This window comes from Novosphingobium sp. Fuku2-ISO-50 (assembly GCF_001519055.1).
GTDB lineage: Bacteria > Pseudomonadota > Alphaproteobacteria > Sphingomonadales > Sphingomonadaceae > Novosphingobium.
Window position 1 is genome coordinate 1 of record NZ_KQ954306.1, and the last position, 46,332, is coordinate 46,332.

A 46,332-nucleotide genomic window follows, 5' to 3' on the forward strand; every position below is an offset into this window, starting at 1 on the left:
AATCGACGTGATCCACACGTCCGATGAATTTATCCACATCGACGTAAACGGGCATCGCTACTCATTTGAGGTAGGCAGCGACGATGACGAGTATGTCTTCACCGACGGGGAAGCGACCTTCACGATTCCGCTGATGGATTTCGATCAAGGTTTCTAGGATTTGGCCTGACAAACCTTCCAAACCCGTCTTAATCGAGATGTCGGCAATCAACCAAGGAGCCGACAATATGACGACGACCAATTCCAAATCGACCGCCCCGAATCCCGAAGCCACAGGTGCTATGGAATTTATCACGCTTGACCATGTTGCCCGTGAGGCTGGAATTCCCCCGCGCGAGGCTCGGATGATGCTGCGCCTTGCAGCGAAACAGACGAAGCAATATCCGAACCTCGGCAAGGAACATGAACCCCGCCAACCTTGGCAATGGCTGCCTGGGTCCAAGGGACTGGAGGAGGCGCGCAAAGCGCTAAGTCCAGCCGTATGACTTATTCTCGTGAACACTTGCACAGTTGTTATTTATAATTGCTATTGGTCCGCTAAATGGCACCAAGCCGCAATATATGAAATAACTGTTCAAGTGTTCATGCGAAGGCGAATTCCTTCAAAGCACCGCGCGCGGTTTCCGTCCCGTTCCGCCTTCGCGGTCGTGCTTTCAAACCCTCGCGCACTGAGTAGCCTGCCGAACACGCTGCTATCTATGTCCGGAAGCCCGCGCTCACGCAAAAACCTGTTATAACTCTCGCGAAGTACCGCTGAGGGTGTCACTGAACCCTCGCTTTCCCTCGTGCGCTGCTCCAACCATGTACCGAGTGTGTCCTGCTCTGCGAAATATTGATCTGTGGAGGCAGTGATCGACTCGGGCGGGTTGAGGCCCTGACGAAACCATTCACGCGCGCCATCGATCATCCACGATAGGATTGCTGAATGCTCGTCAGTAAGCTTTCGCTCGAGATCGTGATCGGGTTTCTTCGGGACATAGTCCAACTCGAGCAAGTGTATGCGGCGGCGCATGTCAGGTCCGACAGACTTAAGTCGAGGCAGATGGTTGGTCGTCATCCAGATCTTGTAGCACGGCCGGTACGTAAACGGGTTTTTGTAAAGAAATCGAGCGGTAACCAAATCGGCGCCAGTTGCTCGTTTGACCGTGACCTCATTCAGCATACCGCCTTGCTCGGTTTCTCCGGAGGTCACAAACCTGGCGCCAGCGACATATGCCATTGCCGTCTCATGTGTTTTACTTTTGCCATCTATAAAAGTCTCTGGAAGTGCCTCATTGTGGTAATCTCCCATGATCGCGGCAATTGTGTTAACGAGAACAGACTTACCATTTCCACCCGGTCCGTAAATAACTAGAATCTTCTGCTCTTTTGTGCTTCCCGTCAAAAGATAACCGCAAAACCTCTTGAAATAGGCGATTTTTTCTAGATCGCTTTTAAAAATCTGCTTAATGAATTTATTCCATTGAGGGCATGATGATTCTTCATCAGGATCGACTGATGTTTGTTTGGTGACGTATATGCCGAGTCTCGTTTTGACAAATGTCCGCTTCTTTATATTGAATAGACCGCCGGGCGTTCCGAGCAGAAATTCCTGCGCATCCATTTCACTGATAGAGACATGCAGGCTTTTATCACTTTCGGTAAAACCTTTGACGTTACGGACGGTTGACAGGGAACCCTTCCAGCGAGCTTCGGGTTCGTTCTGCTGATCAAGAAATTTCCGGATCAAGGCCTCAACACCCTTCGATTCGTCAATTTTCCAGAGATCTCCATCCTTGATAAGCCATTGCGCTTTTTCAGGGACATAGCGGATGATTTTACCGTGTGCCTTCCGGAAAAGGTGGCCGGCGTCACTTTCAGATTGAATGTTCTTGCTCATTGTCCCGCCTCCAGCCTTGCATGAATTTGAATAATCTGTTTCTCGGCCTCGTCCGGATCGGCCCCCCATTTGTCGACGAAGTAGGGGTTCACGAGCAGCACTGTCGCGATCTCGGAATCCGAAGCGCCAGCAGCGATCAGTGCAGCCACGATTATAAAGACAGCGCCAGATCGGTCCTTTCGCATGACGCGCTTGGCCATCATCAATGTGCCTGCTTGCAGGCCAATTTTGAGCCGGTAACGCCGCATGATCTCCTTTGCGTCGAGCCCGGCAGTTATGATTTTGGTTGGTCGGGCCTTGGCGATTTGGGGTCGTTCGTTTCGGATCGAGGCAGGTAGCCTTTGCGGCGTAACGTCGAAGCGACGCAGGGTTACGAGCGGCCTTCCATATTCCGGCTTGTGATTGATGGTACCGGGCAAGCGCAGCATCTTGGTGATCGACCAGCCGCCCTTATCCCCTCCGTCCTTGTATACGATGTTGCGGGAGTGAATCTCAGCGACTGCACCTGGTTGCGCTTGATCCCAAATCCAGATGCCTTGAAGGCGACCAGGAGATGTGCGCCATAGGATGTTCGGGGCAGGATCATATCCACGCGGATCTGCATCGTCGATGTCGCACCATGCATACGGGCTTGGCAACGCCAGTCCCATTTGCCGACGAGGTTCGGTGAAGGCGTTCGGACAGAAATAGATGTCGAACCGCTCTGGTGCGTAACTTTCAAGCAGTCGGGCAATACGCGCGCCACGATTGCCGCGAATAGCATGATCGTTCCAGCTTGCGCCCTGACGGGTGCCAAGAAAGGTATATGCAGCCGGATCGTGGCTGTCCCAAACCATGGTCAGAAAATCGACAGCGGACGCCAATGTGCTGGCCGACCTGTCGGGTGACGTAAGCGGTTTCAGCTTTGCGGGGACCATTACGCTGCCTCCCGCGCTGCCGCTAGCGAGGCGATGTGAGCGTGAACTTCGCCAGCAATCCATGCCACGCTATGCGCGCCAAACCGGATACGCTTGGGAAATTGTCCCTTCGCTTCAAGGCGAATAAGCGTGGAATTCGACATGGTAATACCAAGTCTATTCAAATCTTCTCGTGTAATAACGATTTTTGTATTGGGGAATGTCATCACAAATACTCCGTTGGTGATGACATCGTATTATTCACATATTTTCGACAAAATCGATAGTGGCAAATGAAAGTACTGCCGGGAATCCCCGTGGCATATTCATTTTTGCCGACGCTGATCGACCACCTCTTTGATCAGGCGATCGAGAGGTTCCGCCTTGCCAGTGATGGCTTGGTACGCCTGCCGGATGATGGTGGGATAACGCCCAGCGAATTCTCCCAGCTCTTTGGTATAGGTGCCACGGCTGGGTTTCAGGTTCGGCGCAACGCTGTCCAGGACCTTGGCTATGTCTGTCACGATATGAAACCGCAGGAACTCATTGAAAGGCAAGCTATAGTGTCGGTGGTAGACCAAGTTGATGATGACGTTCTGCGCCATGAGTTTCAGGTTTTCGAGTTGTGTGCGAACGGTGTCATAATCAGGCTTGAGCTCGTCGATCACGTCATTTGGCCAGAGAGAAAACCATGCCTGATTTTTGGGGCTCACCGCTTCGATCACGCGATCAAGCGGATTTAGGAGCTTGGTTTCGAGCCATTCGACTCGTTCAGTCAGTGTGGCGTCAAACGGTGCGTACTGGTCGAAGTCATTGGGCATCGTGGACAAAACGTCGCGATAGTGGGTGGCCAGATAGTCGAGACGTTCGGTAAGGGCAGCTCGCTGAACAGGGTCGGTGATTTTCGCCTCCTTGGCAATCGACTCGATGACCGAGCGCGGGAAGGGGGCTTCATCGATTGCGGTTGGTTCGGTCACGATCGGATCTCAACATGGGGCCTTGAACGATTGTAGCCCATACCTGTCAATGCGTCGTAACCGCACGCATTCCGATTGCCCGTGTTGTGCTGGATCGGCGTTTTGCGCCGCTCAACTGGAAGCTGACGTGATGGACACTGCGATATCGGTAATCGAACGGAACAGGATCATAGGGTCGTCTTTTGACGGAACAAACCCGCGCCGCGCCCAGAAGTCTGCCGCATCGCCGTCCACTGCATTGACGACCAAGGTCCTGCCGCCAACCAATGTCGCAGCCGCAACGCAGCGTTCCAAGGCGTGTTTGACCAGCCCTGTTCCGATTCCTTGCCCGGCCCATGCGGTGTCGGTCGCGAGCTGGCCCAAGAGCAAACACGGGACCGGATCGGGTGGTTGCCCGGTGCGAATCGCGCGCGGCATGGCGGTTGGTATGATCGCGGTCGGCGCAAGACCATAATAGCCAACGACTCGCCCGGCATCATGTACGACCGTGACCGCTGTGAAGCCCTTGCGGTGGTTGGAAAGCGCACGCTGTTTGAGCCAGTTATCCAGTGACGGCTTGCCGCTGGTGAATTGCGACAGATCGTGCAGGTCGTTCAACGGCTCTGGCGCTGAAATCGGCATGGTTGTGCGCTTTACTGGTCAGCGGCCTTTTCCCAAGGCGCCGCGCGCTTCAGCACATCAACCATGGCGGGCACAGGCTTGCCAGGCACATCAAGGGCGGCGACGAAAGCTTCAAACCCTTCGGGGCTAACCCGGATCAGCGTGTTTTCCATGATGGCCTCTTCGGCGGCACGCACGGCGGCATCACGCATGAATTCAGTACGCGAACGTCCGCGCAACTGGGCTGCACGGTCGATGATCGCCAGATCGGCGTCGGGCAGGCGCATTGATAACGGGTGGTCTTTGCGGGAAGCGGCCTGCGCCATGATAAAATCTCCAATCGGGCGACATATACCGCAACGTATTGTAAATTGCAATACGTTACTATTTGGCGGCTTTGAGTTCCGCAAGGCGTTCGCCCCATTGCTCCAAGGCGTCGCGCTTCTCGGTGTCGTAGCCGTAGCGATTATACACTGCCGCCACACCTGAAATCGTGCCTGAGATGTGGTTCAAGACCTTCTCGATGACGTGGGGCGCAACCCTTGCCCGCGCCATTCCAGAGGCGGCGGTACGACGCAGATCGTGGAACCGCCAGTTGGTCGTGCCCGAAATCTCGTGCATGTGGCGGATGGCCTTGGTGAACCCGTTGATCGGCACCCGGCCATTGGTTGTGAACACAATGTCGCACCCGGCGTAGCGCGGGACTTCGCCCAGCAGTTGCAGAGCAAACGCACTGAGCGGGACGGCATGGGGCTTGCCATTTTTCGACAAGTGGCCGGGAATGACCCATTCTTTCTGATCGACATTGATTTCGCTCCAACGCATTTCATTCAATTCGCCCCGTCGTTGCGCGGTCGCCAGCAGCAGGGGCACAAATTGCCGATAGGGGTATGGCTCGGCTTCGCAGGCTTCCAGCAGGGCTGTGATTTCGCCATCAGACAAAACCCGGTCGCGCGCCTGTTCGCGTGTAGGTGCGCGTAGGCCCAACACAGGCGACGCATCCACGATGCCGCGTTCGACGCACCAATTGAACAGCTTGCGCACGTGTGAGTGGATGCGGTTCGCCTGATACGATGATCCACGATCTACCGCGCCGTCGATCAAGGACATGATGTCTGGGCGGGTGAGGTGTCGAATATCACGCTGGCCAAACACGGGCACAAGTTCGCGCTGAAGGATACGCTCGGCCTCACGCCAACTGCGATTGCGCGGGCGCGCGTAAATCCGAATGAACTCGTTGCAGACGGCCTCAACACGCATGTCCAACTGACGGCGTTTTGCTGCGGGATCGACACCGTCATCGACAAGGCGCAGCGCATCGGTCGCCCGAGTGCGGGCTTCGGCAAGAGTTAGTCGGGGGTATATGCCTAGAGGCAGGCGCCGTTGGTTGACGCCATACCGATATTTGACCGTGAAAACCTTCTTGCCCGTCGGGTAAACGCGAACGCTAAAACCGGGGCACAGAAGGTCGTGGACCTCATACCGCTTGTCCATAGGCTTGAACGCATCGATTGCCTTCGCATTGAGTGCCTTGCGCATATGCCGTTCCTTTCAACGGCACCGCAATAATCATGGAAATCTGATAATCTCAAAGAAAATCCTGTACTTAGAACGAGGCGATACGGAAAAGTTCAGCCTGCGTCGATTTGCAAAAGGACCGGGGGTAGTTGGAACCGAATTCCAGCGCACCCGCCCGCACCAAGCGCCGCGACTCGGGCTGGTGGTTTTCGCCATCAGGTGATTGCGTGATCGAAGCCGATTATGCGCCGCACTGACCTGTGAATCGATCGATCACGCTTACCAGCCCCCGACGCCGCCATGGTGTGAGCATGTCCCACGCGCGTGTTGGCTGAAGCTCCATGAGCCATCTACGCAATGCGCGGTCGCGCCTGCCGGGCGATGGTTGGCTTGCATCGGGCTGTGGATGCTATTGCCGTCTACGTTCGTGTAGTGACGCCCATATCGCGGGCCGTAACCGTGATGGGCGGTATAGTGGTGAACGTAGTGGCGCGCTAATGCTCGTGCGGGGGCGACGATCGGCGCTGTGAGCGCCACCGCCATAAGCAAACAGATCTTTCCGTTTCGTGCCATAGTGTTCGCCCCAAGAATGTTGTCTCTGCAGCTAATGCTTGGCCTGAAACAGCTGTTCGCGCAATCGATGCGGCTGTCATATTGCGGGTGAGGTCATGGTATCGCCATTTTGGCCATATTTAAAATTTTGCGGGATGCGAGATTGGCGTTTAATCCTTAGCCATTGCGGCATTCCCAGCTTGCCAATATGACTAAGATAAACTTGCTCAATGGGGGTTGAGATGCGCTTGATAGCAACTCTTATCGCTGGGATTGCACTGGGTGCGGCTCAAACGGCCCATGCAAACGATTGGGAGAAGTTTTTCCGGCCAATCGGGAAATGGCCTACCGCAATCGCCTTCAATGGTGAGCCGGAAATGATGAGTACCAGTGGCAATTCGGATGCCGATATCGAGCAGATGTGGCGCAGGGGCTATGCGCCGATCGGTTTCACCTCATTCGAGACCGGAAATAACAAAACTGACGATGCTGTGCGCCTCGCCAAAAAATTGCATGCAAGATATCTTGTTGTGAGCGCTAACCTAAAGTCTTCGACCATGACGTCAATTCCGCTAACGTTGCCGAATACGACAACATCCTACACAAACGGAACTGCGAACGTATACGGTAGTGGAGGTTCTGCTAGCGGCACTTATTCAGGAACAACAACTACCTATGGAACACAGACTACCTATATTCCAATACGGATAAATCGTTTCAGCAAGACTGCGATTTACTTTCAGGAGCTACCCAAATCTGGTATTGGGATTTTGATGCGGGAATTGAGCGCGCCTGAGATGCAGAGGCTCGAAACTCGACATGCAATCGCAATTAGATTCGTGCGGGATGGCTCGCCAGCCTATACCGCCGACATATTCCCTGGCGATATTATAACCAAGATCAACGGCCAACCTGCTGATCCTGATGCTTTGAAGACAGCCTTAACGGGGCCGCAACCGATCGCGCTTCGTATCGATCGGAATGGGCAGCAAAGGGACATATCGGTGAACGTACCGCCCGAATGGCAACCCAAATGATCATGTGTCGGGCCGATCGGTTCTGACAGTCATGCACTGAGCTGGGAAGCCGGGCTTAGCATCGCCTTGATGCGCTGACGGCTTGCCCGAACAGAGCTCAAAAGGAATGGACGCGCATCGGCCATGAGGGACATCTTTCCCCGCACAGATTTTCGCCTGCCTGCCGACGTTCGAGATAGGTATCCCGCGCTTGCTGGCGTGATGACGTTGATCGATGTCGAATCTATTCCCTCTTGCATCGTCACGGTGCCGGGGACTTCGATTTACGCGGCCTATCGGGAGGACGGATCACTCGACTACATCTGGGACGTGGAGGTGGAAAAAATGCTTTATAGAGCACCGAACTAAACTCGGTCCATTTTCATCGTATGGCTCGCACCAATTGAAAACCCATGTGTTTGCTATGCAAGTTTGCGTTTTGGATGGTCAACAAGCCGATCGACACGCTTGATAATCTGACGACGATACGCATCCCGGTCATTTCCGTGGTGCAACCGCCGATGGCAATTGGGGCATCCGGCAATGGCATTGTCGATAGTGTCTGGACCACCATCGGCTAATCGCCTCAAATGATGCACTTCAAGGAACGGTGTACCATCATCGCGGAAGAAGGGGGCTGCTTCGCCACAGGCCTCGCATACGCCCTGCGCGGCTTGCAAAATCCATGCGATCACATTGGGATCACGAGCAAACTGCCGAGTAAAACCCGTAACTCGTTCGACCGTTTGTGAGCCTTCGGGGAGCGGGAAGTCTCCGACCTTTAGCTTTTCTGCAGCAGATTCTACGCGCGTTGCCAACTGCTCGGGGTCGGCTGTGGTCGCTTCCAGTATTTCAGCCCGCACCCAATGCTTGTTGATCAGGCTTATGATCCGCCCCTTAGCGCGACCAATGTTATGCAACGGCACATAGCCCGAGACGAAGTCAAGACCTAATTCGTCGATCACGGCGGAAATATTTTGCATTCGCCGCTCGTAGGCGCCTTCACTGCGGCTACGAAGGTCATTCGCCACCACTGTTCGGCGTAGGTTCGATTTGTTGATTTGTTCGCCGGCCTGCTGTGCTAGCCAAAGCCGGTGATACGCTTTGACGCACGCCTCGAGTTCGTCATCGGTCCAATCTGTGCCCTTTGTCGAGGTTCTTGTTCCCTCTGCACGAAATGCCCCTGTGGTTGGATCAAAGGCAGTCAAGTGCATCGTCAGCGAATCTTCTGGCCATCTTTCGATCGCCGTCCTTGGGCTGGCGGTGGCATCTTTTGCCTTGACCATGACGACCCGGAACACACGGTCGGTGTCCCATACATGCTGCAAGTGCCGTTGCTGACCGTTATGTCCGCGCTGCGTTGACCAAACCGCGAGCTTGGGATGATTGAAAAAATCGACAGTAACGCGAGCGCCATCGTCTTCCACTTCGTCAGTCCAAAGCGTAACCACGGTGATCGAACCGTCCGGGCTTTGCGCAGACCACGCATAGCGGTTGTTCGTGACCGCCCCTAAGTGGGCAAAAGCCTCAACGACGCTCCACTTTTTCAAGGGAAATGCCTCCGTGAAACGTTTTTAAACGGGGCGACTTTGCAGCACCGCGACGAGATCGGCTAGGAAACGTTGCAGTTGTTCCGATTTTTCGCAGTTTGCCAAGACTGAAACGCTGAAGGCGGGAAATCCAGCAAGATTTGATGTGCTCAGGTCGCCTACAATTTCCTTGAGCCTCTCGAACCAAACTCGCCTGACCGCTTCGTCCTGTAGTGCGGGCGCATTCTTGAGCCAACGAAGTGACAACGAGATATTGGTATCGTGGCCCCAAAGATGCAGCGGATAAACGAATTTTCCATTCGCACCCGCGAACACCGCAATAATCGAGCCCTGAGCGTTTGCTAAATCAGCCTTGCCGCCGAGCGCTTCGATCATGGCAATATAGGCTCTTGCGCCTTTCATCGCGTCTGCGCCGGATGGCGAAATTTGCTTTTGAAGCCATTCCTCAATGGACAGCGACGGCTTCGCTATGCGGGCGCCTTTGACGGCGGCTGTCCGCTCAGTTTCGCCGATCACGCGCGGGCTGAGGCTTATGGACCCATGCTCGTCTGCAAACCAACGCAACTCCACGGCTCGAACATCCGCGCGCATCTGGTCGTTCAGGAATTCGACTATCCGTGCGAGTTCGCGGGGAATTTCATCGGCCACAAATACCAGTTTGATGCGGCCCGATGCAAAGTTCGAATCGACCTGTGCCCAAAAGCTTTCGGGCTCCTGATCGCCAATGAACTCGGCCAAAACCTCATCGGCGTTTATCGCGGGGTCCTGGATTGACTGCGCAAAACTTTGGGCGATCCTTCCGGCCTGCCAATACGCGGTGGCGTTCGCGGCATAGTCGAGCATTTGGCCGACCACTTCACGCCGGAGGCGCGTGTCAACCGCACGCTTGAGTTCAACCAACACAGGTACAGCGTCGCGAGTGACGAACAGGTGATCGACGGACCAACGGCCACCGCCGTTTTCGCTGTCAGCAATTGTTTGTTCCCGGCGCACCAGAAGCAGGTCGCCGTCGCCGTCTGTGATTAGCTCTGGATATTTTGCGACCAACGTCTGCATCCGATCTTCATTCTCCGGGGCTGATGGTGTCATCCTGCGAAGGTCACCGTTCGCATCGACGGTGTAAATGTAACCTTGGGCCAATTATTCCCCCTCAGAGTTCAATCGGGCTTGAAAGCCCTTTCAGTCGTGACAGTCTGATGCGACGCTGGCCGTTCTTGGCCATTGCGCCCGCGCTTTCCCAAGCAATGTTGCCGGGTCCATCATATGCGATTTCGGCTTCCTCAGGCGAAACGATCTTCAGGAAAACGAGGCGGTCGCATGTCGCGTACATCGAGATGGCATTGCCACCCGTGAGTTTGATCTGCACGTCGCCATTGTCATCATAAGCATCGTGCCCTGGTCGGCTTGGCGGATAGAGTTTCAGTCCAAGTGCCTCGGCGGCAATGACCTCCCCAATTGAGCCGACAAGATGCCCGTCCGGCGTGAATGGCCGCCCCGGATAACGAGCCGATAGCTCTTCGACGGCTTCGTAAATTTTCCTCACCGCGTGAGGAAGGGCGATTCGTTTGGGTGTGGCATTTGTCACGTTCGGCGCACCTCTCCTCGTTAGGGTGTTCTATGCATAACAGGTGCTCGTCTGGTTAACGCAATGGAGACATTGCATAAATTCTTGTTTTGCTCGGGAGGGTGCTTTATGCGCTGGGGAGATTACACTCTCTTGTTAGCGGGTCGCAGCCATGGTGACCTGGGCGATTTGGTTAAAAATGGTCCGAGAATTGGTTAGAGGCGAAAGTGTGGGTCACAGCGGGGTATCAGAGGCAGGCAATTGCTTGCCACGGAATGAAAAGATATGAAACGGCATGATTTAATGGAGATTGCAGAAATTCTTGATCTGAGATGCGAATTGAAGTAATATGCATCGATCTGCAAAGCAGTAATGGCCAGCTTTTAATCAGTAGGTCGCTGGTTCGAATCCAGCTGGGCTCACCATATTTTTCAATAATATATGTTGAAAATATGGCTCGAATCGGCGCAGTTTGGCCGGTGCGGGGCGCGTCGGCACTTCGTCGCTTGGAGCGTGCCGCTCGCGTCCAGAAACGCCGGACTTGGTTGCGCGACTATCCGTCGACGGATTTGTCCATCATATCCATGAAATTGCGCGCCGCGTCGCGGTCGGCTGCGTCCTTGAACGCGACATCGAGATCCGGCGCGGCGTCCAGCATGTAAAGGATCGTCCACATCGCGAACCGCCGACCCTTGTCCGTCTCAAGCCCGAACTCGACGCGCATGTGTTCGGCCCCGCCGGCAAGCGCCGCCGGGGTGAGTGTATCGAGATCGTCAGTCCCGAAGAAACGGCGAAGTTGATCGTTGAAGTCCATGACAGGCAGCCTATCCCGCCAAGCGCGACCCGGGTCAATCAGGGGCGCTGCAATAAATCGGCCCGCCGGCCCCGTGGCCCCTTCGCAGTAGGCGCCCTGCGCGTGCGGCGGGCCGCCCAAGTTCAATGATTCCGAGCAGGATCAGGTATGAATACATGGTCGAAAATAATCTGAATTAAATTTCCGCATGGTAATAATCAAGTTATAAAGGTTTTTACTTATGGTTTTTAAACGAAACTGTGTCCAAAATGAAGCGAACGGTAAGGTAAAAAGGTGTCAGTCAATACCGCAATCTTGACACTATCGCCATTTGCGCAGAAATGGCGCTTGTCAGGTAAGACGGCAAGAGCCGGCTGAAAGCACTAGGGAGGTGCAGATAATGTCTGTAAAATCAATCAAATCGTGTCCATCGGCGCTTTTCGTGGGCGCTTCGGTGCTGGCCTGCGCCATGCAGTCGACCGCGGCTTTTGCCGATCCTGCAGCCGCGCCTGCAACTGGTTCGCAGGCGTTCAGCTGGACCGGTGCCTATGCCGGTGCCGAGATCGGTTATGCCGCCGGCAATTCATCGTGGGATGTTGCGGATCTTTCTTATGTCAATAACGGGCAGACCGCTGCCAACAAGCAAGGCTTCGTCTATGCTGGCGAAATCGGCTATAACTATCAGTTGGCGAGCCACATTCTTGTCGGTGTAGAGGCCGAGATTTATGGGTCCACCAAGTCGGGCACCAGCTATCTTGGCGGGGAAGGGCTTACCGCTCACAACAAATTCGGCGGCAATGTGTCTGCGCGTCTTGGCGCTACCTTCAATCGCCTTCTGGCGTTTGGCAAAGTTGGCTATGCGCGTGCCAACTACAAATATCATCTCACCGATTCCTATGGCGATACGGCGGATGGCTCGTTGACGCGCTCGGGCCTGCTGGTTGGCGGCGGTCTTGAATATGCTCTCACGCCCAAGTGGAGCTTCAAGGCCGAATACGATCACGTCAGCTATCCGACCCGGACCGTGACGTTGAACGGCACGTATTACTCAAACGTGGCCGCCGATATTCACGAGTATGAGAGCACCGTGAAATTTGGTGTGAACTACCATTTTTGACCGCCAGCGTTGAACGCGATTCCTCCGGCCAGGTCATGGCCGGAGGGATCTTTCCAGGGTTGTAATCCGCCAGCTCTGCGCGTGGCGGTCTTTTATGGCGATTTTTCAATGGCTTTGCGTTCTGCCATTCCTGCCATTGGGTTTCCTGCGATCTTCTCCGGGCGTGCGGCTGAATTGCTGGCCTTGCAGCGCCAGTATGACGAGAGCCAGTTTTGGCCGCCGGACAAGATGCGGTCGGCCCAATTTGCGCAACTCTCCCTGCTGATCGAACATTGCGCCAGAACCGTTCCGTTTTACGCCGATCGCCTCCGGCGCGCGGGACTGGCGCCGGGCAAGCGTCTCACCGAAGCTGCGTGGCGCCGCTTGCCGATCCTGACACGTGCCGATGTGGGCCAATTGGGCGAAAAGCTTTATGCAAGCAGCATTCCCGCGGGTTTTGGTCCGACAGCCGTGGCCGCGTCCGGTGGTTCGTCGGGCGTCCCCGTGCGTGTTCGCAAGACGGCTCTGGACAATGTCCTGTGGGAATCGATCAATATCCGCGAGGAACTGTGGCACCGTGATCGGCCCGAAGGCGATCTGGTGCGTCTGCGTGGCATCCCCGACGATTTGACGCCCGAACAGATGGCTGCCGCGCGGTCTAAAGACGGGCTGATTCTGCCCGATTGGGGGCATCCGGCAAACCTGTTCTGGAAAACCGGGCGACTTGGCCTGCTTAGTCCAAAATTGCCGTTGGCGCAGCAGGTGGCTTTCATTCGCAAGATGCAGCCGGCCTATCTCTATACATTTCCGTCCTATCTGCGGCTGATCATTTCCCATATCCGCGACAAGCGGGAGAAAGTCGGCGCGATGCGCGCGGTTTTTACCGCATCCGAGCAAGTCAGCGATGAACTGCGCGAGGATTGCCTGAAGGTTTTCGGCTGCAAGATCGTCGAAAACTACACGAGCGGTGAAACCGGCTATATTGCGCTGCAATGCCCGGAAACCACCAATCTGCATGTCCAGTCCGAAATCGCGCTGGTGGAAATTCTCAACGCCGATGGCGGGGCCTGTCGGCCAGGGGAAATCGGCAGGGTCGTGCTGACGCCGCTGCACAATTTTGCGATGCCGCTGCTTCGCTATGAAATCGGTGATGAGGCGGAAGTTGCACAACCGTGCTCGTGCGGCCGTGGCCTTCTGGCGCTGAAACGCGTCGTCGGGCGCGCGGATGATTATTTCCTGCTCGCAAATGGCGAAAGGCGACGCGCCGACATCAGTCATTATCGCCTGTCCGGCATTCCCGCGATACGCGAGTTTCGGCTGGTTCAGCGCAGCTTTACGCAGATCGTGCTCCAGATCGTGGCCTCTCGCGCCTTGACGGGAGACGAACTTTCCATAGTCGAGAATGTGGTGGCGAAAGCATCGGGCGGGCTGTTCGAAACGGTGATCGAGTTCGTGCCGGATCTTGACCGCACCGCCGCCGGGAAATTGCGCGCATTCAAGTGCGAGGTCGTCGGGTGACGCTGCAAGACCGGTCGCCGTCCGATCCGCTTTGGGTCATTACATCCTATTATAATCCGGCGGGCTATCGGCGGCGTTTGCAGAACTTTCACGCGTTCAGGCGGCATTTGACCGCACCGCTGCTGGTTGTCGAACTGACGCCGGATGGCCGGGGCCAATTGCAGGACGCCGACGCCGACATGGTCGTGCGTCTGAGCGGAGACGATCGCATCTGGCAAAAGGAGCGGCTGCTGAATATCGGCGCGGCGATGTTGCCGCCCCATGTGCGCTATGTCGCCTGGGTGGACGCTGACCTTCTTTTCTCGGACCCGGACTGGCCGATCAAGGCGCGCGCCGCGCTGGACGAGCATGGCGGCATGGTGCAATTGTTTGAAACGGCGCACCATCTGGCGGAAGACATCGATCCGCAAACCGTGGACATCGCGCAATGCGCCGGTCTGACGCCCTTGCTATCCGGCATTTCCATCGCGCGATCCCTGCGCGAGGGGCAGTTCGACGCCATTGAAGGCGTGTGGGGCAAAAGAAGCGATCCACTCGCGAAGGGTGCGGACGCTCTTCCGAAGTTGTACAACGTCTATGGCTTTGCGTGGGCCGCGCTGCGAGAGACCTTTGTGGCGAGCGGCCTTTACGAAGGCAATGTCGTCGGCGGCGCCGATGCGATGACCGTTTTTGCGCAACTGGGGCGGCTTGATCAAACGTGGAGCAAGCGGCCCCACACCGAGCCGCACTGGGCTCATGTCCATCAGTGGGCGGCGCGCGCGCGGCACAAGGGGTTGTTCGCCCATCTCGATGATCTGCCGCAAACGGCCTATCACCTCTGGCACGGGGCGATGATCAACCGGAATTACACGGGCCGGTATCGGATACTGACCGACAACGATTTCGATCCGGCGCGCGATATGATCGCCGAGCCGGGACGCCCGTTACGATGGGCAAACCCTGCCAGCCCGATCGCCGCCGATGTCGGCGCCTATTTCTTTTCCCGCCGCGAAGATGGCGAATAAAACGCAGTTGATGGCGGCAGCCCTGCCGGTTCGCAGCGTTAGCGCCGGTCCAGCAGGCTCTGGAGATAGGCGGTGTAGCTGTTGCGGCCGAGGCGGGTGATGGCCTGGGCGAGGGTGGTGTCGTCGATCAGGTGCTGGCGCCAGGCGATTTCTTCGGGGCAGGCGATTTTCATGCCCTGGCGGCGTTCGAGCGTGCCGACGAAATCGGCGGCGTCGAGCAGGCTGTCGGGAGTGCCGGTATCGAGCCAGACATAGCCGCGGCCCAATTGGCGCACCGAGAGGCAGCCGCGTTTCAGATAGGCGGTGATGACATCGGTCACTTCCAGCTCGCCGCGCGCCGAAGGGGTCAGGGTGGCGGCGATGTCGGCGACATTTTCGTCGAAGAAATAGAGGCCTGTGACCGCCCAGTTCGATTTCGGATGCGCGGGTTTTTCCTCGATGGTCAGCGCGTGGCCCTGCGCGTCGAATTCGACCACGCCATAGCGGGCGGGATCGGCGACGTGATAGGCAAACACCGTGGCCCCGCCGGGCATCGCGGCGACTTCGCGCAAAGTCTGCGGCAGGGCATGGCCAAAGAAGATGTTGTCGCCCAGGACGAGGCAGCATGGGCCCCCGGCGATGAAGTCCCGACCGATCAGGAACGCTTCGGCAAGACCGTTGGGTTGCGGCTGGACCGCGTATTCGAGGTTTAGGCCCCACTGGCTGCCATCGCCGAGCAGTTCGCGGAAGGCAGGCGCGTCGTGGGGGGTGGTGATGATCAGGATTTCGTGGATTCCCGCCAGCATCAGCGTGGTCAGCGGGTAATAGATCATCGGCTTGTCATAGACCGGGATCAGCTGTTTCGAAGTCGCCAGCGTGATCGGATAGAGCCGGGTTCCGGTGCCGCCGGCGAGGATAATGCCCTTCATGACTGTGTTTCCCGATCAAGCCCGAGGCGTTCTCCGCGATAGGCGCGGCGCAGCGGGGTCCACCAGTCGGCGTTGTCGCAATACCAGCGGACGGTCCTGGCAATCCCGCTGTCAAAGCTCTCCTGCGCGCGCCAGCCGAGCTCTGTCTCGATCAGGGTGGCATCGATGGCATAGCGGGCGTCGTGTCCGGGGCGGTCGGTGACAAAGCGGATCAGCGCTTCGTGAGGGCTTGCCCCGGGGCGCAGGTCGTCGAGCACCGCGCAGATGCGCCGCACGACGTCGATGTTGCGCCGTTCGTTGCGCCCGCCGATATTATAGGTCGCGCCCGGTCGTCCGCGTGTTGCGACAAGATCGAGCGCGCGGGCATGGTCATCGACATGGAGCCAGTCGCGCACGTTTTCGCCCTGGCCATAGACGGGCAGGGGCAGCCCTTCGAGCGCGTTGAGAATGGTCAGCGGAATGAGCTTTTCGGGGAAGTGATAAGGCCCGTAATTGTTCGAACAATTGGTCACGATCACCGGCAGGCCATAGGTCCTGTGCCAGGCGCGGGCGAGGTGATCGCTGGCTGCCTTTGACGCGGCATAGGGCGAGGAGGGATCGTAAGCCGTGCTCTCCCGAAATCCGCCGCCGCTGTCGGGGGCGCCGGTAAGCGAACCGTAGACTTCGTCGGTCGAGACATGGAGCAGGCGAAAGGCCGCCGCCTCGTCGGGGGCGAGAGTTTGCCAATAGGCGCGCGCGGCTTCGAGCAGAGTGAACGTGCCGACCACATTGGTGGTGATGAAATCCTGCGCGCCGGTGATCGAGCGGTCGACATGGCTTTCCGCCGCCAGATGCATGATCCGCTGAGGGCGAAAGCTGTCGATCGCGGCGCGCATCGCGGCCCCATCGCGGATGTCGGCGCGCACGAAGCGGTGGCGGGCATGGCCATCGACCTCCCGCAGCGACGACAGGTGTCCGGCATAAGTCAGCGCATCGATCGTCAGGACATCATGCCCGCAATCCAGCACGAGATGGCGCACGAGTGCCGAGCCGATGAAGCCCGCGCCTCCGGTCACCATCACACGCATTGCCGATCCCCTTTTTGCCACGCCTGAACCGGGTCTTGGTACAGGCGTGGCGTAGACGTTAGGCGATGCAATTTAACATTTTGAAAAAGGGGGAAGCTGCACGCCTCAATAGGTCAGGCGCAGGCTGGCGTAATAGCTGCGGCCCTGTTCGGGGTAGCCGGAGGCAAGCTGGTAATTCTGGTCGAGCAGATTGCGCACGCCGACGGTGGCGCGCACCGCTTTGCTCACTTCGTATTCCGCGCTGACTTGCGCGTTTACGTGATGGCCGGTGCGATAATAAGTGATCGGGGCGACATCGGTGACGGTCCAGCGGTTGGATTCGATGTCGGCGGCGGGGCGCAGATGCAGCCGGGCGAGCGGGGCCCAGTCGGCATAGACAAACGCCTTGCTGTTGGGGACGTTGGTCGGATCGGGCGCGGGCGCGCTATAGACATTGCCAATCACGCTGGCCGGGTAATGCACGATCTGATGGACCCAGGTATAATTGCCGCCGAGGCTCAGCGTGCGCGTGACTTGCGCTTCGATCGACAGCTCGGCGCCGTAAGTATCGCCGTTACCCGCGTTGATCGATTGCGTCATGCTGGTGGCCGAGCAGGGGCCGGGGGTGGTGCTGGCGGTGCATGAATAGGCCAGCGTCGGCTGCGAGACGATCACATTATTGAGGTGCGAATAGAACGCCGCCGCGTCGAGGCTGATGGTGCGGAACCGGTGGCTGCCGCCCACTTCGAAATTGGTTGCGCGTTCGGGGCGCAGATCGGGGTTGGGGATCGAGGTGCCGAATTTCTGGCTGTAAAGCTCGAACAGCGTGGGGAAGCGCACCCGCGACGAGACATTGGCGTGAAGCGATGTCTGCGCATCGACCGCCCAGCTTACTTGCGCCTGCGCGCTCCAGGCCGACGTGTCGTGCAGCGGCCAGTTGTAGAGCACGCTCGGCGTCGTCTTGGGATTGCTGCCGAGCGGCGCGCCATAGGCCATGGCGTCGAGCATATTGCGCCAGTCGTAGCCCGCGCCCGTCAGCAGGGTCCAGCCCGGCGCCAGCGTCAGTTCGTTTTCGGCGGCCAGGCTGAAGGTGTTTTCCTTGTCGGTCAGCATCGGCGCGGTCGATGCGCCGGGAAAGCTGGTCTGTTGTTCGTGGTGCAGGTCGAGCCGGTAATGCGCGGCCAGGCTGAGCCGGTCGCCCGCCATGGGTTTCAGCGTCAATTCTGCCGATCCGCCCCAGGCCTTGTCCCAATAGGGGCTGTTGAAGGCATAGCCCTTGCTTTGCGTCGTTTCGGTCTGGTCATCGAAACTGCGCAGCAGGTTGTAGAACGTGTTGCGATAGACCCGCGTTTTCAGCGTGGCGGAATCGCCGAGCGCGGTCTGGGTCAGCGCATAGATGCTGTCCATGTTCCATGCGGGCCAGGTCCAGTATTTCTGCGCCGACAGCGGATCGAGTGTCGACAGCGGGGCCAGCTTTGACCCTTCCTGCCGGGTATAGTTGATCGAATATTCGTCGGTCGCATTGGGGGTAAACCCGGCCTTGACGTTGATGCGCCAATCTTCGTTCCGGCTCAGCGCGCGATGCCCCGCGCCTTGCGTTGCGGTCGGGACAAAGCCGCCGGCAAGATCGGTGTGATCGACAAAGTTGCGTGCGCCGCTGACCGCGAGGTACCAGCGGTCATGCGCGGTGCCGATCCGGCCCGACAGATTGTAGCCCGCATATTCGGCTTCATGGCCGAGGTTCAGCGTGCCGGCGAGTTCGGCTTCGAGCGCGCGGGTCGGCTTGCGCGTGACCAGATTGATCGCGCCGCCCATGCCGTCGGGGCCGTCGAGCACCGAGACATAGCCTTTGGCGACTTGCACTTCGGCAATGTCGCTGGTCATGAACCGCCCGAAATCGAGCCGGTTATCGGCGGGCAGATAGACCCGGATACCGTCGATCAGCAGCGGCACTTCAAAGCGGTTGAACCCGCGCACATAGATCAGTCGTTCGTTGCGCGTGCCGCCGGTGGCGCCCGCATAGACGCCAGGGATCATGGCGACCGCATCGTCAAGCGTCACGCGGTCGAACGCGGCAATGGTCCTGGCGGTCAGTGTCGCGCTGCCGATGGTGAGCGGCGCTCCTTGCGGCGCGGTGACCACGATCTGGCCGAGCGAAAACGCCCCGTCGGCATTGGCCGTTTCGGCCTTTTCGGGTGCCGGAGCGGATTGCGCGAGCGCTGCGGCGGGCAGGCTGACGGAAAGCAGAAGACAGGGTAGGAATGGCGAACGCATGGGGGCCCCCTCATGTAGCGCTGTTATGTTGTGCGATGCGCTGCTATATTTTTGGAAACATAGATTGGCAAGGAAACCGGGTGTCGTGATTTCAAGGACATGGATGATTGTTGCCGCAGCGGTCGCGATTGCTGCGCCGCATGTCGCCTTCGCGGCGGAAGAGGCGCCGACCTGCACCGCGCCGGGCGTCCTGCCGCCGGAGCTTGCCGCCTGGGGCCAGCCGGTGGCGCGCAAGGCCGCCGCCGGTGTGCCGGGGACGGCGCTGGTCATGGGGCAGGCGGCGCTTGTCAGCTTGTTGCAGACCCCGGCGGTGACTTATCCGCTGCGGCCGGAAAAGCCGGGCGGCTCGGTCAGCTATGGCGGGCTGTTGCAGGTCAGCGTGGCGACGCGCGGCACGTATCGCGTCGCGCTGGGCTCTCCGGCGTGGATCGATCTGGTTTCCGCAGATGGCAAGGCGGTGGAATCGCTGGCGCACGGCCATGGTCCGGCATGTACCGGGATTCGCAAGATGGTCGATTTCGCGCTCGAACCGGGCGTCTATACCTTGCAGATTTCGGCGAACGGCGGCCCCGACAGCCAGGTCATGGTGATCCGCCAGCCGTGAAATTGCGGGCGATCTTGTCGTTGCTGCCTCTCGCGCTGGTGGGGGCGGCGCCGGGCTGGGAATGGCATTTACCGCCGGGCGTGGCGCCGCCGCCGGTCCCCGCCGACAATCCGATGCGCGCGGCCAAAGTCGAGCTTGGGCGGCGGTTGTTTTATGATGCGGACTTGTCGCTCGACGGCACGATGGCCTGTGCGACCTGTCATGAGGCGCGGCATGGCTTTGGCGACGGCAATACCACGCATCCCGGCGTGACCGGCGAAGCGGGGCGGCGCAATGTGCCGGGGCTGGCCAATGTCGCGTGGTTTTCGCCGCTGACTCATGCCGATCCGGGGCAGACCACGCTGGAACGGCAAGTCGCCGTGCCGGTCATGGGCACGCATCCCGTCGAAATGGGCATGGCCGGGCGCGCGGATCAGATCGCGCAGAGACTGGGCCGCGATGGCTGTTATCGCCGGATGTTTGCCGAGGCCTTTCCCGAAAATGACGGGCGGATCGATCTGGACACGGTGGCCAAGGCGATTGCCGGTTTCGAACGCACGCTTGTTTCGTACGGCAGCGCGTGGGACCATGGCGCGCTCGATGCCGGGGCGCAGCGCGGCGAGCGGACATTTCGCCGCGCCTGTGCCGGGTGCCATGCGGGGGTGCGGTTTACCGATCTGCGCTTTCATCTGCTGGGCCCGGTCGATGTGAGTGCGCCCGATCAGGGGCTCTATGAAAAGACCGGGCGCGCGGATGATCGGGGGCGGTTTCGCACGCCGTCCTTGCGCAATGTCGCGATGACCGGGCCATGGTGGCACGACGGCAGCGCGAAAAGCCTGGACGAAGCGATCGCGCGCCATGGGCTCGCGTTGCGGCCCGGCGAAACGGTGGACCTGATCGCGTTTCTCAAGGCGCTCGATGATCCGGCGTTTGCTGCCAATCCGGCCACCCGGCTGCCCGATACGGCCTGCGGCAAAGCGCTGTAGCCAAGGCGCTTGTCAATCCGCCGGGTTTCGCGCAAGACCGCTGCGCAGACCACGGAGAACCGCCATTTCGCGCCGCGCCACGATCTATGAAATCGCGACAGCCGCCGGCGTTTCGCCCAAGACCGTTTCGCGGGTGTTGAACGACGAACCCTTCGTCAAGGATGCCTTGCGCGAAAAGGTCAAGGCGGTTGCCAAAGCGCTCAATTATCAGCCGAACATCACCGCCAAGGGGCTGATCACCCGGCGCAGTTTCATGATCGGGCTGACCTATGAACGCCCCAGCCCGAGCTATGTCGTCGAATTGCAGCGCGGCGTGCTCGAACGGCTGGCCGACGAACGCTATCGCATGATCATCCTGCCGTTTCGCGATGTCTGCGCGCGGCCCGATGATTTCTTCGAATTCCTGCGCTCGGCGGCGCTCGACGGCGTGGTGCTGGCCCCGCCCGGCAGCGACGAACTGGCCGTGCTCGACCGCCTCGATGCGGCAGGCATCCACTATGGCCGGATCGCGCCGCAGCTTGAACCGGGGCGAGGCGCCTGCTCGTTGCTCGATGACACGGCGGCGGCACGCGAAGTGGCCGAACATCTGCTCGCGCTCGGCCATCGGCGGCTGGCGGTGATCCTCGGCGATCCGACTCACCGCGCCAGCGCCGCGCGCAGCGAAGGCTACGCCCGCGCCTTTGCCGCCCATGACATCGGCGAAGACGCACTGTGCTTCGAGCCCGGCGATTTTACCTTCGCCAGCGGCGAGGCGGCGATGCGCCGCATCCTGTCACGCCCCGGCCCGCGCCCGACCGCCATTCTGGCGCAAAACGACGACATGGCGGTCGGCGCGATGACCGTCGCGCGCGAAGCGGGCCTGTCGATCCCCGGCGACCTGTCGGTCACCGGCTTCGACGATTCCGACATCGCCCGCCTGATCATGCCCAAACTGACCACCGTGCGCCAGCCGGTGTTCGACATGGCGATGACCGCCACCGACGGCCTGCTCAAACTCCTGTCGGGCGAACCCGCGCCGCCGCCCGTGCTCCACGCGCACGAACTGCTGGTGCGCCAGTCGACGGCGGCACCTGCGGGTTAGGGGGCGGGGGGCGGACACCGCCCTCATTCCTGACATTCCAGCCCCCTGATCAGTGAACCGAAAGTTGCCTCTCATTCACATTGCCAAGGCGGGCTGGCATCGACGTGGTTTGGGACGTAGCCGTCATTCCCAGGCCGGGGGCGAAGGGCGGCTTTCAGCCTAGCACCAGACATACTGAAAGGCGGTAAGCAGCGGCGGGAAACGGCAAGTTTCGTGCCGATTGCTGAATGGCGGGTTACGGGTCGGTATGCCAGAATACGTCACGCCATCCTAAATCACGTCAAGACGAAGCTCACCGATCACTGGGCTGAAACGCTCCGCAAGCTTAACATCGGTCGTGACCAATAGCCGATTGCGCTCCACCGCTTGCGCAACAAGCCAGAGATCGTTTTCGTCAACCTGAAGGGTCTTGGTCGAACCTCGCAATTGCCAGTCCTCAAGCCAGCGTGGGGTGCGCCGGCTCAAATCGATGTAGTGCGCGGCCAATCTGGCTTTGACATCGCCATATGCCTCAGCCGTGTGCTTGGTGATATCCGCCAGCGGATATGTCCCGGCCAGCTCGACTGTCTCGCGAAAGTGGTCCACGGCTTGGCCAGCTCGAAGGGCAGCTTCTAGTCCGTAGCGCAGCTCAGCCAACACCACCGAAGACAGGAGAACTGTGTCATCTGAATGGAAGCCCTGAGCGTGCGCGATTGCCGCGGCATGCTTGGGACGTCGCACGTCATAGAGCACCGATACGAAATTGGTGTCGAGAAGCAGCTCGTCCATCAGTCGATGAAGTGCGCGATGGCGTCAGCTTCGGTCGAAGGAATGGGCTTGAACACGTCCAACACCCATGAACCGCGGCCAAGGCTCTGCGAACGCCCGAGCAATTCGTGAAGCGGTGTAAAGGTGCGGACCTCTGGCGGCATCCACCCCGCGAACGGATGCGCGGTCGGGCGTTTGGCGCCGGAAAAAAAGTCCAGCACGCGGCGCTCCAGCCGGGGCGGAAGATCATATCCCTGGAGAATCACGGCATCGATCTCGACAAGCGTTTTATTGAGCTCAATGACTAAGGCGCTGTCTGGTCGAGCCAGATAGGCCCGAAGCTGGGCGCGGTATCGCTGCGTCAATTCGCTCAGAGCAATGTCGTCAATCCGACTCGGCAAAGGCAACCGTTTGACCATTTCATTGGTAAAATGCTGATTGGCCGAATGTTCGGTGACAAAGGCGTTGGCTACCGGCCCGTTTAGGATAGCTTCAAGCACGTTGACCGAATAGTCGCCCGATGGCCAAATCCCGGTGAACTGTTGGGAAGCGAGCATGCCATCACGATCGGCGGCGGCTGTAAGTCGCCACGCTCCCCTGGAAACGCGCTGAGCGTTGATCAGGATCTTTGGCTCGCGCCACGGCCGCGTCAGCGGCGCTGGCCAGACCTGATTCTCGGGCGCGACATCCAGCCAGCGCGGACGCCTCAGCTCATAGGCAAGCAGGCTGTCGCGTGGCCGGAAATAACCGCGTTCGCGCAGCGGCCCCGGTTCATCGGAAACACCCTTGCCTTGCACCTTCCAGCGCAGCCCCCGGTGAATCTGGGCATGGTCACCCAATCTCGGCGCGCGTGCGAGATATGCCCAGACTTCGTCGAGTTCGCTGATCCAAAGGTCGGATGTGGGAAGCGAACGCGTGGCGATCCGCTCCGGTCCTGGCTCGCCTGAACGCAAGAAATTCAGACAATCCTGTTCGGGCACGGTGCGCGACACGACGCGCGTGATCTTGGCAACCTCTTCTGCACGCCGCCCGGACGCGATCAGGAGGGCACACGGATAACTCGCCTTCTGGAAAATCCGGTCCGGAAGCGAGACCAGCTCGACTTCGTCATAGACTGTCGCGATCTTTGTCCGCAGCTCGCGATAACCGTGGTGGAGGAGGAAGCCCCGGGGCAGCACAAATCCCAACGCACCGGGCGCGGCCTCGACAGCTTTTTGAAGCGCGAACGCCGCCTTTGATGCCGCTGCACTGCCAGCTTCTGGATAGTCGCGACGTTCATCGGGCGTGAAATCTTCAAAGGGCGGATTGCACAATATGACCGTGGCGCCAGCCAAAGTCTGTGTTAGCGCTCCATCGTCGAAAAGATCACGCGACTTGATCTTCCAGCCGTTGGCATTGGGGTAGTCGGCCAGGATGAGGGACAAAGTTGCCACTTCACATGCGAACATGTCGAGTTCAGCACCTGACAGTCGCTGGACGAGGTAAGCGTGACGCTGCGATGCAGACCAGTTCGCCGGCAAGAGGTCGCGCAGCCGCTTGAGTGCCGCGACCAAGAAAATGCCAGCGCCTGTGAATGGTTCTACCAGCCTCAGTTGCTCGATGTCGAAACGCTCGAGCCTTAGTGCTCCAACCACATATTCGGCGACAGCGCGCGGCGTACTGTGCGTTCCGAACAGCCGGCGCGTGTCGGCGGTGACCAACGTGTTCTCGTAGACGAAAGCGAGACTATCGGCCGATATGTTGCGTAGATTGATGGCCTGGCCAAGCCGAGCCCAAGCCACAGCCGCGCGATCGAGCGGCAGTGGCTCACCATCATCGACGACAGCCAGACCATAATAGCTCTGGATACCAGCCAGGACCGCCCCGACGCCCTGGCCTCCCCATTCTTCGGCAATCGCATGGCCACGATCAGCCAGGATCTTCGCCGCGAGCAGCCGGAAGGTCAGCCTGAACGCCGACCGTTGCGCACCGAGATCGTCCGGATTCGACGGTGAGAGAATTGCGACGACATCGGCCATGGCCTGATGCAGCTTAGCTTCGACCTCGGACTCGATTGCCGGGAGCAACCCGAGATCGACAAAGTCATATTGGACCGGCCCGGCGTCCTGGCCTAAAGCTTTGGCGCGGTGCAGCGCTTGCGGATCCCACTGCGCGCGGTACCGGTCGAACAGCGCAGGCAGCTCGGCGACGGTTACGCGCTCGCGCAATGTCGGCGCGGCGCGCGCGCCTACGGACCACACCCCGACGCTCTCGCCATCGATCGAAAAGAATACTGGCGCACCGAGTGCGCTGCGTGCCCTGATCGCGCCCGCCGGATCGACATCGCCGTCGACCACACCGAACGCCGCCGAACGAAACGATTCCGGGAGCTGCGTGAATGCAGCCAGGCAAACCGAGCGGATGCCGTCACCGTCGCCCAACACATCGGCAAAGCGGTAATCGCGGAACAGGCTTTCGCTTGTGTAGCCGAGGTCGAGTAGTCCGCGCTCTATCGAGGCAAGCGCCGTCATCTCACGCGCACCGCGCGGAACAGGGGTAGCTGGCTGCCCTGGTCGTGCGTCGTAAATTCGGTCGCCAACACCTCCAGATGAGGGTCGAGGCGCAAGATTAGGCTGTCGCGCCCTTCGCGATCCGTAAACACCGCGTTTTCCGCCAATAGCTCTCCGTCCTCCATGCCGCGTAGCGCCAGCACACATCCACGCAACGCCGGGAACGATATGCCGACGAGGAGCTCGCGGAGCGCGATGAGCAGGTCGACATGCGCGTGAAGCTCGATCCGGAACCGTTCGCGCAGCACGACCGCAAGACGGAGGATCAGGACCGACTGCCAGCCGTAGAGCGCCGGGCGGCCAGGTCCGCCAGGTGCGACATCGGGTCGCACCAGCCCGCGCCGGTGCGTCCACTCGCGCAGCTGGTCGGCCGAAAGGCCAGTCAAGCGCAAAACGTCGCGCGCCGGTACCATGTTCCTCCATATCAAGCGGGTTACGGACCCGCTTTACATTGCACAAACGGGGATTTCACCCGCTTTGCTGATACAAAGTGGGTAGCATCCCCGCTTCGTGTTGTCGAGCCTTGGCCCTTGCCCGAACGCCGTTCCTGGACTGGATTGGAAGGATGCCGTGGTCGCGGTAATGCGTACTGCCGCCCGATTACTGCAGTTGGCCCGCGACGTATTGAACGGCCGCTTTTAGGGATGCATTGGGCTCCGCTGAACGACGGGTTTTGGGGCGCGTAGCCGACCGGCGGAAGTCCAATTTCTGAAAGACCGGTTCCGGCGAGAGCCGACGCTCCAGAGGCAGCAGCGGAACGGCGTAACTTGGTCGCAAGCTGACGCCAGTGCATAACCGTGGGAGCGGCAGCTTGTGGCCTTTTGGTTTTCGTAACCTGCCGTTTCGGTTAGTCCGCAATAGCGGCCCCAAGGCGCGCGGCGCACATCTGCGCGTCACGCCTACGCGGTCGCGAACCGCGTCGCATGTTCCCTGATCTGCGCGATGATGGCGGTGTCGGTGTCGAAATTGCCGTACCAGCCTTGGGGTTCGTGGGGTGGGTCGCCCATCAGCGGGTCGCCGGGGTGCCAGCGGTGGTCGGGGCGGGGGGTGCGGGCTTCGCCGTTCCAGGCCCAGAAATTGGTGCCTGCGATCGGGCCGCCGGTGGCGAGGCTGGTTTCGGCGGCGCCGTGGATCAGGCGGTAATAGCGTTGGCGGAATGTCGTGGGGACTTGCGGGTCATAAAGCTCGCCGTCGCGGGGGAAGCCGAATTCTTCGATGACCAGCGGTTTGCCGAGCGTGGTGGCGAGGCGGACGTGGGTGGCGAGGTAGGCTTCGACGCGTGTCCTTCCGGCGCCCCATGTTCCGGCCAGATTCTTGCCGTCGACCCAGCCCCAATTGAGCGGCCAGACATGCGCGGTCAGGTAATCGATCGAGCGGTGGGCGCGCAGCACGATGTCTTCGCGGCCCGCGCTGGCGATCGTGCCTTCCATGCCGAGCGAGACCATGTGATTGGGATCGAGGCTGCGGATCAGCGCGGCGCTGTCGTCGATCCATGCGTAATAGCCGGGCAGCACGCGCTCCATGATGTCCGGGCTGACGCCGGGGCGCGGTTCGTTGCACAATTGCCAGGCCATCAGCGCGTGATCGTCGCGATAGGCGCGGCCCGTGACCGTATTGACCCGCCCGACCAGTGCGCGGACCCAGCCGAAGAAGCGCGCGACGGCCGCCTTGTTGGCGTAAAACGCACTGCCCGCGTCGGGGAAGGCGGGCCAGGGATGCGCGGGGTCGTTGTTATCGAGATACTGCCCGGTTTCATACCACAGCAGCGTCATCATGCCGCCCGACCATTCCCAATTGTTGGTCAGGTACAACACGCCGGTCATGTCGCGGCGGGCGAGTTCCGCCATGGCATGGTCGAGCCCGATCAGCAGCGCCTCGTTGTGTTCCCCGGCGCGGTTGATGAAGCCGGGGGTGACGCTGGCGCGCAAGGGGCCCTCTTCGGCCCCGGCCAGGAGGCGCACATTGGTCACGCCCATCGCGCGCAGCCGGTCCAGCTCGCGCCCCAATCGCGCGCGGCCCGCGACGGGATCGGCGCCGAGCCAGGCGAGATACCAGACATTGGCCCCGGCATAGCGCAGCGGGCGGCCATCGCGGACAAAGCCGGTGCCGATGCGGCGGACAAAGCGATCGGGCGCGGCCCAGGCGCCGGTTGCCGCGAAAGGCGCGGCGCCGAGCGCGGCAAGGGCGGTGCGTCGGTTGATCGGGACCATGGGCGCTTCCTTTATGGGCAGAACAGGCTTTATGGGCAGGGCAGGATCTGTTCGGCGTCGTTGCCCAGGCGCACTTCGCCGATGGTGACATCGCCCGGCCCGTCGAGTGTCAGGCGAAAGGCTTCGCCAAGGTGCGCCATATCGGCGCCATGCGCGGCAAGGCATTTGAGCGGCAGGCCATAGCGCACCCAATGATCGCTCGCGGGCAGGGCCATCGCAACCTCTGCGTGGCACGCCGGTTCGTCGCAGGCCGCGCCGAGCGACGCATGCGCCGGGGCCTGCGCCACGCGCGCGGTGAGCAGCAGCATGACATCGCCATTGGTTTCACGCGCCAGATCGAGCGGGGCGGGGGCGGACAGGGCGATGGTTGCCGAACCCGAGCTCACGGCAAAGCGCCGCGCGCCTTCCTGCACCGCGAAATCGACCGCAGAAATGTGGACACGTCCGCCCAGCGCTTCGGCGGGCACGGCGGTCAGGCGGGTCGATCCGCTGCCATCGGGCGCCTCGACGCGCAGCGACCAGCCGCTGCCGGGCTGACCATTGGCAAACCAGCGGCGCGCGTCGATCGCGGGGGGCACGCCGGGGTCTTCGGACAAGGGCGCCCAGCCGCGCGTCCGGTCATGCCAGGTCAGGCCATAGCCAAAGGGAAACAGCGCGCCGTCGCTCGCCCGCGCGGTACGCGGCCATGCCGTCGGCAGGCGCCCGGTGATGGGAAAGCGCGGATGGCCCTGCGCATCGCCGACCAGCACATCGGCCAGGCCTTCGCCCTCGCTGCCCGGCAGCCAGGCGACGACAAAGGCATCGGCGGCATTGAGCGCGGGATTGATGAACAAGGGTCGCCCGGTCAGCATGACGGCGACGACCGGGATATGCTGCGCGCGCAGGTGGCGCATGGTTTCCCACGGCGCAGTCAGCTCCGGCGTCAGTTGCAAGGATTTGAGATCGCCCTGAAATTCGGCATAAGGGCGCTCGCCGAAGACGACCACGGCGGCATCGGGCTTTTGCGTATAATGGCCATCGGGCGACAGTTCGGCACTGCCGCCGCCGGATTCGACCGCCGATTTCAGCCCCTGCCACAGCGAGGTGGCGCCGGGGAAATCGGCGCGGGTCAGCCCGGTGCCCTGCCAACTGATCGTCCACCCGCCCGAGGCGCGGGCGAGATCGTCGGCGCCGTCGCCCGCCACCAACAGCCGCGCGCGGGCCTTGAGCGGCAGGACGCCATCGTTTTTCAGCAGGACCAGCGATTTGCGCACCGCTTCGCGCGCAACGGCGCGGTGCGCGGCATTGCCGAGCAAGCCCCATTGTCCGGCCAGCGGGCGCGTTGACGGTGCGCCCGCTTCGAACAGGCCGAGCCGCGCCTTGACGCGCAGGATGCGCGCCACCGCATCGTCGATCCGCGCCATCGGGATCACCCCGGCGCGCGTTTCGGCGATCAGGCTGGTGACCATGTCTTTCCAGCTGTCGGGCGCCATGATCATGTCGACGCCGGCGAGCACGGCCTGCGGGCAGGCGGCATTGGTGCAGCCTTCGACCTGACCATGCGCGTTCCAGTCGGATACGACGAAGCCGCCGAAATCCATGCGGTCTTTCAACACGCCGGTCAAAAGCCCGGCGTTGCCGGTCATCTTGCGGCCCTGCCAACTGGAAAAGCTGGCCATGACGGTGGCGACGCCGCCTTCGATGGCCGGGCCATAGGGCGCCCCGTGAATATCGCGCAGCGCGGTCTCGCTGATCGTGGCATCGCCCTGATCGATGCCGTTGGTCGTGGCGCCGTCGCCGATGAAATGCTTGGTCGAGGCAATGACTTTGCCATGCGCGATCAGGTCGCGGCCATTGGGCGGGCCCTGCAGCCCGCGCAGCATGGCGCCGACATAGCGGCTGACGAGCGCGGGATCGGACGAATAACCCTCGTAGGCGCGGCCCCAGCGATAATCCTGCGGCACGGTGACTGTCGGGGCGAATGTCCAGTCGATCCCGGTGACGCGGATCTCGCTTGCGGTCACGGTGCCGATGCGTTCGACCAGATCGGGATCATGCGTCGCGCCGAGCGCGATATTGTGCGGAAACAGCGTCGCGCCGATGATGTTGGAATGGCCGTGAATGGCATCGGTGCCCCACAGGACCGGAATGCCGACGCCGCCCGCCGACCGATCGGTCGAGGCGGTCCAATAGGCATCGGCGAGGCGAAGCCAGTCTTGCGCGGGGGCCTTGTCATTGCCGCCCGGGCCGCTGTTGCCGCCATTGAGCACCGCGCCGAGGTGATAGCGGCGCACATCGTCGGGCGTGGTGCAGCAGATGTCGCCCTGCACCAATTGGCCGATCTTTTCCTCCAGCGTCATGCGCGCCAGAAGCTCTGCTATGCGCGCTTCTGTGCCCGCATCGCGGGTGACGGGGTAGCGGTATGCCGGCCAGATCGCCGGATGCGCGGTGCCGGGCGTTTCCGCCTGGGCCGATTGCGCCATGGCGAGCGCTGCGAGGACAAGCGGGCGCAGGCGCCGGTGGGTGCGAGCACGGGTCATCGGGGAGGGGCAGCTTTCGCGAAAAAGGATGCGGCCGCCGTGAGGGAATGGCGGCCGCAGGGAGGGATCAGTACTTGAACTTGGCGCCGAAGAACACGCGCCGACCGGAGTTGAAATAGGTGAACGGTTCGTTGGTCCACTGCATGTAGGTGTGCTGCGCGGCTTTGGTGATGTTCTGCGCCGAGAACACCAGGCCGAAGTTTGCGTTTACGTCATAGCCGAGCTGACCGTCGAGCTGACCATAGGGCGCCGAGAAGATTTCATAGGTCTTCTGATTGCCGTACTGGTCGGGGAACGAGAACGTTGCCCCGGCGCCCGAATCGTTGATCGCCTTGCTGCGCCACGAATAGGACAGCCGGGCCGAAAAGCCGTGCGATTCATAGAACGCGTTGGCGGTAAACGCATGCTTTGAAACGCCCGGGATCGGCGCGGTGGTCGTGAACGAAGTCGGCAGGTTTGCGCTCGATTGCGACAGCGTGTAGTTCGCCGCGACGCCAAAGCCCTTGAGCAAGCCGTCGTGCGCCTGCCACTGGGCGCCCAGTTCGAGGCCCCAGATCCAGCCCGACCCGGCGTTTTCGGGTTTGGTCACATCGGAGGTCGTGCCGCCGAAATCGTCGCCCACCAAAGTCGGGACGCTCAGCGTTTCGACGAAGTTCTGCACTTTCTTGTAGAATGCGGCGACGCTGACCATCGAGCCCGGCGCGAAATAGTTTTCGTAATCGGCGACGCCCTGCCATGCCCGATAGGGATCGAGCTGGGCATTGCCCGCCGTGCCGCCCGCAAAGGCGTAACCATCGGCGAGGCCGGTGGTGACATTGGTCCGCCCGCCGGTCTGGCGCGTGAAGTTGTAGCTGTTGCCCAGGCCAAGCGAAAACAGGTCTTGCGCGGCGACGACTTTTGCCGCGCCAAAGCGGAAAATCTGCCGATCGGTCAGCTTGTATTCGAAATTCAGCGACGGCAGCACGTCGTTATAGTGCCGGTCGGTCGTCACCGGGACATTGTTCGAATTGACCCCGTTCCACGACGCGGTGCCATAGAATGTCGGCACGGCGGCGGTCTGCGCGTTGTTGATGGTCAGCCAGGTGGAAACGAAGCGCACGCCAAGGTTGAGGTGATACCGCGCGCCTTTGCCGCCCAGATCGGCCATCAGGTAAGTGGCGAGCGTCTTGTCGCTGACCATGAACGAGCTCAGCGTGTCTTCGAAGAAGCGCTCGGTATTGTTGCTGCCGCCGCCGCCTTGCTGCCACACGGTCTGAAGATACGTCGACGGATTGGTCATGCCGCCGGTCCACGGGTTCTTGACAATCATCGAGCCGACGCCAAAGCCGTTGACGGCCATGGCCAGATTGGGATTGGACACCGCTGTCGAATAGGGCAGCGCGGCATAGCCGGGATCAAGGTAATAGACGTTGTTGCCGCCGACAGACGACTGGCAGCAATTGGCAATCGGGGTGCCGTCGGGCGCGGAGATCAGATAGCGCCCGAAAATCTGCGTGACGTCGTGGCCTGCGCCGCGCACGCCCGCTTCGATCGTGATGTCGGGCTTGACGTCCCAGGCGGCGTCGGTGTGAACATCCCAGGCGGTCTGCTTCGTCCTGTTGGCCCAGGCCCAGTTCGATTTGAACAGGACATTGTTGGGGTTCGACAGAATGTCGGAATTGTAGCCCACGCTCGGCAGGCCCGAAGTGCCGCCATTGGCCCAGTCGAACGTATAGCCCGGCGTGCCGCCCGTGCCGCAGGTCGAGGCGCCGTTGTTACAACCCGGAGCCGACGTCGTGGGATTGCCCGAGAACGAATTGTAGCGGCCATGTTCGACGTCGGCCTGTGCGGCCTCAAGATCGGAACCGGCGAAGGAATAGGCGCCGCCCCAGTTGAGGCGCAGCCCGTCCTTGTTGTCGAATTTCAGCTTGGCCTGGAAATTGTCGGCATGCGAGGTCGAGCCTTGATACAGCGTCGAGGTTTCGGCGCCGTTGGCATAGAACTGGCCGCTTTGCACCACGCCGTTGCTGTCGATCGACGATGCGGTGCCGGCCATGAGCCCGGGCAGCGCGGTTCCGGGCGAAGCGGCAGTGCCGGCGGGCGAGCCCTGGCCGTTGAACCAGACTTTGTCCGAATACTGGATGTCGGTATCGTTTTCGTGGCTGTGGAACCAGATGACGCTCAGGGCCAGATCATCGCTGAGCTTGGCCGCAAACCCCGCCGATGCGCCGAAAATGCGGCGGTCGTCGTTGTCATTGGTGAAATAGGCAAGCTGCGGGATGATGTAGTTGGTGCCGCCGTGGGCAAAGCTCGCCGCAGTCAGCCCGCCGCCGTCGGCGCCGTAGACCGGGTTGGTGACATAGTCGGTGATCAGCCACTGATTGCGGTTTTGATCCTGAAAGCTGTTGGTCAGCGTCTTTTCATGATCATAGGACAGCGATGCAAAGACGGCGAAATTGTCGCTGACTTTATACGAAACGAACAGCGTGCCATCGGGCGTGACCGACTTGGCGCCCGACGAGAGCGTGCCGCGCACGTTGCCGGCAACCGTCAGGCCCATTTTCTGGCTCAGCGGGTCGATGGCCTTGAGATTGATCGTGCCGCCGATGCCGCCTTCGACCATCCCGGCCTGCGGGTTCTTGTAGACGTCGATCCCGCCGATTTCCTCGCTCGGCACGCCTTCGAGCGAGGCGTATTGCGCCGCCGCACCGGCGCCGCCGCCTGACGATTCGCCTGCAACGTAGAATTCGCGGCCGGTCAGAAAGGCTTCGCCGTTGAGCAAGGTGACATTCTGGCGCAGCCCGTCGATCAGGACCGAAGTGCCCTGGCCGTTGGCGCGGTCAATCTGCACGCCAGGCAGGCGTTGCAGCGATTCCGCCACGTTCTGGTCGGGGAATTTGCCGATGTCTTCGGGCGCGATCGAATCGATCATGAGGTCGGAATTGCGCTTGGTGTTGAGCGCGTTTCTGAGCGAGGCGCGATAGCCGCTGACGATGATTTCGTCGGCAGCGGGCTTGGTGCTGTCGACGGTGGTGGTCGGCTCTGCCGGTGCCGCGGCAGGTGTCGTTGCAGATTGGGCCAGGGCCGCAGGTGCGGACAGCGCGGCGACGATCATCGCGGATGCAGACGCAGAGCGCACAAGTGCGCTCGCCAGGTGATGGCGATTCATGGGATTCCCCTCCGGTTCCGGGCTTCGCCGATTGAGCATGGGGCAGGCGTCTTGCAACGCAAGCGCAGTCCCCATGGCGTAGCCTTCGATGGCTGGATATGTCCGTATGACATCGATGTCAATCGTCAATCAGGCACGTTTTGGGGCGATTGTTCAGGGGGTGGTCACGCATTGCCGATGAGGTGCCTTGCGGGGGTGTCGGGCGGCGGTCAAATGGAACCGACATGGCCCAAAACCTGACGCATTTTCGACATGACACTCACTGTCCGGTACGATAAGCGACAGGACGGTCACCATCGCAGGCGTGGTGATTTTGCTGTTGCGAAGAGAGATTCTGCGGCGTGACCACAATCGTACCTGTCATCCTTTGTGGAGGAAGCGGCACCAGACTTTGGCCGCGTTCGCGCAAGACAAGGCCCAAGCCGTTTCTGCCGCTGGTCGGAGAGACGACATTGTTTGCAGCGACCGTTTTGCGTTGCAGCAAGGATGCCGGGTTTGCCGATCCCGTGGTTGTGGCCGGTGCCGCCCATGTCCCGCTGGTCGAAAGCCAATTGCCGCAAGCCGGTGCGGGCACGATCATCGTCGAGCCCGAGGGCAAGAACACCGCCGCCGCGATCGCGCTGGCCGCCGTGCGTCTGCCCGCCGATGCGATCATGCTGGTTTGTCCCAGCGATCATCATATCGGCGATGTCGCGTCGTTTCGCGCTGCGGCCCATGCGGCGGCGGTGCTGGCGGCGGACGATTGGCTGGTCTCGTTCGGGATCAGCCCGACATCGCCGGAAACCGGATTCGGCTATTTGAAACGCGGCGCGCCGATTGGCGAAACCGGCGGTTTTCGCGTTGAACGCTTTGTCGAAAAGCCCGATCTTGAGCGCGCGCGGGCGTTTCTGGCCGATGGCGGCTATTCCTGGAATGGCGGGATTTTCGCATTTCGCGCCGGCGCATTCCTGGACGAACTGAGCCTGCACCGACCGGACATTGCCGACGCTGTGCGCGCGGCGGTGGCTGCCGGGTATCAGGAAGGTCACCGGTTTTATCCCGATGCGGCGATCTTTGCCACGGTTGCCGGCGAATCCGTCGATTATGCCGTCATGGAAAAGACTGCGCGTGCGGCCATGGTGCCGGTAGCGATGAACTGGTCCGACATCGGCAACTGGCAGGCGCTGCACGAGGCGCTGCCCCGTGATGCTGACGGCAACGCGGTTCGCGGCACGGCGGAATTGAAGAACTGCCGCAACGTGCTTGTCGACAGCGACGGACCGCGCGTTTCGGTGGTGGGTGTCGAAGACCTGATCATCGTCGTCGATGGCAACGACATCATGATTACCACCCCCGGCGGCGCACAATTGGTGGGCAAGCTGCACGGTGCGGTAAACCAGTGAGCAGGCAACAGTGACCAAACTGACGATCCGTGAGGTGGAAAAGCCTTGGGGCATGGATGTGCTGCCGGCTCCGTTCATCGCCCTTGAAGGAAAGCGGATCGGCGAAATCTGGTTCGAACCGCCAGCCGAACTGCCCTCGATTCTGGTCAAGTACATCTTTACCAGCGACCGGCTGTCGGTGCAGGTTCATCCCAACGACGCCCAGGCCGCTGCTGCCGGAGAGCGCGATTCGGGCAAGGATGAATGCTGGTTTGTGATCGCTGCCGAGCCGGGCGCGACACTGGGGGTCGGGTTTCATGGGGCTGTCGATCATGCCGCGATGCGTGCCGCCGCTCTCGATGGCAGTATCGAGGACATGCTGGTGTGGTTTCCGGTCAGGCCGGGCGATTTCTTCTATATCCCGGCGGGGACCGTCCATGCCATCGGCACCGGGGTCAGCCTGATCGAGATTCAGCAGAATTCCGATATTACCTATCGGCTTTATGACTATGGTCGCCCGCGCCCGCTGCATCTCGATGCCGGGATCACGGTGGCGAGGGGCGAGCCGCACGATCCCGCGCTGCGTCGCCATATTCCCGATCATGGCACCATCGAGCTGGCCAATGGCCGCTATTTTCAGGCCCACCGCCTCGACGGCGTTCCCGATGCGGCGCTTTGCGCGCTCTATGCAGGGCCAGTGCTGATCCTGCCGCGCGAGGGCGAAGTGCGGATCGGCGATGATGTGCTGCACCCGGGCGACTGTGCGGTCACACAAGGTCTTGACGCAGTGGCATTCGCTGGCAACGGTCAGGCGATCGTCGTTCGCGCAACGCGGTGATCAGCCCTTCCGGTCTGCGGGCCGGACCGCAACGGGCATGTTCGCGCGGCAAAGGATTTGTTTCGCATGGGTGATTGCCAAGCGGTGGCGGGTGATCCGCCGTTCGATATCGTTCCGATCGTCGCGCAATTGCGCGATGTGCGCGATGCCTGGCGTGAGGCGCATGGGCGCGACAGCGCTTTCGGCGAGCGGGGGTTTCCTTCGCGTCATGCGCTTGGCCGGGTGATCGATGTGCTGTCGGCGGCGTTGTTTCCGCAGCGACTGGGCCCGCCCGATTTGCGTGCCGGCAACGAAGATTGCTTCGTGCGGGCCAGTCTTGAATCCGCCATGCCGCTGCTGGCCGCGCAAGTGCGCATGGAATTGCATTATGTCCGCCCCGAACGCGGGGCGGAAGCGATCGAGCGCGCGGTGACCGCGATTGCCGAGGAACTGGCGCGGCGTTTGCCGGCGATCCGCCGTCTGCTCGACAGCGACCTTCAGGCGGCGTTTGACGGCGATCCGGCGGCGCGCAGCGTCGATGAAGTCCTGTTGTGCTACCCCTGCATTGTCGCGCTGACCCATCATCGCATCGCGCACGAGCTCTATTTGCTCGGTGCGCCGCTGGTGGCGCGGATCATTGCCGAAATCGCCCATTCGCGTACCGGGATCGACATTCATCCGGGCGCGCAGATCGGCGAGAGCTTTTTCATCGATCACGGTACCGGCGTGGTGATCGGGCAGACCGCGATCATCGGGAACGGGGTGCGGCTGTATCAGGCGGTCACGCTGGGCGCGCGCAGCTTTTCAACCGATGAAGACGGGCGGTTGGTCAACGAACCGCGCCACCCGATCATCGAAGACGGCGTGACGATCTATGCCGGTGCAACGATCCTTGGCCGGATCACCATCGGCAAGGGATCGGTCATCGGCGGCAATGTCTGGCTGACCCGGTCGGTCCCGCCGATGAGCCGCGTGCGCCAGACCCAACCGAGCATCAATATCGAACTTGCCGATCCCTGCGACTGAGTTGAGCCACTGATTTGGCCCCGGAATCGGCCAGGCGCTTGTTAAAAAGCAGGCGCTTGTTGAAAAAAGGCCCTGCGGCATCGATGCCGCAGGGCCTTTTGAGTCAGGGACGGTGTTCTTCCCGACCGCCGCGATAGCCATCGTGGCCGCGGTAACCCTCGTGGCCGCGATAGCCCTCATGGCCGCGATAGGTGCGGTAATACCAGGTGTGATAGGGATAGGGGCGATAGCTCCAGACTCCGCCCACAAACACCCACGGCTGATACCAACCGGGTGCCGCGTAATAATATCCCTGATAGCTATAGGGATAAGCCGGAGCACCGGCGCGCACGACATAGCCCGGCGGGCAGCCGGGGCTGGTCGCATTGTTTTCCGACGAGGCAATCGCCGCGCCTGTGCCCGCCCCGACGACGGCGCCGAACGCTGCCGATCCGCCGGAATGACGACCGCCGGCTGCACCGCCGACAATCGCGCCAAGAACGCCGCCGATCACCGCGCCCGCTGCGACATCGCCATGCGATTTCACGCAGTTTTCCTGCGCCCAGCGCTGGGCATCGTAAGCATAGCGTGCATCAATGGCTTGTTGCCGGGCATAATCGGGCGGCGGCGCATAGCCCGGAGGGGGCGGGGGTGTCTGACCCGCGTCATAGCCCGGGGGCGGGCCCGGTTCGGGCGGTGGGGCCTGGTCCGGGTTATAGCCTTGCTGTGGGGCATCATAACCCTGTTGCGGGGCGCCATAACCCTGTTGCGGCGCATAGCCCGGCGGCGGCGAATCGGGCGCCGGCGGCGGGGTCTGCGCATTCGCGGCGACCGAACCCAGCACCATGGTGGCCGCCGTGATTGCAGCGAGACCCCTGCGACGGGGAGAGCGAGCCGGTTGGAACATGATCTTTCATTCCCTCTTGCGGTCGGGCTCTTTGCGGTTGGATTGGCGATGAGCCATCCCCCCACGCTTGCCCGGTAAGGGATGGTCTAGCGCATTCGATGTGAACAGGGGCTGATTTTGCGCAAAGAAGCGCGAGGGTGACACTCTGTTACAAATTTGTCCTTACCGTGTGACGGGGCGGACGTTTCAAAGGATGAATGCGCTTGCCGTCAGGCTGGCGAGTTTGGTCAGCGTGATGCAGAAATCGGCGGTTCCGTCGCCGTTGACGTCGCCCCAGACCGTGATGCCGGTACTGGTCACGTCATAGCGCACTTCGCCGGGGTGATCGCCAAAAGCGGCCGTGCCGATAAATGTCAGGTGCCCGGTCCCGCCCGTGGGCAATCCCGCGTCAAAGGCGGACAAGTCGATCTTGTCGCCCAGGGCGGGATGGAATTGCTGAATGACGTCCGCCGTTGCCGCCGTCAGTCCGCCGGTGTGGCCGGGGGAAAAGACAAAACTGTCCGTACCGCCGCCCGCGATCATCACCGCGTGCCCCGTTCCCGCGTATAGCGTGTCAGTGCCCGATCCGGCGTGGAGCGTGTCTTTGCCCGAGCCGCCATAGATCGTGTCTTTGCCCGAGCCGCCAAAGATCGTGTCCGCGCCCGACCCGGCGATCAGCACGTCATTGCCCGGCCCCCCGTGAATGATCGTCGTGCCGTTGCCTGCGGTAATCGTGTCGTTGCCCGACAGGCCAATGAGCATCTGGGGGCCGGTGCCCCCTTTCAGGATCGGGCTGGCCGTGGTCGCGTAATGGACCTGAGCGCCGGGGATGAAGTGATAGGAATTGCTGATCCCGAATGCCACCGTCTGTGACTTTGCGCCGGACGCGTTGAGCCCGAGTACGAACAGGGAGCCATCGAGCCCCGGCAAATCGCCGTTCTGTGACACCAGCGCGGCGAGCGGCATCGCCACCAGCGAGATGCCCGCCGCGCTGAACCCGCAAACCGTGAAATCCATCGTGCCGACCAGCGTCTTGCCGACGAAGGCATCGAGGGTCAGCGTGTTGTCGGTATCGGATATGCCGGCGACCTGAAACGAGACGGTATTCATCGTGAGGAACGCCGATCCGACGGTCCCGGTCATGCCGTTGTAAGTCAGCACCTGGTTGGGCGAAGTCGCGCTGTTGGTGATGGAGCCGTTGACGGCGGTTGCGGACTCATTGGCGAAGGCGTTTGCGCCAAATGTCAGGCCCACAAGGGCGTCAAGGCTGCCCAACTTCACTGTCTTCATCATGAATCAACCCGGTCCGTTTTGTCCCTTGCACGGTTGGCGCCAATGTCACGTTACGGACAACGCGGGTTGCTTTCACTTCGGATCAAGAGGTGGGTTCGCGGTGCGCGCGGGGGCGTCGGGATGGCCGGATTGCAGGCGGAACGGGCCCGGTCGCGCGGGGCGCGGATGATCCGCAGTGGACCTTGTGTCGGGGCCCTGAAAGTGTCGGGTGGCTTGAAACGCAAAACGCCGCCCCGGTGGGGGCGGCGTCGCGAAATCGGTATGGGCTTGCGGTTCAGGCGCTGACCGGCGCTGCCTGACGAACGCTTTCATCGACATGGTCGGCAAACTGTTCGAAATTTTCGATGAACTTGCGCACCAGATCCTGCGCGGTCTTGTCGTATTCGTCGGGGTTGACCCAGGCGCTGCGCGGATCGAGCAGCTTGGAATCGACGCCGGCCACTTCGACCGGCACTTCAAAGCCGAACCACGGGTCTTCGCGGAATTCGGCGCTGTTGAGGCTGCCGTCGAGCGCGGCATTGAGCAGCGCGCGAGTCGCCTTGATCGGCATGCGCTTGATCCCCGGTTCGGTCGCCTTGCCGCCCGACCAGCCGGTGTTGACCAGCCAGCACTTGACCCCGCCCTTGTTGATCCGTTCCTTGAGCAGGTTGCCATAGATCGACGGATGGCGCGGCATGAACGGCGCGCCAAAGCAGGTCGAGAACGTCGCTTCGGGCTCGGTCACACCGATTTCGGTGCCGGCAACGCGCGCGGTATAGCCCGACAGGAAGTGATACATCGCCTGTTCCGGGGTCAGCCGGGCGATCGGCGGCAGCACGCCATAGGCATCGGCGGTCAGGAAGATAATGTTCTGCGGCACCGGGCCGAGATTGTCCTTGCTCGCGTTCGGGATGAAATCGATCGGGTACGAACCGCGGCTGTTTTCGGCGAGGCTGTGGTCATCGAGATCGATTTCGCGCGTGACGGGATCGATCACCACGTTTTCGAGCACCGTGCCGAAACGCTTGGTCGTGGCAAAGATTTCCGGCTCCGCCTCGGCCGACAGGCGGATCATCTTGGCATAGCAACCGCCTTCGAAATTGAACACGGCGGTGTCCGACCAGCCATGTTCATCGTCGCCGATCAGCGTGCGGCTGGCATCGGCCGACAGCGTGGTCTTGCCGGTGCCCGACAGGCCGAAGAACACGGCGGTATCGCCCTTGGGGCCGATATTGGCCGAGCAGTGCATCGGCATCACGCCCTTGACCGGGAGCAGGTAGTTGAGAATGCCGAACACCGACTTCTTCATTTCGCCGGCATAGGCCGTCCCGCCGATCAGGATCAGCTTTTCGGTGAGGTTGACCGCGACCACCGTCTCGCTGCGGCAACCGTGGCGCGCCGGATCGGCGCGGAAGCTGGGCAGGTCGATGATCGTGTATTCGGGAGCGAAGCCGGCCAGTTCGTCGGCGCTCGGGCGCACCAGCAGGGTGCGGACGAACAGGTTGTGCCACGCGAGTTCGTTGATCACGCGCACATTGACGCGGTTTTCGCTCTGGCTGCCGCCGAACAGGTCGGCCACATAGAGCTCGTCCTTTTCACCCAGCGCCTTGATGAAATCGGCCTTGAGCACGGCGAAGTGTTCGGGCGTCATCGCGACGTTGGTCTTGCCCCACCACACGGTCTCTTCGGTTTCGGCGTCGCGGACGATGAACTTGTCCTTGGCCGAACGTCCGGTATGCTTGCCGGTGGCCACGACGAGCGGGCCGTCCTTGGCTAGCAGGCCTTCGCCGTTGCGCACGGCATGTTCGACCAGCGGTGCCGTGCCGAGATTTGCGAAAAGCGTCGCCGGTTCGGGGAAGCCCTGCGCAGCAAGCGACACGTTGAGACTGGTAGCGGACACGGCAATCCTCCCGATGGGCAGCCGCGCCGCCCAACTGGGCGCGCCGCCGCGCATGTCTGGTTCAAGAGTTCGAATACGAATGCACTGACTCGCGAGCGGCGCATACGCAAGGAAAATTGCTGCGTCAAATACGCTGCGGCAAACAAGATTTTTGCGCAGTTGATTGCGTTTTATGCAACTGCTGGGCGCGATCGGGCCTTGCGACGCGGCAAGCGTTCCCGCCAAGGTTGCCACTGAAGGAATTCCCGTTTAATCACGGACCGTGATGGCAGCCCGCAGACCTGTGACGCGATCATGACGAACAAGCGCGAAGCCGGTGGCCAGGGCCCCGATGTCTCGCCCCATCCCGATGCGCGCGCAGACCAAGTTCCGGACATGGAAAAGGTTCAGGGCGACAAGGTTCAGGGCGACAAGGTTCAGGGCGACAAGGTTCAGGGCGACAAGGTTCAGGGCAGGGCGCTCGGTGTGCAGGCTTCCGGCGCGCAAGTGATCGCGCTGGTCGATGACGATCGCAACATCCTGACCACGGTGTCGATCGCGCTGCAGGCCGAAGGGTTTGCCACGCGGGTCTATTACGACGGAGCCGCCGCTTTGCCCGCGCTGATAGACAATCCGCCCGATCTCGTCGTCTGCGACATCAAGATGCCGCGCATGGACGGGTTCGATCTGCTCAACCGGCTGCGCGAAAAAAGCGATTTGCCGGTGATCTTTCTGACCAGCAAGGACGATGAGGCGGACGAGGCGACCGGGCTTGCCATGGGCGCCGACGATTACATCGCCAAACCGTTCAGCCAGCGTCTTCTGATCGCGCGCATCCGCGCCATTTTGCGTCGGGGCGAAGTGGCACGGCGCGCGGCATTGCGCCCGCAGGACGAGCCGGCAGAGCCGCTGCCCGACGTGATCTGGCGCGGGCGATTGAGCATGGACCCGGCGCGCCATCAGGTCGAATGGACGGGGCAGCCGGTTTCCTTGACCGTGACCGAGTTCCTGATCCTCGAAGCGCTGGCGATGCGCCCCGGGGTGGTGCGTTCGCGCAGTTCGCTGATGGACGCGGCCTATCACGATGACGTGTTTGTCGACGATCGCACCATCGACAGTCATATCAAGCGGCTGAGGCGCAAGTTTCGGCTGGTCGATCCGCAGTTTTCCGCGATCGAGACGCTCTATGGTGCCGGCTACAGCTTTGCGGAACCCTGAAAACCAGCCGCCGCCGCGCGCAAGCGGGCGCAGCGCGGCGCGGATGCGCCCGACCCGTCGCCGGCTGTGGCGCACGCGCGGGGTTTCGCTGACCACGCGCATTCTGGCGGTCAACGTCATTGCGCTCGCGCTGTTGGCGGGCGGGTTCTTCTATCTCGATTCGTATCGCACACAGTTGATCAACGAGCGGTTTCGTCTGGCCCGCGCCGAAGTGGAAATCGCCGCGACGGCGCTCGCCCACGCCCGGCCCGCCGAACGGCGCCGGCTGATGGTCCAGATCGGGACGAGCCAGGTCTTGCAATTGCGGCTTTATTCCACGCAGGGCGCGCTTGAGGAGGACAGCTTTCGTCTGGCTCGTCCGGCCTTTGTGTTGATCGATCCGGCAAACGAGCCGTGGTATCAGACGGCGGCGCGCGCGCTCGATCGCGGCGTCGACGCGATCGTCGGGGCGCCCGCGATCGAACGCTATCGCGAGCCGCCGCAATCGGGTGTGGCGAACTGGCCCGAAATTGCGCGCGCGCGCCAGTCCGGGCGTACCGAAGTCTATTTGCGCTATGCCCCCGACCGTACCCCGGTCATCACGGCGGCGACCCCGGTGGGGGACAAGGGCGAAATGCTGCTGTCGATGCGCAATGCGCTCGATGTGACCCAGGCGGTACGCGATGCGCGCCAGACGCTGGGGATCATTATCGGGCTCGCGCTGCTGCTGTCTGTGCAATTGTCGCTGTTTCTGGCGCGCACGATCGTTCAGCCGTTGCGCGCGCTGGTGCGAGCGGCGGTGCGCGTGCGGCTGGGGCGCGAACGCGCGGTAGTGGTGCCGCGCCTGCCCGATCGGGGCGATGAAATCGGGCTGCTTGCACGCGCTTTTTCCGACATGACATATGCCTTGCGCCAACAGATCGACGCGGTCGAAAGCTTTGCCGCCGATGTTGCGCATGAGTTGAAAAACCCGCTGGCCTCGCTCGCCAGCGCGGTCGAGGCGATGGACAAAGTCGAAGATCCGGCGTTGCGCCGTCAGTTGTCGGCGATTGCCACGCACGATGTGCAGCGGCTCGACCGGCTGATCAGCGAAATTGCCGAAGCCAGCAGGATCGACGCGGCGCTCAGCCGGACGACGTTTGCACCGATCGATCTTGCCCTGCTGGCCGCGCATGTGGTCGGTGCGCGCGGGGTGCGTCCGGGGCTGGCGGGATGTCCGATCCGGTTTCGCCGGGGCGAGGGGGATACGCGGGTTGCCGGCGACGGGCTGCAGCTTGAACGCGTGCTCGACAACCTGCTCGACAATGCGGTGTCGTTTTCGCCGCCGGGCGGCGAAGTCGAAGTGCGCGTCAGCGCCGAAGGCGGGCGCGTGGAATTGTCGATCAGCGATCAGGGGCCGGGGATCGCGCCGGACGAACGCGAAAAGGTGTTCGACCGGTTCCATTCGGTGCGCCCGGATGAAGAGGCGTTTGGCGCGCATAGCGGGCTGGGTCTGGCCATCGCGCGCACCATTGCCGAGGCCCACGAAGGCACGTTGACGATTGTCGACAAACCCGACGGGACGCCGGGCGCGTGCCTTGTCCTGTCGCTGCCGCCGATGAGCGAAGAGGATGAGGAATGACGGCGCATCAGGCGACTGCGGTCGCCATCGGCGGGCGTGCCTTGCTGATCGAGGGGGCGCCGGGGACAGGCAAGTCGAGCCTGGCATTGGCGCTGATCGACCGGGGTGCGGCGCTGATCGGGGATGACGCGGTCATGCTCGACCATGCCGAAGGCGTGCTGCTGGCGAGCCCGCATCCGCGCGTGGCCGGGCTGATCGAAGTGCGCAATGTCGGACTGATCGCGATGCCGACGGTGGGCAAGGTGCCGGTGGCGCTGGTCTTGCGGCTCGATCCGCAGGCGCCGCGTCATGTCGAAGCCGCCGACATCGTCGAACGCGCGGGGGTTGCGCTGCCCCTGTTGCGGCTCTGGCCGGACAGCCCCGTGCTCGCGCTGCGTGCCGAAATCGCGTTGGAACGCTATGGCTTGCATGCGCAGAAATAAGGGGGGCTTCCCAAGGCGGCGGCGGTGGCGCACAGGTTTGCGATGATCGACGAATCGTCCCCACAGGAATCGGTCCCACAGGAATCGGTCCCACAGACTGGCGCGCCGGTCGATTCGGCACCGCCGCAACGGATTCTGCTCGTCACCGGCATGCTCGGCGCAGGCAAGACCACGGCGATGCGCGCGCTCGAAGATCTGGGCTGGGAAGCGGTCGACAATTTCCCCATTCGCCTGCTCGAACGTCTGCTCGAAACCGCGCCCGGCACGGCACGGCTCGACGCCGGGGCGCCGATCGCGATCGGGTTTGACACGCGCACGCGCGGGTTTGATCCGCGCTCGATCATCGATCGGGTGAAAAAGCTGTCGGAACGGCCCGGTCTGTCGATCACCACGCTGTTTCTCGATTGTGGCGGGGCCGAATTGCGGCGGCGCTATAACGAAACGCGCCGACCTCATCCGATGAGCGAGGACCGTCCGGCAGAAGCGGGCATTGCCGCCGAGCGCGAACTGCTCGAGCCGCTGCGCCGCTGGGCCGACGTGGTGCTGTCCACCACAGATTTCACCACCAACGACCTGCAACAGGCGATCCGCGAGCATTTCCGCCAGACCTCGCCGTCGCGCTCGATCATCACGATCAGCAGCTTCGGCTTTTCGCGGGGGACGCCGCCGTTGTCCGACCTGGTGTTCGACATGCGTTTCTTGAGGAACCCCTATTGGGTCGAAGCGTTGCGGCCGCAGACGGGGCGCGATCCGGCGGTGGGCGATTACATCCGCAGCGATCCGGCCTTTGCCGAGGCGTTTGACCGCATTCGCGATCTGCTGCTTCTGCTGCTTCCGCGCTATGCCGAACAGGGCAAGGCCTATGTCAACATTGCCTTTGGCTGTACCGGAGGGAAACACCGATCGGTATTCATGGCCGAACAGATCGCTTCCGCCTTGCGCGACGCGGGATTTTCTCCCACATTGCTGCATCGCAACCTTGGGTCGCGCACCGCCGAACTCGTTGAACGAAGCGGCGCGCGGGATCCACGGTGATGAACTATTTTTCGAGTTTTCAGGTTTTTAGTCGGTAACGATAACAGATATGACGGTCGGGGAAGGATCGATCCTGAAACTTACAGATTCGCAAACGGGCGGTGTCGCGCGTGTTGCCGGGCCTATGGAGAAGGGCAGGGATCATGAGAGCCTTGCCGGATCGGCCCGGAAACTTCGACATTTGGTCGCGTGCGTTGCCCTTCGGAGCCATGTCATTTCATGATCGGTCTCATTCTCGTCACCCATGGTGCCCTTGCCGATGAATTCATCCATGCGATGGAGCACGTCGTCGGGCGCCAGTCAGACATCATCGGTGTCTGTATCGGCCCCAATGACGACATGGAAAAGCGCCGGCGCGAAATCGCCGATGCCATCAAGCGCGTCGATAGCGGCGATGGCGTCATCGTGTTGACCGATCTGTTCGGCGGAACACCGTCAAATCTTGCCATTTCGCTGATGCAGGCGGGCAAGGTCGAAGTGATCGCCGGTATCAATTTGCCCATGCTGATCCGCCTTGCCAAGGCGCGTTGCTGCATGGGTGTACGCGAAGCGACCGCCGCCGCACGCGATGCGGGGCGAAATTATATAACGATCGCTTCCGAATTTCTTGGGCAGGATGCGTGATCGATGGGAGAGCAAGTGTACGTTGCGCGTGAACGGGTGACTATCGTCAACCAGCGCGGGTTGCACGCCAGGGCCAGTGCCAAGTTCGTCAATGCAGTGGCCAAGCTGCCCGCCGGGTTCGACGTGATTGTCGCCAAAGACGGGACCGAGGCCAATGGGGGATCGATTCTCGGCCTGATGATGCTGGGTGCAGCCAAGGGCGACAGCGTCGATCTGGCGGTTGCGGGCGAACCGGGCGAGGCCGATGCGATCCTGATGAAGCTGGCCGGTCTGATCAAGGACGGCTTCGGCGAGGATTGACGCCGCGCTGCGCTCTGCGCAAGGGGCCGCTATGACGCGCAAGATCATCACCGGCTATTCCAATCCCACGATCAAGTTCGTGCGCAGTCTGCGCGACAAGAAACATCGGCGGCGCGAACGGCGCTTTCTGGCCGAGGGCTTGCGGCTGCTGACCGATGCGCGCGAAAGCGGGCGTTTGCCCGAATTGCTGCTGATGGCGACGGGGCGCGAGGCCCATCCCCTGCTCGACGATCTCGAACAGGCGGTTGCGGCGGCGGGCGGGGACGTGATCGAAGTGCCGCTCGACATTCTGGCCAAAGTGACCGGCAAGGACAATCCGCAGGCCGTGTGCGGCGTCTTTGTCGAATGGGATACCGGGCTTTCCACACTCGACCGCGCCGCCGCGCCGATCTGGCTGGTGGCGCAGGCGATGCGCGATCCGGGCAATCTGGGCACCATGTTGCGCACCGCCGACGCGGTGGGCGCGGGCGGCCTGATCCTGATCGACGATTGCGTCGATCCGTTTTCGGTCGAAGCCGTGCGCGCAAGCATGGGGGCGATCTTTACCCAACACCTGGCGCAGGCGCGCTGGAGCGATTTTCTGGTGTGGCTGCGCGGCGGGCCGGGGCAATTGGTTGCGGCCTCCTTGCGCGAGGCGGTGCCCTATCGCGGTGCGGCTTATGCGTCGCCGTGCTTCGTCATGGTCGGCAACGAATCGCGCGGGCTGCCCGAAGACTATGAAATGGCGTGCGACTTGCGCGTGACAATGCCGATGAAGGGCCGCGCCGACAGCCTGAACGCAGCGGTCGCGGCGGCGGTGTTGGCCTATGAGGTTTTGGCAGCGCTCAACTAGTGGTCCGATTCTGACATTTGCGACCGTGCTATCCGGATGGCGGGATGCAAATGTCAAAAACAATCCA

Annotated in this window: 44 protein-coding genes; 20 read left to right on the forward strand and 24 right to left on the reverse strand. The window is 61.5% G+C overall.

What is annotated here, in order from left to right:
* The first annotated feature begins 227 nt into the window (after positions 1-227).
* Complete coding sequence (locus AQZ50_RS20215) at positions 228-485, forward strand: hypothetical protein (protein ID WP_231730411.1); 258 nt, start codon at positions 228-230, stop codon at positions 483-485.
* An 89-nt stretch (positions 486-574) separates the two neighbouring features.
* Here the strand turns inward: AQZ50_RS20215 and AQZ50_RS18540 are convergent, their stop codons facing one another.
* The 8 genes from AQZ50_RS18540 to AQZ50_RS21285 all read right to left on the reverse strand — a co-directional run bounded on the left by AQZ50_RS18540 (position 575) and on the right by AQZ50_RS21285 (position 6,443).
* Positions 575-1,879 carry a DNA primase family protein gene (locus AQZ50_RS18540; RefSeq protein ID WP_067748713.1) on the reverse strand — a complete coding sequence of 435 codons (1,305 nt, stop codon included), beginning with the start codon at positions 1,877-1,879 and terminating at the stop codon, positions 575-577.
* Positions 1,876-2,796, reverse strand: coding sequence for a DNA-primase RepB domain-containing protein (locus AQZ50_RS18545; RefSeq protein WP_197412556.1), 921 nt, complete (start codon positions 2,794-2,796; stop codon positions 1,876-1,878). The genes AQZ50_RS18540 and AQZ50_RS18545 overlap by 4 nt, the downstream gene beginning before the upstream one ends.
* Positions 2,796-3,002, reverse strand: a complete 207-nt coding sequence (locus AQZ50_RS21175; RefSeq protein WP_082703795.1) for a helix-turn-helix transcriptional regulator — start codon at positions 3,000-3,002, stop codon at positions 2,796-2,798. The genes AQZ50_RS18545 and AQZ50_RS21175 overlap by 1 nt, the downstream gene beginning before the upstream one ends.
* 99 nt (positions 3,003-3,101) lie before the next feature.
* Positions 3,102-3,752, reverse strand: coding sequence for a hypothetical protein (locus AQZ50_RS18550; RefSeq protein WP_067748719.1), 651 nt, complete (start codon positions 3,750-3,752; stop codon positions 3,102-3,104).
* Between the two features lie 111 nt (positions 3,753-3,863).
* A complete protein-coding gene (locus AQZ50_RS18555; protein ID WP_231730412.1) occupies positions 3,864-4,349 on the reverse strand; it encodes a GNAT family N-acetyltransferase in 486 nt (161 codons plus the stop codon).
* A 35-nt stretch (positions 4,350-4,384) separates the two neighbouring features.
* Positions 4,385-4,678, reverse strand: coding sequence for a type II toxin-antitoxin system TacA family antitoxin (locus AQZ50_RS18560; protein WP_067748725.1), 294 nt, complete (start codon positions 4,676-4,678; stop codon positions 4,385-4,387).
* A gap of 58 nt (positions 4,679-4,736) precedes the next feature.
* Positions 4,737-5,891, reverse strand: coding sequence for a tyrosine-type recombinase/integrase (locus AQZ50_RS20225; RefSeq protein WP_082703796.1), 1,155 nt, complete (start codon positions 5,889-5,891; stop codon positions 4,737-4,739).
* A gap of 258 nt (positions 5,892-6,149) precedes the next feature.
* Entirely contained in the window at positions 6,150-6,443 is a 294-nt protein-coding gene (locus AQZ50_RS21285) for a DUF3761 domain-containing protein (RefSeq protein WP_369801441.1), read from the reverse strand.
* A gap of 221 nt (positions 6,444-6,664) precedes the next feature.
* Between AQZ50_RS21285 and AQZ50_RS20235 the strand changes: the two genes are divergently transcribed.
* Both AQZ50_RS20235 and AQZ50_RS20815 read left to right on the forward strand, forming a co-directional pair.
* The gene (locus AQZ50_RS20235; protein ID WP_197412557.1) at positions 6,665-7,459 is read left to right on the forward strand and encodes a PDZ domain-containing protein; all 795 of its coding nucleotides are present in this window, start codon (positions 6,665-6,667) and stop codon (positions 7,457-7,459) included.
* A gap of 123 nt (positions 7,460-7,582) precedes the next feature.
* Positions 7,583-7,807: a hypothetical protein gene (locus AQZ50_RS20815; protein ID WP_067748734.1), complete on the forward strand. Its 225-nt coding sequence runs from the start codon at positions 7,583-7,585 to the stop codon at positions 7,805-7,807.
* A gap of 53 nt (positions 7,808-7,860) precedes the next feature.
* Here the strand turns inward: AQZ50_RS20815 and AQZ50_RS20240 are convergent, their stop codons facing one another.
* From AQZ50_RS20240 to AQZ50_RS18590, 4 genes are all read right to left on the reverse strand, one after another.
* The gene (locus tag AQZ50_RS20240) at positions 7,861-8,988 is read right to left on the reverse strand and encodes an HNH endonuclease (protein WP_082703799.1); all 1,128 of its coding nucleotides are present in this window, start codon (positions 8,986-8,988) and stop codon (positions 7,861-7,863) included.
* A 24-nt stretch (positions 8,989-9,012) separates the two neighbouring features.
* Positions 9,013-10,128, reverse strand: a complete 1,116-nt coding sequence (locus tag AQZ50_RS18580; protein WP_067748737.1) for a PDDEXK family nuclease — start codon at positions 10,126-10,128, stop codon at positions 9,013-9,015.
* 10 nt (positions 10,129-10,138) lie between these two features.
* Complete coding sequence (locus tag AQZ50_RS18585) at positions 10,139-10,573, reverse strand: DUF6998 domain-containing protein (protein ID WP_067748740.1); 435 nt, start codon at positions 10,571-10,573, stop codon at positions 10,139-10,141.
* Positions 10,574-11,105: 532 nt separating this feature from the next.
* A complete protein-coding gene (locus AQZ50_RS18590) occupies positions 11,106-11,366 on the reverse strand; it encodes a hypothetical protein (RefSeq protein ID WP_067748743.1) in 261 nt (86 codons plus the stop codon).
* 379 nt (positions 11,367-11,745) lie between these two features.
* Here AQZ50_RS18590 and AQZ50_RS18595 point away from each other — a divergent pair, with 379 nt between their 5' ends.
* The 3 genes from AQZ50_RS18595 (at position 11,746) to AQZ50_RS18605 (ending at position 14,963) form a co-directional block, all read left to right on the forward strand.
* Complete coding sequence (locus AQZ50_RS18595) at positions 11,746-12,462, forward strand: outer membrane protein (RefSeq protein WP_082703800.1); 717 nt, start codon at positions 11,746-11,748, stop codon at positions 12,460-12,462.
* A gap of 108 nt (positions 12,463-12,570) precedes the next feature.
* Positions 12,571-13,959, forward strand: a complete 1,389-nt coding sequence (locus tag AQZ50_RS18600) for a phenylacetate--CoA ligase family protein (RefSeq protein ID WP_156427436.1) — start codon at positions 12,571-12,573, stop codon at positions 13,957-13,959.
* Positions 13,960-14,066: 107 nt separating this feature from the next.
* Complete coding sequence (locus AQZ50_RS18605; protein ID WP_156427437.1) at positions 14,067-14,963, forward strand: hypothetical protein; 897 nt, start codon at positions 14,067-14,069, stop codon at positions 14,961-14,963.
* A gap of 38 nt (positions 14,964-15,001) precedes the next feature.
* On the opposite strand, the gene rfbA is transcribed toward AQZ50_RS18605, so the two are convergent.
* The 3 genes from rfbA to AQZ50_RS18620 form a co-directional block, all read right to left on the reverse strand.
* On the reverse strand, positions 15,002-15,871 hold the full coding sequence (gene rfbA / locus AQZ50_RS18610; protein ID WP_067748755.1) for a glucose-1-phosphate thymidylyltransferase RfbA: 870 nt from the start codon (positions 15,869-15,871) through the stop codon (positions 15,002-15,004).
* The gene (rfbB, locus tag AQZ50_RS18615; protein WP_067748757.1) at positions 15,868-16,938 is read right to left on the reverse strand and encodes a dTDP-glucose 4,6-dehydratase; all 1,071 of its coding nucleotides are present in this window, start codon (positions 16,936-16,938) and stop codon (positions 15,868-15,870) included. Before rfbB ends, rfbA begins: the two co-directional genes overlap by 4 nt.
* A 105-nt stretch (positions 16,939-17,043) precedes the next feature.
* Positions 17,044-19,191 (reverse strand): TonB-dependent receptor plug domain-containing protein, encoded by a 2,148-nt coding sequence (locus tag AQZ50_RS18620; RefSeq protein WP_067748758.1) that lies wholly within the window; start codon positions 19,189-19,191, stop codon positions 17,044-17,046.
* A gap of 103 nt (positions 19,192-19,294) precedes the next feature.
* Here AQZ50_RS18620 and AQZ50_RS18625 point away from each other — a divergent pair, with 103 nt between their 5' ends.
* The 3 genes from AQZ50_RS18625 to AQZ50_RS18635 all read left to right on the forward strand — a co-directional run bounded on the left by AQZ50_RS18625 (position 19,295) and on the right by AQZ50_RS18635 (position 21,841).
* Positions 19,295-19,795: a hypothetical protein gene (locus AQZ50_RS18625; RefSeq protein ID WP_067748760.1), complete on the forward strand. Its 501-nt coding sequence runs from the start codon at positions 19,295-19,297 to the stop codon at positions 19,793-19,795.
* A gap of 14 nt (positions 19,796-19,809) precedes the next feature.
* Positions 19,810-20,760 (forward strand): cytochrome-c peroxidase, encoded by a 951-nt coding sequence (locus AQZ50_RS18630; protein ID WP_231730413.1) that lies wholly within the window; start codon positions 19,810-19,812, stop codon positions 20,758-20,760.
* A gap of 91 nt (positions 20,761-20,851) precedes the next feature.
* A complete protein-coding gene (locus AQZ50_RS18635) occupies positions 20,852-21,841 on the forward strand; it encodes a LacI family DNA-binding transcriptional regulator (protein ID WP_255354646.1) in 990 nt (329 codons plus the stop codon).
* Between the two features lie 270 nt (positions 21,842-22,111).
* Here the strand turns inward: AQZ50_RS18635 and AQZ50_RS18640 are convergent, their stop codons facing one another.
* Together AQZ50_RS18640 and AQZ50_RS18645 are read right to left on the reverse strand one after the other, a co-directional pair.
* Positions 22,112-22,609: a type II toxin-antitoxin system VapC family toxin gene (locus AQZ50_RS18640; RefSeq protein ID WP_067748765.1), complete on the reverse strand. Its 498-nt coding sequence runs from the start codon at positions 22,607-22,609 to the stop codon at positions 22,112-22,114.
* The gene (locus AQZ50_RS18645; protein WP_156427438.1) at positions 22,609-24,606 is read right to left on the reverse strand and encodes an N-6 DNA methylase; all 1,998 of its coding nucleotides are present in this window, start codon (positions 24,604-24,606) and stop codon (positions 22,609-22,611) included. The genes AQZ50_RS18640 and AQZ50_RS18645 overlap by 1 nt, the downstream gene beginning before the upstream one ends.
* A 35-nt stretch (positions 24,607-24,641) precedes the next feature.
* Between AQZ50_RS18645 and AQZ50_RS21290 the strand changes: the two genes are divergently transcribed.
* Entirely contained in the window at positions 24,642-24,890 is a 249-nt protein-coding gene (locus tag AQZ50_RS21290) for a BTAD domain-containing putative transcriptional regulator (RefSeq protein WP_156427439.1), read from the forward strand.
* A gap of 204 nt (positions 24,891-25,094) precedes the next feature.
* Here the strand turns inward: AQZ50_RS21290 and AQZ50_RS18650 are convergent, their stop codons facing one another.
* The 4 genes from AQZ50_RS18650 to AQZ50_RS18665 all read right to left on the reverse strand — a co-directional run bounded on the left by AQZ50_RS18650 (position 25,095) and on the right by AQZ50_RS18665 (position 33,014).
* On the reverse strand, positions 25,095-25,550 hold the full coding sequence (locus tag AQZ50_RS18650; protein ID WP_067748771.1) for a MerR family transcriptional regulator: 456 nt from the start codon (positions 25,548-25,550) through the stop codon (positions 25,095-25,097).
* Positions 25,551-26,036: 486 nt separating this feature from the next.
* The gene (locus tag AQZ50_RS18655) at positions 26,037-27,347 is read right to left on the reverse strand and encodes a glycoside hydrolase 5 family protein (RefSeq protein WP_067748774.1); all 1,311 of its coding nucleotides are present in this window, start codon (positions 27,345-27,347) and stop codon (positions 26,037-26,039) included.
* Between the two features lie 29 nt (positions 27,348-27,376).
* Complete coding sequence (locus tag AQZ50_RS18660; protein WP_067748778.1) at positions 27,377-29,866, reverse strand: glycoside hydrolase family 3 protein; 2,490 nt, start codon at positions 29,864-29,866, stop codon at positions 27,377-27,379.
* Positions 29,867-29,933: 67 nt separating this feature from the next.
* Positions 29,934-33,014 carry a TonB-dependent receptor gene (locus AQZ50_RS18665; protein WP_197412558.1) on the reverse strand — a complete coding sequence of 1,027 codons (3,081 nt, stop codon included), beginning with the start codon at positions 33,012-33,014 and terminating at the stop codon, positions 29,934-29,936.
* A 341-nt stretch (positions 33,015-33,355) separates the two neighbouring features.
* On the opposite strand from AQZ50_RS18665, the gene AQZ50_RS18670 reads away from it, so the two are divergent.
* The 3 genes from AQZ50_RS18670 (at position 33,356) to epsC (ending at position 36,218) form a co-directional block, all read left to right on the forward strand.
* The gene (locus AQZ50_RS18670) at positions 33,356-34,396 is read left to right on the forward strand and encodes a mannose-1-phosphate guanylyltransferase (RefSeq protein WP_067748782.1); all 1,041 of its coding nucleotides are present in this window, start codon (positions 33,356-33,358) and stop codon (positions 34,394-34,396) included.
* Between the two features lie 10 nt (positions 34,397-34,406).
* Positions 34,407-35,213, forward strand: coding sequence for a class I mannose-6-phosphate isomerase (locus AQZ50_RS18675; RefSeq protein ID WP_067748785.1), 807 nt, complete (start codon positions 34,407-34,409; stop codon positions 35,211-35,213).
* 66 nt (positions 35,214-35,279) lie between these two features.
* The gene (epsC, locus tag AQZ50_RS18680; RefSeq protein ID WP_082703802.1) at positions 35,280-36,218 is read left to right on the forward strand and encodes a serine O-acetyltransferase EpsC; all 939 of its coding nucleotides are present in this window, start codon (positions 35,280-35,282) and stop codon (positions 36,216-36,218) included.
* A 103-nt stretch (positions 36,219-36,321) separates the two neighbouring features.
* On the opposite strand, the gene AQZ50_RS20820 is transcribed toward epsC, so the two are convergent.
* The 3 genes from AQZ50_RS20820 to AQZ50_RS18695 all read right to left on the reverse strand — a co-directional run bounded on the left by AQZ50_RS20820 (position 36,322) and on the right by AQZ50_RS18695 (position 40,255).
* Complete coding sequence (locus tag AQZ50_RS20820; RefSeq protein WP_067748788.1) at positions 36,322-37,044, reverse strand: hypothetical protein; 723 nt, start codon at positions 37,042-37,044, stop codon at positions 36,322-36,324.
* Positions 37,045-37,290: 246 nt separating this feature from the next.
* Positions 37,291-38,376: a calcium-binding protein gene (locus AQZ50_RS18690; protein ID WP_067748791.1), complete on the reverse strand. Its 1,086-nt coding sequence runs from the start codon at positions 38,374-38,376 to the stop codon at positions 37,291-37,293.
* A gap of 274 nt (positions 38,377-38,650) precedes the next feature.
* Positions 38,651-40,255: a phosphoenolpyruvate carboxykinase gene (locus AQZ50_RS18695; RefSeq protein WP_067748815.1), complete on the reverse strand. Its 1,605-nt coding sequence runs from the start codon at positions 40,253-40,255 to the stop codon at positions 38,651-38,653.
* Between the two features lie 375 nt (positions 40,256-40,630).
* On the opposite strand from AQZ50_RS18695, the gene AQZ50_RS18700 reads away from it, so the two are divergent.
* From AQZ50_RS18700 to AQZ50_RS18730, 7 genes are all read left to right on the forward strand, one after another.
* A complete protein-coding gene (locus AQZ50_RS18700) occupies positions 40,631-41,452 on the forward strand; it encodes a response regulator (RefSeq protein ID WP_082703806.1) in 822 nt (273 codons plus the stop codon).
* 43 nt (positions 41,453-41,495) lie between these two features.
* Entirely contained in the window at positions 41,496-43,052 is a 1,557-nt protein-coding gene (locus tag AQZ50_RS18705; protein WP_067748822.1) for an ATP-binding protein, read from the forward strand.
* Entirely contained in the window at positions 43,049-43,474 is a 426-nt protein-coding gene (locus AQZ50_RS18710) for an HPr kinase/phosphorylase (RefSeq protein WP_067748794.1), read from the forward strand. Before AQZ50_RS18705 ends, AQZ50_RS18710 begins: the two co-directional genes overlap by 4 nt.
* A 42-nt stretch (positions 43,475-43,516) precedes the next feature.
* Positions 43,517-44,509, forward strand: a complete 993-nt coding sequence (rapZ, locus tag AQZ50_RS18715; RefSeq protein ID WP_067748797.1) for an RNase adapter RapZ — start codon at positions 43,517-43,519, stop codon at positions 44,507-44,509.
* Positions 44,510-44,728: 219 nt separating this feature from the next.
* Positions 44,729-45,133, forward strand: a complete 405-nt coding sequence (locus AQZ50_RS18720; RefSeq protein ID WP_067748800.1) for a PTS sugar transporter subunit IIA — start codon at positions 44,729-44,731, stop codon at positions 45,131-45,133.
* A gap of 15 nt (positions 45,134-45,148) precedes the next feature.
* Positions 45,149-45,433 carry an HPr family phosphocarrier protein gene (locus tag AQZ50_RS18725; protein WP_082703803.1) on the forward strand — a complete coding sequence of 95 codons (285 nt, stop codon included), beginning with the start codon at positions 45,149-45,151 and terminating at the stop codon, positions 45,431-45,433.
* A gap of 31 nt (positions 45,434-45,464) precedes the next feature.
* Positions 45,465-46,265 (forward strand): TrmH family RNA methyltransferase, encoded by an 801-nt coding sequence (locus AQZ50_RS18730; RefSeq protein ID WP_067748806.1) that lies wholly within the window; start codon positions 45,465-45,467, stop codon positions 46,263-46,265.
* Positions 46,266-46,332: the final 67 nt, after the last annotated feature.

Coding starts and splice junctions, on each gene's coding strand:
- AQZ50_RS20215 (WP_231730411.1), top strand. CDS start 228: ATGACGACGACCAATTCCAAATCGACCGCCCCGAATCCCGAAGCCACA.
- AQZ50_RS18540 (WP_067748713.1), bottom strand. CDS start 1,879: ATGAGCAAGAACATTCAATCTGAAAGTGACGCCGGCCACCTTTTCCGG.
- AQZ50_RS18545 (WP_197412556.1), bottom strand. CDS start 2,796: ATGGTCCCCGCAAAGCTGAAACCGCTTACGTCACCCGACAGGTCGGCC.
- AQZ50_RS21175 (WP_082703795.1), bottom strand. CDS start 3,002: ATGACATTCCCCAATACAAAAATCGTTATTACACGAGAAGATTTGAAT.
- AQZ50_RS18560 (WP_067748725.1), bottom strand. CDS start 4,678: ATGGCGCAGGCCGCTTCCCGCAAAGACCACCCGTTATCAATGCGCCTG.
- AQZ50_RS20225 (WP_082703796.1), bottom strand. CDS start 5,891: ATGCGCAAGGCACTCAATGCGAAGGCAATCGATGCGTTCAAGCCTATG.
- AQZ50_RS21285 (WP_369801441.1), bottom strand. CDS start 6,443: ATGGCACGAAACGGAAAGATCTGTTTGCTTATGGCGGTGGCGCTCACA.
- AQZ50_RS20235 (WP_197412557.1), top strand. CDS start 6,665: ATGCGCTTGATAGCAACTCTTATCGCTGGGATTGCACTGGGTGCGGCT.
- AQZ50_RS20815 (WP_067748734.1), top strand. CDS start 7,583: ATGAGGGACATCTTTCCCCGCACAGATTTTCGCCTGCCTGCCGACGTT.
- AQZ50_RS18590 (WP_067748743.1), bottom strand. CDS start 11,366: ATGGACTTCAACGATCAACTTCGCCGTTTCTTCGGGACTGACGATCTC.
- AQZ50_RS18595 (WP_082703800.1), top strand. CDS start 11,746: ATGTCTGTAAAATCAATCAAATCGTGTCCATCGGCGCTTTTCGTGGGC.
- AQZ50_RS18600 (WP_156427436.1), top strand. CDS start 12,571: ATGGCTTTGCGTTCTGCCATTCCTGCCATTGGGTTTCCTGCGATCTTC.
- rfbA (WP_067748755.1), bottom strand. CDS start 15,871: ATGAAGGGCATTATCCTCGCCGGCGGCACCGGAACCCGGCTCTATCCG.
- rfbB (WP_067748757.1), bottom strand. CDS start 16,938: ATGCGTGTGATGGTGACCGGAGGCGCGGGCTTCATCGGCTCGGCACTC.
- AQZ50_RS18620 (WP_067748758.1), bottom strand. CDS start 19,191: ATGCGTTCGCCATTCCTACCCTGTCTTCTGCTTTCCGTCAGCCTGCCC.
- AQZ50_RS18625 (WP_067748760.1), top strand. CDS start 19,295: ATGATTGTTGCCGCAGCGGTCGCGATTGCTGCGCCGCATGTCGCCTTC.
- AQZ50_RS18640 (WP_067748765.1), bottom strand. CDS start 22,609: ATGGACGAGCTGCTTCTCGACACCAATTTCGTATCGGTGCTCTATGAC.
- AQZ50_RS18645 (WP_156427438.1), bottom strand. CDS start 24,606: ATGGCCGATGTCGTCGCAATTCTCTCACCGTCGAATCCGGACGATCTC.
- AQZ50_RS18650 (WP_067748771.1), bottom strand. CDS start 25,550: ATGGTACCGGCGCGCGACGTTTTGCGCTTGACTGGCCTTTCGGCCGAC.
- AQZ50_RS18655 (WP_067748774.1), bottom strand. CDS start 27,347: ATGGTCCCGATCAACCGACGCACCGCCCTTGCCGCGCTCGGCGCCGCG.
- AQZ50_RS18660 (WP_067748778.1), bottom strand. CDS start 29,866: ATGACCCGTGCTCGCACCCACCGGCGCCTGCGCCCGCTTGTCCTCGCA.
- AQZ50_RS18665 (WP_197412558.1), bottom strand. CDS start 33,014: ATGAATCGCCATCACCTGGCGAGCGCACTTGTGCGCTCTGCGTCTGCA.
- epsC (WP_082703802.1), top strand. CDS start 35,280: ATGGGTGATTGCCAAGCGGTGGCGGGTGATCCGCCGTTCGATATCGTT.
- AQZ50_RS20820 (WP_067748788.1), bottom strand. CDS start 37,044: ATGGTGCTGGGTTCGGTCGCCGCGAATGCGCAGACCCCGCCGCCGGCG.
- AQZ50_RS18690 (WP_067748791.1), bottom strand. CDS start 38,376: ATGATGAAGACAGTGAAGTTGGGCAGCCTTGACGCCCTTGTGGGCCTG.
- AQZ50_RS18700 (WP_082703806.1), top strand. CDS start 40,631: ATGGAAAAGGTTCAGGGCGACAAGGTTCAGGGCGACAAGGTTCAGGGC.
- AQZ50_RS18705 (WP_067748822.1), top strand. CDS start 41,496: ATGCGCCCGACCCGTCGCCGGCTGTGGCGCACGCGCGGGGTTTCGCTG.
- AQZ50_RS18710 (WP_067748794.1), top strand. CDS start 43,049: ATGACGGCGCATCAGGCGACTGCGGTCGCCATCGGCGGGCGTGCCTTG.
- rapZ (WP_067748797.1), top strand. CDS start 43,517: ATGATCGACGAATCGTCCCCACAGGAATCGGTCCCACAGGAATCGGTC.
- AQZ50_RS18720 (WP_067748800.1), top strand. CDS start 44,729: ATGATCGGTCTCATTCTCGTCACCCATGGTGCCCTTGCCGATGAATTC.
- AQZ50_RS18730 (WP_067748806.1), top strand. CDS start 45,465: ATGACGCGCAAGATCATCACCGGCTATTCCAATCCCACGATCAAGTTC.